Here is a 56,552-nt window from a genome sequence, read left to right as displayed (position 1 = left end):
CAGGAGTTGGTCAAGCGCAACGCACAACTCCGTCAGCCGTCGGTGCAGCGGTTCCTGGAGTCGATGGAGCGCCAGCGTCTTCACGATGGGAGCTACGTCTCGATCTACTCGCTCATGCGCGACGGGCGAGATCTCGCGAAGGGCCTTCGGGAGGCGCGGACGCACCTCAACAACGGCTGGGCCGACGCGCTGTCGAAGCTCGTTGATCCCTACCTCCAGTTCGTCACCGCTGAGAACGCAGCGTGCGAGTTCACCGGACTGCGCCTGATGGACGTGTGGCGCTACTTCCGCCACACGTGGACGAACCAGTACACGAGCGTGCCGGGTCGGACCATGGTCTTCCTCGTACGCGACCGCGCCGCTGCCAACCACCCAGTGATGGGTATCGGCGCGCTGAGCAGCCCGATCATGCAGATCCGCAAGCGCGATTCGTGGATCGGGTGGCACCCGGAGACATTCCTTGATCGCGTGCGGACCGCGCCGACGCGAGAACTCGCTAAGTGGCTCGTCGACACGCTCGACGCCGCCATCGACGAAATCTACGTGGCGGACCTGATCGAGGACGGCATTCTCTCGACACGCGATCTCAAGACACCCTCGTTGGCAGTGATCGAACGACTGCTGAAGGAGAGCGCCGAGGCGCGCAAGAAGCACCAGCGCTTCGCGCGCTCGCGTGACTACAAGCAGAAGCGCTCAGATTTCCATGGCAACGAGTACTGGATCGCGAAGGCTAGGACACACCTGTTCCGCAGCAAGCGTGCGCTCGCCCTCTCAACGTACCTCCGCGCGCGCGCGGTTCTAGACGAGGCATTCGACGGCAAGCCGACGGCGGAAAAGCTTGCCGCGCTCGCGAAGACGGGGTACGGCAGCGACGCGATCCGCAGGGTGCTCAAGAAGGCGAAGGCTGACCGGGTTGGCATCGCGGTCGCAGACATCTCGGTATGCGGCGCAGTGCAGCCCTACAACGCGCTCCTCGGCGGCAAGCTTACTGCCATGATGGCGGCGAGCCCAGAGGTCGTACACCAGTACCGTCGACGATACGCACAGGCGGAGAGTGAGATCGCGTCCTCGATGGCTGGGCGACCCATCGTGCGTGCTTCGAAGCTTGTGCTCCTCGGTACGACGTCGCTCTACGGCGTGGGGTCGAGCCAGTACAACCGCATCAAGATCCCGGCGGAGCGTCTCGGGGGCAATGCGGGGGACGTCATCCGATACGCTGAGTTAGGTCGATCGGAGGCGTTTGGCACGTCGCAATACTCCGAGGAGACGGTCCACGCGCTTGTCGAACTTGTGCAGCAGTCCGACGCGCAGCGTGTGAACAGCATTTTCGGTGAGGGCGTGAGCCCCAAACTGCGCAAGGTAAGACAAGCGCTCGATCTGCTGAACCTGCCGTCGGGGATGCTTCTCCGCCACCACCGTCCGCGCATCGTGTACGCGGTAAGCCTTATTAAGAACCTCGACGACTACCTCATCGGCGCCGCCAAGCGGCCCGAATACATAGTACCGGTCAACGAGGGCGTGGCGGCGACTGCGGCGATCGGCGCGTGGTGGCGCGAGCGGTGGTTACGAAATCGGATTATCTCCGATGACGTCCTCGATGAGGTTGAACGGCACACAACCGTCCGTCCGGTCACCCACGGGGCTCGTGTTCCTCTCCAGAGAGCCGCCCCCCAGCAGCCCATGTACTCCGACCTCTCTCCTGAACTTCCAGAAGGATGATGATGAGTAAGTTCAGGGACATCCGAGAGAACACCTCGCTCGCGCAGGGAGTCGCGACGCATTCCCCTGCGTACGCGATGGGGTGGTGCGCTCGGTCTCTTCACCTGACGACAACCGACGCACAGCGTGCAGTTGTGCGGCTCGGGAAGTGAACAGGTGTCCTGATGGATCTGAGGGCGTGGAACCAGCGACTCGCAGAGCACTTCGGCGCCCTCGCGCGTGACCGCAAGGATGTCCCTGTCTTCGCCTTGGAGCACGGCCTCGCGCAGGCCGAGTTGCTGGCGCTGCAGAACACGCTGCGCGCTCACATCCAGGTCTCGGCGCCCGCGCGCGACCACCAACTCGTTTGGGTCGTCTACGCGGCGGAGATCGGCTACGGCTACGCGGGGAACGAGTATTGGCAGACCTTTGAGGATAGGACGCCGGGCTGGAGGTTGAACGGTAGACGCGATTGGATTCGCGATGCCTTTGTCGCCTTTCAGCGGAAGTTCGCGGGCGCGAAGCCGTCGGGCCCCTGGGCGGAGCAGTTCTCGATCATTGCGTGGCCCATCACGCACGCGATCCTCCCGTGCGACCTGCAGCAGCAACTCGCGCGCATCCTCTACGAACTTCGGCACTCGTTTTCCGGCGAACTCTTCGATGAGCCGCAGCGCCTCGGGGACTTCATCGCGGCGCGGAGTTGGAATACGTCGGCGCGCTTCCAGAACCTCGTGCAGGCGCCGGCGCTCGTCGGCCAGATCGCCGCCGCGCTCCTTCTCCAAGGGAAAGAGGGCTTCAAGACGCTGCTCCACCCGACGACGCTGAAGCGCATCGGCGATGACGTCGACAGCGAACGCCGCGGTCGCGACTGGCTGCGCAGCGCGCGCCACGCAGCGGAGGAGCGGGCGAGGATCCGAGGACTGACCATTGGCAGGTCAACGAACACGACGTTCCAGCGGCGTGAGGAGGCCCGAGAAGAGGTCGCACGCCTGGGCATCGAGCCGCGCCTCGTGCTGCGACCCATCGAGGGGTCACGCTGGGAGGTCTCTCTCGAAATTCCAGACCTCTCGCACCTGCTCCTCCGCTTCCCGCAGGTGCGAGAGGTCCTCACCGAATCGCGATGCACCGTCGCGGGCGCGGCGGGACGCCCGCTCGCGAGGGGGCGCTGCCTACACGGCCCCCAACGCGTCCCGCTCAGCCGCTGGCCCCAGCCCGACGATGTGCTGTTGAAGTTCGAGCGCACCGACGCGCAACTCGAGTACCTCCTGCGCGCGGAGTGCATGCTCCGCCCGGGCACTTCATGGCTCTTTAAGGTCGCCAGTGATGGCCTTGCCTACGAGTCTCGCGGGATGCGCGTGCGTGCGGACTCGAAATACCTGCTCGTGAGCACCGAGCCCTTTGCCAAATCACCCGTCGCGCGTCCGGTCGAACTGGCGTGCCAAGGCGTACACGCCATGCTCCTCGACGTGCCCGCTGCGCTCACGTCGGAGTGGGAGCAGGCGCTGAAGCAGTTTCAGGTTACCCAGGCGAAATCTATCGAGGTGTGGCCCGCTGGGCTCGCTGCGGTCGCTTGGGACGGTGAGGGATATGGCGAGTGGCTCGCATCGGAGACGCCGACCCTTGCGATCCGGTCAGACCACGCGATGGACGAGTTGACCATTGCGATGGGGGATGGCCCGTCACTCTCGTTGACGCTGACCGACACGCCGCCCGGCGAGGCAGTCTTTGTCGAACTCCCGCCGTTGCCGGTAGGGCTCCACAAATTCAGTGTCGCGGCGCGCAGCGGTAGCAGCGCAGACTCCGAGGTGATCGGCGACCTCGACGTCGTCATGCGGGTCCGCGAGGCCCGCCCTTGGTCGCCTGGGTCGACCGCGCACGGCCCACTCGAAATTGAACTCGACCCCGCCGCGCCCTCGCTCGAGCAACTCTGGGAAGGAAAAGCCGCCGTCCGGGTGCGTGGTCCTGCTGGGCGCCAGGTAATGATCCGAGTGCAAATGTTCGTGAAAGCGGGTGAAGCGCCGTTGTTTGAGCGTCAACTGCCGCCGGTCACGTTACCGCTTCCAAGCGAGGAATGGGCGCGCCACTTCGAGGCATACATCAAGAATGACAAGAGCGCACAAGGTGCATACGACGACACACACGTTTGTGAGATCGAACTCACCGCCGAAGAACTCGGTGTGTTCACGTTCCGCTTCGAGCGCGAATTCACGCCGCTGCGATGGTCTTTGCGGAAAAATTCCTCTGGGTTCATAGCGCTATTGCGAGACGACGCTGACAGCGACGCACCGGTTATCGAGCGCTATTCGTTCGAGAGTCCAGCCGTCGGAGAGAAACTTCCGAGTGGTGTGGAACACAACGTACCGCGCACTGGCGGTCTATACGTTGCAGCGAGCGGTGATTTCAAGGTGGCCATTGTTGTTCCACCTGTCGTGGAAACGCTTTCGGATCTACAGTTTGAGCCACGAATTGACGCTCGAGGTCGTACGGTTGAATCAATTGCTCAACTCTTAGCGTTGGCTAGACTTTGGAATTCGGCACGGCACTCTGGCGAACTTGTCGGGCGCGCGCGCCAGCGGCTTATCTTACGAGCTATTGCGACGCGCATTTCATCTCTAATCGGAGGAGACAATTGGAGCAGATGTGAACGGGATTTTTCTCGAGAAAAAATTGGAATAGGAATGCTGAGGCGGGCGATTCCGATGCAGCGGAATCATAAAAATAGTGATTGGCGGCCAATTACTTTTGATCAAATTTTCCCCCGAGATATATTGACGCGACTGGCGGACGCACCCTTGGCCGAGCGGGGCGCTGCATTTAAAGATTTTGCTGAAAATAGCCTAAGTCTCGAACAAGAAGGGAGTTTGCTCTGGCTTTCCGAATTTTCACTGCGGATGGCAAGCGCCCCTAGCAGCCTTGAGAATTGGGCAGGCTCCCATCTCGAAAAAGGAATCAATGCATTGCTGGGCGCGCCGTCGCTTGCTTGCACTGCACGCTTTTTGGTGCTCGCTATTGATCAGATGAGGACTGTGCCAACGGGCGCCGATGAGATATACGCGGGATGGGGGTGGTCATGAGGCGCCTTACCATCGAAGAAGTACACGCGCAGAAGATCCGAGAACTCGGGCTCGACCCAGAGGCGCTCGACCTAACGACGCCGGAAGGGCTTGCAGGCGCGCTGCGCCGGGCTGCGAGCTACCTATGTCCGTGCTCTGCGACGACGCTCGTGCGCGCCGTTGTGCGCCCGCTGCGGGGTTTGGTGCCCGACCTCGAGAAGGCGAAAGAACTCGCCGAGGAGACTCTCGAGGCGATGGTCTCGCACGGCGACATCCTCGAGCAGCCTGAGGTAGAAGATAGGACGTCGACAGCGCGTGTACTGCTCTACGCTGCGCCCGCGAGCTTCGTCGTCCGTCAGAGCGGGCTCGTGATCCTCCTCGGTGTCACCGCAGACCAACTCTCGCCACTGCCCTCGGAACTTGAACGTCGTATCGAATACCTCGGGCACGTACGCAGGCTGAGCCCGTCGCAGAAGAGCGAACACCTACGCGTCGAACTACACCAACTCGGTTTGTTCGAACTCTCGTCAGATACTTGGCTCAAGGGGCCGAAGATACGCAGTGCGTCGCAGATCCTGGCCGAGATTAATCACAGCCTAGATACTGTTCCACCGTCAAGGGACATCCCGGGACTCTTGCTCCTCGATCCAGAGAAGTCTGTCCGGTACTACCGAGGGCGCTGGACAGAGCCGAAAGCACAAACAGGGCGATTCGTCGCGCGGCGACAGCAAGCTTATGGCGCCGATCTTTGGTGCTATGTCCATTTAACGAACGGCCACCCCGCGCGGATGATCGACCTCCCACTACAGGGGAGCCGATGGCGCGGCTGCGACGAGGCGTGGCACCTCCAGATGGCGATCGATGCGCAGCGCGGCGCCCCGCAGCGCTTCCGTACCACCCCCAGTGGAGACGCTGTAGTTCTCGAATTCTTCTCGCCAGTGCCTGCGTGGGCGCGGCGACGGTGGGATGCGATTGGGGAGCCCGTCCCGAGCGCAGGATGTCTTTTCGCCTACCGAATACCCAAGACAGAGATCGATGAGGAGCGGAGATATATGCGCGAGGCTCTCTGGCTTGAAGAATTGATGACGAGTTCCTATTAGAAAAGGAAGGCGACCATGGCACTTACTATTGGCGAGACCACCCAGCAACTCCACCGCGCGCTGCGCGATTACATCGAGGCCACGTACCATGTTAGCCATCCGACGCTTGTCGATCAGCGTAGTGCGCTCCTTGATCAGATCGGTGTCATCCACCAGCGCCCGTACTTGGAGAGCACGCCACGCTATAAGCCGGGAAAGAAGTTCGCAGAACTCGGCCTTCCGGCAGCGGCGCTCGACATCTTTACGTCGGTCTCGGCGCCTCAGGGCGATCTCGGGCTGTTGATCCACGACCCGCCCTACCAGCACCAAGCACTCTCGACACAGCTTTCACTCGTCGAAGGGCGTAGCCTCGTGGTGATGACCGGCACCGGCTCGGGAAAGACCGAGTGCTTCCTCTTGCCGATCCTCGGCAAACTCGCCATCGAAGCCAAGGCCAAGGGTAATGAGTTCGGCGAGACTACCGCCGTGCGCGCGATGGTGCTCTACCCGATGAACGCACTAGTCAACGACCAACTCGGACGCCTCCGGCTGCTGCTGGGCGATCCGCGCATCGTCCAGCGCTTCGTCGGCTGGTCCGGGCGCCCCGCCCGCTTCGCGCGCTACACCAGTCGCACGCTGTACCCCGGGGTTCGTGATAAGGACAAAGACCAAGACCGCCTGAAGCCGATCGGGAAGTACTACGTGAAGGCTCTTGAGGTCGCTTCGGGCCCTCCGTCTCCGGAGCAAGCGGCGGCCGCCCGCCTCGTGGACGAGTTGAAGAAACGCGGCAAGTGGCCAGCGAAGCCCGACCTCGCGGCATGGTATGGCAATGGTCGCTGGCTCGATAAGAATGGCGACTTCAAGCGCTGCGTTACGCTTCCGGAGGACCCCGAACTCGTCACCCGTCACGAGGTCCACGCGGCACCACCCGACGTCCTCGTCACGAACTACTCGATGCTCGAGTACATGCTGATGCGCCCGCTTGAGCGGCCCATCTTCGACCGCACGCGCGAGTGGTTGCAGAAGAATCCCGAAGAGCGCTTCCTCCTCGTCATCGACGAGGCTCACCTGTATCGCGGCGCGCAGGGCGCCGAGGTGGCGCTGCTTATCCGACGCCTGCGGACGCGCCTCGGCATACCCCCGGAACGCCTGCAGGTCATCTGCACGAGTGCCAGCTTCAAGGACGCGGACTACGCCGTCGAGTTCGGCGCGCAGCTCTCGGGCAAGGACCCTATCGACTTTCGGGAGGTCCAGGGGGACCTCCTAGAACGCCCCGGTGCGGCGAAGGGGACGGCCGCCGACGCAGCCGCGCTGAACGCATTCGATCTCAACGACTTCTACGAGGCGGCCAGCGAGGCAGACCGTCTCAAGGTGATTGAGGGCTTCCTCAAGTACCGGAAGGTCACGGCGCCGTGGGAACTGCAGCCCTCGCTCTACAAGGCGCTTGAGTCATTCGGCCCGATGTCGAGCCTCGTCAACTCGACGATGAAGGAGGCCCAGCCCGTCGACGAGTTGGGCGCCAAGCTGTTCGAGGCGGACGTCCCTGCCGAAGTCGCTGCGCGGGCAGTCACGAATCTTATCGCGCTCGGCAGCGTGGCGCGGAGGGAGCCGACGGAGCCTGGTCTACTGCCGTGTCGAGTCCACTCCTTCTACCGTGGACTCGCGGGCCTGTGGGTCTGCATGGACCCGAACTGCACGAGCATCCCCGCCGCCCAGCGTGGCGGCCCCGCGGGCAAGCTCTACAGCCAGCCGCGCGACACGTGCGAGTGCGGCGCGCGCGCGTTGGAACTCTTCACGTGTAGGAACTGCGGCACGGCTCACGCGCGCGCGTACACCAACGACGTCAACAACCCGGATTTCCTGTGGGCGGAGCCAGGCGGCGCATTCCGGACGCTCGCCGGGTTTGTCGACGAGATCGCTCCGCTCGACCTCCTCCTCGAGAAGCCTGTCTTCAATGACTTGGCGGAGCCCGCTGAGTACGATCTGATCACTGGCCGGCTGAACCCGCAGAAGCTCGGAACACGGAATAGAACAGTTTACATCCGGGCGGGGCGGGCCCAGCCCGTGACGGACGATGAGCCGCAGGACGCGAACCCGGGCGAGTTCCGGCCGTGCGCCGTATGCGGAGGGCGCGCGGCGTTTGGGCGCACGTCCGTCCAGGATCACCAGACGAAGGGCGACCAGCCGTTCCAGGCGCTCATCGCGAAGCAAATCCAAGTGCAGCCCCCGAGCCCGGTGCCCGCGACCCGCCTCGCGCCGCTGCGTGGGCGCAAGGTCCTCATCTTCTCCGACTCGCGACAGACGGCGGCGCGCCTCGCGCCGAACCTGCAGACCTACTCGACGCAGGACGCGATCCGTCCCCTCATCATCGCGGGCTACCAGCGGCTGTCGAGTACGGCCGCGATTGCTCCGTATCTCTCGCTCGACGACCTGTACTTCGGCGTGCTCATCGCAGCGAAGGAGTTGGGCGTAAGGCTCCGGCCAGAGCTAAAGGCGGGCGAGAGCTTCCAGGACGAACTCGACGTGGACGCCGCCGTCAAGAGCGGGGCGCTGACGAACCCTGCGGCGCTGATGCCGCTCTGGGGCAAGTTGCGCGCATCGCGACCGCCGGAGTCGTTGCTACGCGCGATAGTGAACTCGCTGGGCGACCGATACTACGGTCTCGAGGCGCTCGCGATCGCGTCGCTCCGGGAGCGCGGCGACCACACGACATGGGTAGAGGCGCTGCCGGACATCCTTGGCTTCGCGACCACGCCAGAGCAGAAGCTGGCGACCGCGCGCTCATGGATACGGTGCTGGGGCCGCGCCGGCCTGTGGATGAGCCAGATGCCGCCCGCGTGGCGCAACTCGAGCCGACAGTACCAGGCGCGCTCGGGCAAGTTCGACGAGATGGATCGGTTCATCGCGGACAAGCCCGCGCGAACGTTCTTCAATAAGGAGTGGCTACCCAAGCTGCTTCAGCGCTTCGGAGAGCAGGTCGCGCCGAACAAGTTCTACCTGAAGGGCAGCGAACTCTCGCTCTACGTCGGCGGTCCATGGGCGTACTGTCAGTCGTGCAAGACGGCGCAGCGCCCGTTCCCCGGACGCACGACCTGCGTGAACTGTGGCCAGCCCACCGCGATGGTGATCGATCCGAACACCGACAAGGTCTTCGTCGCGCGTAAGGGCTACTACCGCGCGAGCACCATCGATGCCCTGAAGGTCCCGCCGTCGCCGCCGATGGCGCTCATCGCCGCGGAGCACACCGCGCAGCTCAACGCCGCGCAGGCGGACGAAGTCTTCTCGAAGGCGGAAGAGCACGAACTGCTCTTCCAAGATGTGGATCTCGGCGACGACGGGACGGGGCACGACCGGCCCGCCATCGACGTGCTGTCCTGCACGACGACGATGGAGGTCGGTATTGACATCGGATCGCTCTCCGGCGTCTCACTGCGGAACATGCCGCCCGCGCGTGCGAACTACCAGCAGCGCGCAGGTCGCGCAGGTCGCCGAGGGAACGCCGTCGCGACCGTTACCGCCTTTGGCAGCGCAGACAGCCATGACGAGCACTACTTCTCGAACCCCGACCAGATGATTCGTGGCGACGTCGACGATCCGCTCCTCACGCTCGACAACAGCGAGATCATCCAACGGCACGTTACCGCCTACCTGCTGCAACGCTACCATCAGGACAAACTCCCGACTATCAAGCCGGAGGAGCAACCGCACCTCTTCGCGGTGCTGGGCACCGTGGCCGAATTCAAGAAGTCTGCGAAGGTACTCAACCGTTGGGACCTGAAGAAGTGGCTCGAGGCAAACCAGGAGAGCCTGCGCGCTGAGGTCGATGCTTGGCTCCCGCAGCAGTTATCGGCTGCAGAACGGAAGCGCCTCCTCGACGAACTTGTGCCAAAGACGATGCAGCCGATTGACGCTGCGATCGAGTTCGAGCCTCCGGCAAGCGCGGCAGCCTCTGCGCCGGCAGCCGCAGGGGACGCGTCTACGGCTGTGAGCGCAGACACCGTGCTCGAGGCGCCTGATGAGGCGGGCGAGGAGAAGCCGGGGCGTGACCCAGCCTCCGAAAACCTGCTTGACCGGCTTCTTTACCGGGGTGTTCTCCCTCGCTACGCGTTCCCGACCGACGTCGCTACCTTCCACGTGTTCGACCCCATCAACTCAACGATGTATCGGCCCGCCTTTCAGTTCACCCCTTCACAGGGCCTCACCATCGCACTCTCGCAGTACGCGCCCGGCAAGGAGGTCTGGATCGGCAACAAGCTCTGGACCTCCGAGGCGATCTACTCGCCGATGCGCGATGATCGATACCGCGCCTGGCTGGGACGGCGGCTCTACTACGAATGCAGCGTGTGCCACTACGCGAAAACCACGACCTTCGAGGATGGCTCGCGTGGCGAGACCAAGGACTGCGAGGCGTGCGGTGGCGTGGGTACCTTTGGCCCTGCCACACAGTGGCTCCGCCCGCCTGGCTTCGCGCACCCTGTGGGTAAGCCGGAGGGCACCTCGCCCGACGACATGCCCGCAAAGAGCTATGCAACCCGCGCGAAGTTGACGGCGCCGACCCCCGCAGACGCCTCGAAGTGGAAGCAATTGAACGAGCGCCTCCGGGTCCACCACATGCGACAGCACCTGCTCGTAACGAACCGAGGTCCGCGGGAGGAGGGCTACACGTACTGCACCAAGTGCGGGCTTATCGAGCCGACTGCGAACCCGAAGAGCACCGTCGCGGCGGCGCACCGCAAGCCGTATCCGGACATCAAGGAGCCGATGTGCCCCGGAGGAGGCGCGACGAAGGGCTTGGTCCTCGGTACAGACTTCATCACCGACGTCTTGCTCGTCGCGATCCGCGTCGACGCGCCTATCACGCTCGTGCCCGGCGTGCTCGCGACCGACGTCGCGCTACGCACGATCTGCGAGGCGGTGACCAAGGCAGCGTGCGCGCGGCTTGAGTTGGAGGCGAATGAACTTCAGGCCGAGTACCGCCCAGCGCTCACGCCAGAGGGCCGCGCGGGGCTTGAGTCGGAGATCTACATCTACGACACACTGCCCGGCGGCGCCGGTTTCGCGAAGCGCGTTGGGGATATCGGGCTCCCGATCTTCGAGGACGCGCTTAAGCTTCTTGAGGTGTGCCCGGACAACTGTGACCGTTCTTGCTACCGCTGCCTTCGCAGCTATAAGAACAAGTTCGAGCACGACCTCCTCGACCGCCATCTCGGGGCAAGTTTGTTGCGGTTTATCCTCAATAACTCGGCCCCGACGTTGAGCCCGAATCGAGTCACGCACTCGACCAACCTCCTGTTCGAGGACCTCGATCGGCAGGACATCGAAGGGCTCACACTCGAGCGCTACAAGAAAATCTCGGTCGCGGGCCTCGGTGACGTCATTGTGCCAATCCTCGTGACGAATGCGAGCGGCGCGCAATTCGCCATTGGGTTGCATGGTCCGCTGACGCCGAACGAACCGACGGACACGGACCTCAAGGACATTATGGAGTACGCGACTTCGCTGACCGTCCACCTCGAGGATGAATTAGTCGTGCGGCGCAACCTGCCGTTCGCCACGAAAAAGCTCATCGAAAAGCTCGGCTGAGGAGTCCCGGTGAGCACGAACGAGAAGACGCATTGGCGCGTCGTCACACCGACAACGTGGCCCGCTCCACCGGCCGTGATGAGCGTGTCGACATACGCGGAGATCGAAGAGTGCCCACGGCGCTGGGCGCTCAGCTCTGCTGAGTATCCGGAGCTTTGGGGCGGGCGAGGCTACCCGCCTAAGCTCCAAGTCGCTGCGCTGGCTGGTAGCGTCGTCCACTTGGCGCTCGAGATCATCATGAAGCAGCTTATGCGAGCGGGCGTGCCTTCGCTGAGCGACCCGAGCGCGCCGCAGGTGCTGCGGGAACTCGGCGGATACACGCGCGTCGTGGAGGAGTGCGTCGCGCGCATCCTCAAGCGTTACATCGACAACCCGCGAGCAAGCGCGTTGATGGAGCATGCACAGCGGGCCCTGCGCGGCCAAGTGCCGACGCTTCGAGTGCGCGTACAGTCGATGTTGAGCCGACTTCGGTTGCCGAATAGTGCTCCTCCAGCACCTGCCGCGTCAGCGCCGAAGTCGGGCGGACCACCGCCACGGCTCCCGCTCGTGAACGGGATCTACCCCGAGGTGGAGGTCCACGCGAAGAGCGTCGGGTGGAAGGGGAAGATCGATCTTCTTGTTCTCGGCGACGACGCGTGCCAGATCACCGACTTCAAGACCGGCGCGACTGACGAGGCGCACAAGTTTCAGGTCCGGACGTACGCCGTGATGTGGCGGCTCGACGACGAACTGAACCCGTCGGGGCGCGTAGTGGATCGGCTCGTGCTCGCGTACGAGGACCAGGATGTCGACGTCGCGCCGCCGATCACATCGGAGATTGATGAAATCAGTCGTGAACTCCGCGCGCGCCGACAGGCAGCGGAGGCCGCATTGGCCGCACGCCCGCCCTCGGCACGCCCGAACACCGAGTCGTGTCGCTACTGCGGTGTGCGCCAACTCTGCGACGCATATTGGGGCAGCGCCACGCAGGTGGTCTCGGATGATGGACGCTACGGCGATATCGAGTTGAAGATCACCGGGCGTCACGGCCCGACGAGTTGGGACGCTGTAGTCGTACGTGCGCGTGATCTCCCGGCGAAGATGCCAGCGTTGCTGAGGGTCCAACGGCCCGGCGAGTTCAAGAAGGGCACCCGGGTGCGCGTGCTCGACGGCGCGCTTGCTCATGACTCAGAAGACGATGCTGCCCCCGCCATCGTCACGCTTGGTGTGCTCAGCGAGGCGTACTACGAACCGCTTGGCGATTGAAGATGAACATCTGGAGTGTTGACTGAACGTGGAGGATAACGGTTGGCTCAGGAAATTCAGATCATCGATCCGAACAATTTCGCGCCCAGATGTTGGCCCGGTTGTTGGCAGAGCGGGGAGCCTCCGATAGTTCTCGGGGAAAGCTCGCATTTCCCCAGGAGGGACCATGAATCAACAGGCACTGCCATCACCAAGAGAGCATCACTTCTACGTTGCGATTGCCAAGTTTCTTTTTCACCATCCGAAGCACGGCATTGTGTCCGTGCGGGACCCGATCAAGGTCAGGGACGCAGAGCGGTACGGGATCAGCCCCCTCATACTCTATGGATTGACCGTTGCCGGGTTGCCCATTCGGTGGATGACCTTTACCCCGGTCAATCAGCCCAAGGCCTTCCGGGATGTTCTTCTGGATGCTTGGCATAACGCCAAGGGCTTGCGTGGCCGACCGGACATTCTGCGGATCAACCGCCACCTCGCGGCAGCCAGCCCTGAACTGGCACGAGATATGGCGGAAATCGGAGTCCATGTCGAGGTCGCCGATGCCAAGGAGAAATCCCTCCCAGCTTCCCTGCGCTCAGCCCAGGACTCTAGCCGGTGGCTGCTGAGCAAGCACGACGGGGAAGACCAGTCTTCTCTTTCCGGAGCCATCCAGGCCCTTTGCCGGGACGCTCAAAATGACCACGATTTTCGTGTCAGGGATGATCGCAGAGGCTTGAACAGCCGCGAGGTCGAGGACAGGATCCAGCAGTGGCTGGCCTTGCCGGCGCAAGTGCCGGTTCCAACAGTGACAGGTGGGCTCGACTGGGAGCCCGGCCCATGGATGTCGTCCTGGGAAACTTCTCTACCGCCCGATCAGCCCCGTTACTTCAACCTGGACGGGTTCGATGGCAGGACTTGGCTGGTGACAGGTGCCAAGGCAGCGGAAGACATCGTTGAGGATGATGATTTCTGGGCCGATAGTGACTATGACAACGCCGCCGAGATCGCTAAGAACCTCGTGGCATGCTGGCCCAATTCACCTGCAGAGATTGCCAAGTGTGCCGGGATCACCATGCGGGAACTTCAATGGTTCATCTCGGGAAAGGCTCCCCTGGACCGAGATGCACGCTTTGACCTGGAAGGCTTGCTCGGCATCGAATACGACGAACGCATGGGTGGCTATGTAGGGGCCGGGCCTTATGTCCTGGTGGCCCACAAACCCCAGGCCGTCAAGGATATCTACGAAGCCATTTCCAAAGGCGGAGACGCACGTCCCTGTGAGAGCCTGTTCAAAGTCTTCTGAGCAGTAGTGCCAGGAATGCCAGATGGATCAGTTGCAGGCTGGTATTGAGCTTGCGCTCGCAGTTCTTCCATAGCCGCCTGTTCTTCTCCAGCCAGGCGAAGCTGCGCTCGACGATCCAGCGCTTGGGCATGACCTTGAAGGTGTGCAGTTCGCTGCGCTTGGCGATCTGGACGGTGATGTGTCCGCCCAGCACCTCACGCACGCCTTGCGCGAAAGGTTCTCCCACATAGCCGCTGTCGCACAGCAGGCCCTGCACCTGCTTCAAGCTAGGCTTGCAGCGCGCCAGGGCCTGCTGTGCACCCTTGCGGTCGGTCACCTCCGCCGTGGTCACCGCGATGGCGTGAGGCAACCCTTGCGTATCCACGGCAATGTGCCGCTTGATTCCCGACACCTTCTTGCCGGCGTCATAGCCCTTCTGCCCGGCCGTGTCGGTGTTCTTCACGCTCTGCGCGTCCACGATCAAGAACCTGCTGCTGGCGTTGCGCCCCTGTCTGTCTCGGGCCGCGCCAACCTGATTTTTTGAGCGCCCGCTCCAGCAGGCTCACCCCTTCATCGTCCACCTCGCTCCAGATCTGGAAGTACGCATGCACGGTGCGCCATTTGGGGAACGACTCGGGCAACATGCGCCACTGACAGCCACTGCGAAGCAGGTACAGCACTGCGCAGAACACCTCGTACAGCTCAACTTTGCGAGGTGCCGTCTTCTTGCGTGCATTCTCCAGAAGTGGACGGATCTGCTCGAACTGCTCACGACTGATGTCACTGGGATAGCGGGGTCTCATCCCCATAGCATCGGACAATTCCATGAGACTTTGAACAGGTTCTGAGATTGTCCCTCGCCAGGGAGCCGCAGACCCAAGCTGGCGATACGTGTTGATCAATACGTATGGAGAGCCCCCGAGCATTGTGATGGCACCTCGCGCAGCAAGTATCACGGAGCATCTTCCGGACTTGCTGATGAATTATGACGGCATCAGGACTGTCGCTCCGGAGTTCTACCGGGATGTCGTTTCTACCTGCGCCCGGGCCTGTCGCGAACCTGCCGTCAACATCCGGGAGATGAAAGACTTTATGAAACGCTACGAAGCGCACTGGGCGGATTACGCTTGGCAGCCGGAGTGATCTACAGGTACTTCTTAAACGTCGCCGCCGCGATGCACACCGCCACGCCGAGCAATGCGGCGCTGGGCAGCAGGATTAGTAGCGGATTCACGCTGACTGGCAGTACCAGATAAGTTTCCCACGGCAGTACAGCCAGAGGGATCAGGCTGGCTCTGGCCCGGTGGTAGACGAAGCCCGATTCCCGCCCCGCGCCGAACTTGCGGATGTCGCGGCGAATCAGTCCATCGACCAAGCCGACGAAGGCCGCGAGCAGGAACAGCGGCAGCGTGAGCACCAAGACCAGCAGGCGGACGATGAATGTCAGGACGGTGAAGCCGGCGGCAATCAGATAGCGCTCGGTCCAGACATAGACCTGGGCGAGGTAATAGCGGAAGTCCCGATGCACGCCTCGGCTAGGTGCGCTAGCCTGCGCCGAGGCGTCGCGCATCCAGTCCAGCAAGCCCGTCTTCACGAAAACCCATTCGTAGGCACCCTCCACCAGCCAGCGCGCGGTGCGCCCCGGCTCCTGCACCAGCGCGCTGCGGGTGAAATGCGTGGAGAGCTGATTCAGCTCGTAGTGCAGCATGCCCTGTGCGTGGCGCCATCCCTGCTCGGGCCAGAAGAAGTACATGCCGACGCATTCGATGACGATGGATAGCAGCAGCGAGGCGACCAACACGCCGAACAGGCGCCATGGCAGCGTGACCACGCTGGCGACTAGGCCGCGTTGGCGTGCCTGCTGTCGCTCGGCGGTCGCGGCGGGCTCTTTCACGATGGAGCCTCTTCATCCGGCGTGCCTTCTTGCACTTCCTCGGCCAGATCCGCTGGCAACGCGTCGTGGTCGTGCAGCCGGGGCAGCCCGTTGCCCTCCCACCATTCGCCCGCCTCGGCGTAGTGCTGGCGCATGTAGCCGGCCAGTTGTTGCAGGTCCCGGGGCATGGCTTCGTCCGGATCGGGCGCCGGCAACGGCATGCGGACCTTCCACAGGTTGCCGCCTTCGATGAGGGCGAAGCACTGACCCTTGGGCAGGCCGACCACGTGTGCGGGCTCGATGAGCGGCACGCTCGACGTGCTGATGCGGTCCTGCGCGTTGCTGGTGAAGTCGGTTTGGCCGTGGATGTCGGAACTGTCGGTGGCGCCGCTGACCAGGGTGGTGGTGTAGACCTCCACCTTCGGCAGTTGTCGTGTCAGCAGTTCGGCGGTGGCGGTCTCGCGCACCCGCAGCATGAACAGGTTGTTGAAGTTGCCGATGACCTGGCCGGCCTTGGCGCGATTGCCGATGCGCGCCTCGATATCCGAGAGCGTCTGCGTATAGGCCGTGACCTGCATGCCTGCACCGCCCCCCTTGTTGATGAGCGGGATGAACTCATCGCCCATCAGTTCGTTGAACTCGTCCGCATGAACGTTGATGGCGACCTTGGCATTGGCCGATGCCCCCGGCAAGCCGTCGTCGATGCCGTGCTTGTAAATGTGCCCTGCTACCGACACCAGGTCGCTGAACATGCTGTTGCCGACGGCCGCCGCCACTTCGGCGTCGGACAGCGCATCCAATCCCACATAGACCACGGCCCGCTTCCTGATGATCTGCATCCAGTCGAAGATCGGGCGCGGGTCAGACAGGTCGGAATAGTTCGGCGCGAGCAGTTGCGCGATCTTGCCGGTGGTGAGCTTCTCCAGCAGCGGCAACAGCGAAGCGACGATCTTGTCGAAGTAGGTGCGGTCGTAGCGCACCGCGGAGCGCAGGCCGTCGAGCACCGCGTCGTAGGTTCGTGTCTGCGACAGGTACTGCTCCAGTGCCACCACCCGCTTCTCTCGCCCGACCATGTGGCGCGGGATGGTCTTGTCGTTGAGGCGTCCTTCGAGCTGGACGATCACCTCCCAGGCCTTGGGCTCGGTTCGGGCGAAGAAGTGCTGGGCGTACTCGATGAACAGCGCGTCGATGTTGACGACGTGGCGCTGGATCAGCAGGTAGTCTGGCCGCTGCCCCAGTTCCACCAGGGCGCGCGCGATGATGTTGACGAAGCGCCAGGCGAACTCGCGAAACGCGGCGCTGTTGCCCTCGCCGGAAAGCTGCCCCGCAATGCGCGTGGCGACCTCCGAGATGCGCCCGAACCGGCCCACGGCGTTGTAGCGTGCCGAGATGTCGGGCCAGCCCAGGTGGAACACGTACATTTCGCCCTCGCGTCCGGCTCGCCTGGCCTCGACATACATGCGCTTGAGCAGGTCGGCATCGCCCTTGGGGTCGAAGACGATCACCACCTCGTGCTCGCCACGGACCTTGCGGCGGATGTCCTGGGTGATGAACAGTTCGGCCAGGCGCGTCTTGCCCACGCGCGTGGTGCCGAGCACCAGGGTGTGGCCCACACGCTCGCCCAGCGGCAGGGTGACGTCGGTCTCGTGCGGCTCGATGCCATGCAGGCGCGGCATGCCACCCACGGGCGGCAACGGCCGGACCGGGTTGAGCGGGCTGTCCCAGGCCAAAGCCCGCGCCAGCCTGGGCAGCGGCGGCGGCGCGAACTCCAGCCGCTCCTCCAGGCGGCGCGCCAGGCGGTAGAACCTCGTCGGTTCGGCGTAGCGCCGGAACTCGGGCTTGTAGGTCTGCGTCAGCCGATGGGTGTGTCGTTGTTCCCAGCGGAAGCCACGCCCAACGAACAGACGGTACTGGCTCACTGGCACGTCACGGCTCGTCATCACGTAGCGAGGCAGACGACGGATGTGGCGGCGGTAGCGCAGGATGGCCCAGGCGTCGCGCAGGCGAATCGCGCCGAAGGCCAGGAAGGCCAGCGCGCTGCCGAGGCCGAGTACCGGATTCAACGCGAGCGACCACGGTGCCACCACGCACACCACCGCGGCGCCTGCGCATACGGCAACGGTGTATAGCTCTACCGCTGGCCGCAGCAGAACCTCGACCGCATGCGGTTGGGCCATTTGCGCACCTACTGCTCGACACCGGTGGACGTGATGAGCACCGGGTAGTGGCGCAGGCCCAGGCGCTCGGCCAGGTCGTCGCCGGACGCCGGCGCCAGCATCAGCCCGGGCGCCAGGGCACGCAGTGCCGCAAGTGCCTGCGGTGACTCGACCTGGACCACCAACCCCACGGCCCCGAGCTCGCGCAGCGCCGGGGCACGCTGGCGCAGCCAGGCATGGGAGCGCTGGTCATCACCAACCAGGAACATCGGCGTGAGCCCCGGCGCCTGGATCGCCCGGGGAGCCACATCGCCAGGGACCAAATGGGCCGAGCGCACCGGCAGCATGGCCGCCTCGCCAGAAGGCCCTTCGGGCAGGCGTGGCATCTCGATCCTGGGTGATGGCCGGTTTCCGGTGCGCGGTTGCAGGTCGAGGGCCTGGTAATAAGGCAGCGCGGAGGCCCTGCCGCGATCCTCGACGACGATCAAGGGCGGCGATTGTGCGAAAGCGGCTGGCACGGACACGAGCGGCAGCAAGCCGATCAGCCACGGCACAGCCGGACGGAAGATTCGAGGCTTCATGGCAGGGTTCTCCGGTTATCCGAGCCCCGCGCTGGCTCGCCCAGTACGCGGGCCAGGTGGCGGCCAACACTCTGGCGGTAGCGCGCAGCGGGTGCGCCACCAGCGGGACGGTGGTAGCGGCCGATCGTGATCAGCCAGTCCTGGCCAGGCGCGTGCTGCTCGCGCAGGATCTGCGCGGCCAGCGCCAGGTTCCGATAGGGATCGAGCAGTTCGCAGGGGTGGTCGTAGCGGTGACGCTGGTAGCCCAGGTTGATCTGGCCCAGGCCGGCGTCGATGCGGGTGCGCGGCACGTCGCGCAATGCCAGGTGCAAACCGGCGCAGGCCTCGGTACGGGTGGCGAACCGATGCGATGCCCCGGCCACGTTGAGCGTCCAGGGCCAGGGCACGAGGCGGCCGTGGTACCGGGTGCCACTCTCCTGCAAGGCCACCGCGTACAACACCGCCGCCGGAATGCCCGCACGCTGTGCCGCGAACTGGTAGGCCGGCGGCGGAACCTCCCCGGCTTTCGCCTGGCCGAGTGCCCAGCAAGCCAGCAGCAGGAGCGCGAGACGCGCGAGGCCTACTGTCGCTGCCATTGGCCGCCGACCTGGCGCACGACGGCGGGCAGTTCGCCCTGCAGGCCGAGGGACAGCCAGCGGCCACCGTCGTGGTTGAGGGTGATGTGCCGGGCGCGTACCTTCGCCGGGTCGATACGGGCCCGGCGTGCCCATTCACGGATGCGCGCGTCGTCGGCGCGACTGCCGACGACATAGACATCGAACTCGACGCCCGACGCCTGCAGCCGCTGCACGGCCTGGTCGCAGGCGGTACAGCCGTCCTTCACGAAGATGGCGGTTCGGTCGGTGCCTGATGCGATGGCGGTGCCCGCGCCGGTCGGCTTGGCACCGGGCAGGTTGACCCTCGCCATGCCCGGCGCGATCCGTTGCCAGGCGGCGTCGTAGGCACGCTGGTAGGCCAGCGTCTTCTCGGCCCGCCGGGCTTCGGCCCGAACCTGCAATTCCGCGTAGCGGCGGCGCTCCTCGTCGGAACGTGCTTCGATGCCGAGGGCCGTGAGCGGGTCGAGGCTGGGCGAGTAGACGCCCAGCGGCCCTTGCATCAACTCGCGATAGCGCGTCCATTCGTCCGTGCGCAGCCCCCAGTCCTGCGCCCGCTGTTCGTCGCTGCGAGCGATGGCCGCAGGCGCTTCACGGCTCGGCGCCGTCCTGGCCGCGGTGGTTGCACCGGTGGGCTGGGCAAGTGCCACCTGCATGGCGGAGGCGGCCAGCAACACGGCCATCAATGGCGGGATCAAGTGGCGCGGGACCATCGGCGTGGACCTCTCTATCGGGGCGGGATGGGCAGCCGGCGGATCTCGTCTCCCTGCCGGAAGACGGCGCCGTCGCGCTCGATCCCGTCCAGTCGCCACCCACCCTCCGACTCTCCGGCGTGCAGCAGGCGGACATCGGCCAGCCCGGTGCCACCGACAGGCATCACCGACACGAAATGCTCTCCCGCACGCAGTTCCACTCCGATCAGGCGGAATGACGGCTCAACAGGCTTGGGTTGGGCCGCCAAGGGTTGGGATGGCCGCGGTGCGGGCGGCTTGGGCTGGCGCGAGACCGGGCGGGTTTCCAGTCGCGTGACACGGGTTTCCAATGCGTGCAGCGCATCGGTGGCGGCGTGATGGGCCTGCGCCTGCTCGATTGCCGCCAGCCGTTGGTCCAATGCCGCGGTGTCCTGCTCGTAGCGCGCCTGCGGCAAGGCGGCGGGCTGAGTGTGGCGTTGTTCGATCCGATGCGAGAGGCCATCCACTCGGGTTTCGAGCAGGGACACCTGCGCGGTGGGCGCGAAGGCCTGGGTCTGTTCCGCCAGCCCGGACAAGGCCATGTGATCCACCAGCACCACAGCGCTGACGAGCAACAACCAGGTTGCGGCCGCGACCCGCAGCAGCGTCGTGCGCTGGCCCGTCGCTGAGTCCCGGATGGTCATGGCGAAACCTCCCGGATCAGCGGAGGGGTCTCCTGCGAACGGTTGCTTTCCGGTGGCTTGGGCTCGTGCGGCGTACGAGCCTCCCTGAGGCTGCGGATGAAGCACACCTTCCGCTCACCGTCGTCGACCTGCAGATCCCAGGCGGGGCCGGCCAGGGTCAAGAGCGCATCGCGCAGCAGGACCGGGCCGAGCCGGTAGTGAGCCGCCGGCAGCGGCAAGGCCAGCAGGTCGGCGGACTGCTCGTCGCACAGCCGGTAGCCGGAGCGCAGGACCAGGTGCCGGAGCGCATCCCCGACGGTGGCGCCCAGCGTGCCGGGGATATCCACATCCACCACCTGCAGCAACAGGTCGTGCTGGGCCGCCGTCGGCGCGAGTTCAACCAGGGTATAGCGGCCATACCGCGTCACCGGCACGACCTCCGCCACGGCTTCGGACGCGATGTCGATGGCTTCGGATGCGGGCGTCGGTGGCACGGCGTTCGTCGTCGCGCAGCCGCTGGCCATGGCGGCCAGGAGCAAGCCGGGCAAACGGATCAGGTGGCTGCGTCCGGCAATACGGAAGGGCTGGCGGGATGGGCGCATGGATCGGTGTCCTGAAACAACGAGCCATCACCATCGCCACGCCAGCCCTTTGTCACAGCAAACAAAGCGAATCCGTCGGCTCCCGATTTGCCAGGAAAAATGCCGGCGACCATAGGGCCGCCGGCATGCAACGCATGGATCATGCCGCCACGAGCTGTCGTGCCAATGCCACCTCGACGGAATCACCGTCCTGGTTCAGGACATCAAGCCCGGACTCCGGCACGTCGCCCGACGTGCTTTGCGACACCATGATCTTCCGGGCCATCAACCCCAGGCAGGTCATCTGCGAGGAGTTGGCGTAGCCGAGGTAGATCACGCGCACCGGCTGCTTCTGGCCGATGCGCCAGGAACGCCGGGCGGCCTGCTGCAGCGAGTACACGTTGTACCCGCTCTGGAGGAACACGATGGTCGGGAACTCCAGCAGGTCCAGGCCGGTTTTCACCAGCTCGGGATTGGTGATGAGCACGTCGATGCCACGGTCCAACTGCTCGGCGATCCAGTCCTCGCGGCGGGAGGCATCCACGCTCGCGCGCAGTACCGCCACCTTGAAGCCTTCCTGCTCCAGCAGCACCTTCAAGCGCGACGTGGTGTCGCGCGTGCCGGTGTAGACCGAATAGACCAGGGTCTTGCGACCCTCTGCCTTCTCCCGCTTGCAGATCTCGATCAGCTCGCGTTCCTTGGGCATCACCTCCAGCTCGTTGAACTGAGCCGGCACGAACGCCAAGGTGTTGCGCGTGCGCGGATGCACCACGGTTTCCGATCGAAAGCAGCAGTCCGGCCAGGCCAGCAGCACGTTGAGGACCACGCCGAGCAGTGTCGTGTCGCGCTTCGCCAAGGCCTGCTTCAGCTCCTGGGTCAGCCGACCCGCCAGATCGCGGTAGGCCGCGGCCTGCGCCGTGTCCATGGCGACTTCGCGGAACTCCTCGTCGTAGGGCGGTAGCACGTTGCCACCGATGTCCTTCAACTTGAGGAAGACGGTGAACGGCAGGACGCAACGCAGCACGCCCTTCGGACCGAAGCCCGGCGCCTTGACCGTGCGCACCGATACCTTGGTGCCCTTGGCCGTCTTGTGCGCCGTGCCGGTGCTCTCGGAATAGATGTCCTTGAGCACGCCGTGATCGCGCATGAACGCCATCGCGGCCGAGGTCATGCTGCCGCTCTTCGTCGGCCGGTAGCCGTCTTCGATCATCCGCCCCGGCAGGGCTCGGAACAGCAGGTGGAACAGGTCGTCACCGTAGCCGCCCATCAGCGTGCCGGTGAGCAGCAGCGTCTTGCGCGCCTTGGCCGCCAACACCCCCATGGCCTGGCCCTGAGCGGAGCCGCCGTTCTTGTACTCGTGCGCCTCGTCGGCGATGAGCAGGTCGAACGTGCCTTGGGGAAGCTGCCTCTTGATGAACTCGGACGGCTGGTAGCCGCCCTCGCCGAAGCCGAACTCCATGTTGGCCATCGCGCGTTCCATCCGGTGGGCTTGCCGGTCCGAGAAGACCAGTTCGCCGCGGTCGTCCATCAGGTTGATGAACTCGTGGATGTTGTCCCCGAGCATCGACGCGAGGAAGGCGTCACCGAACTTCTGCATCAGCTTCTGCGCGGTGACTTCCCCGATGGTTGGGATGCGCTTCAAGGCTTTGAGGACAGCGGAGGACTGGTCGCTCGCGGACAAGCCCCTCGGACGGATCAACGACCACAGCGGTGCACGGCAGTGGCTGCACTTGCGGCGGGACTCCTCGGCTTCGAGTTCGACCGGGTTGATCGGCTCGCCGTCGAGGTCGGTGATGACATGCCCGCAATCCGGGCAGGCCCCCACGTCGCCGTGAGGCGTGCGCCGGCGGACGAAGACAGGTTTCCAGTGGAACCCCATCCGCATCCGTACGCGGCCCAGGACGAAGAACTCCTGGCCCTGGGCCGGCACGCCCAACTGCTCGCGCAGTTTCAGCAGCTTGACCAGCGTGTCCGGGCCATTGAGCACCCAGACCTTGGCACCGGCCACCGTCTCCTGGATCTCGCGCCGCCACTTGTAGACCAGGTGGGGTGGCGAGAGCACCAGGGTACGGCGGTAGCCTTCGGCGTTGAGCACGGCGGCGGTGGCAATACCCACTGTCGTCTTGCCGCAGCCCATCTCGCCATTGACGATCGCGGCGCGTTCGCCGCGATCGACCAACAGTTCGGTGACGGCGTGGACCACATCGGCTTGCGCGGGGAACAGCTTGCGCTTGAGCGCGGCGAGGATCATTTGCCGATGCACCCGCATCTGGCCGGTGTAGACCGGAGGATTGGCGCGGTTGAGTGAATCAAGCAGCTCGTCGCCGAACTCGGACACGAAGTCCTGCAGGCTGAGCGTGAGGGGTGAAGCGGCCACTTCGAGCAGGTCGCCCTGCACAGCGGTTTCGGGAACGGTTTCGAGATCGAGGGACATGGTGATGCTCCAAAGCAATGGGGCATGCGCCTCCCCCACGGGGCGGTGACATGCCCGTGGGTGGGAAGAAAGACGCGGCAAAGAAACGTGTAGGTGCCGCTGGATGCGGATCAGTATTCGCTGGGCAACAGCAGCGTGGTAACGCTGCGATCCCATTCGGTGATGATCCAGAGCTTCAGGTCGTGCGTGACCTGGTAGGACGAGAAAAGACGATCCTCGCCGGACTTCAGCGCGGCATCGTTCTGCCGTCGATCGCTGTCGTCCAGATCGCCCCAGTCGCCATGAAGATGGCGGCGCAGGTACGGCGTGGGGTCGAGCCGGCCCTGTCGGACCAGCTCATCGACGCCGGCGGTCATGACCACCTGCCCGGGCGAAAAGCGTGCTTGTGACGCGAGGTTGAGGATTGTGAGTGCCATGGTGGTTTCTCCTTCTGGAAGCAGGGGCCACGGCACCCCCATCGGGGGCAACGTGACCCCGGTGGGTGGATGAAGGCGACGGCGAACCGTCAGGGAACAGCGATCAGCGGATGGTCAGCACTTCGCCCCACGTGGGCGAGCCCAGCGTCAAGTCCCATGCACGAATGACCGGCACGAACTTGTCGGTGAGGATGCGCGTCTCGGCCACGGAGCCGTCGTCGCGCTCGGTGTACTCCGTCTGGAGGGTCTTCTCCTTGTGGGTATCACCTTTGACGACGAGCACGCGCCCGCTCTTGGACGTCACCACGCCGGAGATCGCGCCTGCGGCCAAGGCCAGGGCGAGATGCCAGTGCGACAAGGCCCGCGCGGGCGGACGCAGCGACTGCTGCGCGGCGCCCAGGTGGGTATCGAGCGCTGGCCAGAGTCCTTGCAGCCGGCCGACTTCATCGGCGAACTGCTCGGGCTCCATCGTCACGCGATAGAAGTGCTCCGGCTCGGCCGGGCTGGCAGGGACGGTGTACGGCAGGAACGGCCATTCGAGCGGCAGTTCCTCGGCTTCGGCGTCGCCCTGTCCGATCTGCAGCAGCAGACCGCGCACGGCCTTGACCGACTCCGACGCCTGGTCGCGCTGACGGATCCTGCGACCGAAGATCACCACCTGCTTGAACTGCGTCTCCACCGCACGGTAGATACGCAGGTCGGCGAAGTGGCGCGTCAGCCATCCGACCAGCTCGGCGTCGAGCACGTAGGACGGCACGATGAAGATCAACACGCCGCCGTACTGCAGCAGCGGCAGCGCACGCTGATAAAACAGCTTTTCCAGCCGCGCACGACACTGGCCCTGATAGCCGATGTTGCCGTTCACGTCCTTGCTCAGGTCGCCATACGGCGGGTTCAGCCACAGCAGCCCGAAGGACTGGCGCGAGATCAGCGTGTCCATCAGGTCACCGTGGATGCAGCGATCGACCAGTTGCCGTGCGTGGCGGGCACGCTCGGCGTCGTACTCGACGGCGAAGGCCTTGACCTGCTCGCGCCCGAGGGCGTGGGCGGCTTCGGCGATCGCCACGCCTTCGCCGGCGCAGGGATCGAGGATGGACATGGTGCCGGGAGACGGCGCCAGTGCGGACAAGGCCCGCTCCAATGTCGGCTCGTCGGTGGGGAAGTAGCCGTTACGAATGAAGTTGCGCGCCAGGCGCGGAAACATGAGTGCCATGGATTTCTCCTGGTGATGGATGAAGGAAGGCGGGCACGCGCGGCGCGCATGCCCGTGGGGATGGCTCACGCCACACGCCGAAGCGGTGCGTTCGCGGCCAGTTCGTACTGCGTGGCGCCGAGGGTGCCGTTGCGGATCAGCTCGCCCAACGCCTTCGTCAGCGCCGGGACATCGAGGGCCAGCCGATGGCCTTCCAGCGGCCCGAGGGCCAAGGGAAGACCGGTCAGCATTCGCCGTGTCTGCAACAGCGCCAGCACGGTGTCGCGCCAGTGGTCGAGCAGTGGCAGCGGGCAGGTCTCCTGCACCAGCGTCCACAGCCGGTCGAGCCGGTGAGCGGAATCCCTGGGCAGAAGCGCCAGCGCGCTGGCGTTGGCCTTGTCTGGCTTCACGCAGCGACGATCGAACAGCCACACATTCGTCAGCGAACCGAACAGCGTTCGCCGATAGGCACGGGTGATGCGCTTTTCCAGGTTCTCGACGTTGCCGACGAAGACCGGGATGGATGCGCCCTGCTCGGTGATGACGTGGAACTGATCGAGTCCCTGTTCATCCCGGCCGAGGGTCAGGCGGGCGAGGAACTCCTGAACGGCGGTGTCGCGCGCCCAGATCGAGAGAAAGACGAGATTGCCCTGCTCGTCACCGACGCAAGCGTCGGCCATGAGGTCGGGGCATTCGTCGATGCGGTACAGCGGTTTCGCGGAAGAAGGTGCAGGCATGGTGATGTCCTCTTGAAAATGGGGTCTTCGCGGATTAGTGTGGGTGCAATCGAGCGTTTTCGGGTAGCGGCGGCAGGAAGCTGGCGATGATCTTGAGCTTGAGATAGTCCTCATCGCGGTAGCCGTAGGCGCTGCGCTGGATCACCCGGATCTTGTTGTTCAGTCCTTCTACCAGGCCGAGGCTGACCTTGTGGTCTGGGTGGCAGTAGGCGGCAATACCGTCCCAGTGCCGCTCGATCATCCGCACGAACTTCTGGTACGGCGCCAGCCGCTGCCAGCGCAGGCTCTGCTTCCAACGCTCGAAGAACGCCCGGGCGCCGCGCTCGGTGCGGTAGCTCCACAACTGGCCGAACGATTCCTTCAGCAGGTACGCGGTGTTCAGCCGCTTGTTGGCCGCCAGCAGCTTCCTGAGCGCCTGGCGGCCGTCCAGGGTCAGGTTCTCGCGGTTGCTCAGCAGGGTATAGCGCTGGCCCTTGATGTAGCTGCGGTCCTTGCCCTGCAGGCGCTTGTACTCGTCACGCCTGACCTGATCGAGCGCGTCGGACAGGTGGCGCATGATGTGGAACTTGTCGAACACGATGGCCGCATTGGGCGCGTTGTTGCCCACCGAGGTGCGGAACGGGCGCCACATGTCCATCACCGCCAGCTCGATCCGGGCGCTCTTGTCCGGCCCCAGATCGGCGAAGAACAGGTCGATGTCCGCTTCGGTGCGGCCGCTGCCGCCGAACCAGATCGGCCGGCCCCGCTCCAGGTCGCTGACCACCACCCGGTAGTCGTGCCCCTTGTGGATGGCAATCTCGTCGATGCCGATGGCCCGCGGCGCCGGCATCCCGGCCCGGCGCACCTGCTCGGCCATGTACAGCTTGGACAGGTCCTTGACCGTGCTGTCATGCAGCCGCTCCAGTTCGGCCACCGCCTTGTTCGTCATGCTTCGGCACAGATGGCCCACGTGCAGGGCGAAGCGCCCCGTATAGCGCGGGTTCTTCGCCAGCCAGTCCAGCCGCTCTACGTGCACACCGCCGCACCCCGGGCACCGGACCCGCCAGCGTTCAAACTCCACGTGCAGGATCCAGCCGGCCACCCGCAGGTCGCGGGCACGGCACAGGCGTTGATCGTAGCGGCTGAGGCAGCGATGACCGCAGTTGGAGCACACAGCCGTTTTTTTCGGCGCCGCAAGGTCACGATCCGGGCCTTCGGATCGCCAAACACGCCCTTGAGCGTGGCCGCTGCCACGAAGCCCGGAAAGGCGAACAGATCACGCAGGCTACGGCCTGATTTCATGCGTCAACAGCCACCCAGAAGTCAGTACAGGATGCACGCCTGCACACATCGCAGGAACATGCTTGTTTTCAGGCTCAAAGCCTACTTCAACGTGTTCAAAGCGCCCACACGATTCCGCGATGAGCCTGAAAATGAAGGAGCAACCACAGCCCGCGGGGCCGTGCTCGCCCCGGTTGGGTGAAGGAAGATGCGTGCCGCTAGACAGCGCACCCCGCGTGGAAGCGGTGAACCCGCTCGCGCCACTCGGGGCTTTGCACCGGCGCCATGTCGAGATAGCGCAGCGGGCACGAGTAGTAGTACGGATGCACGGACTCATCGAGGGACTTGTAGCCCCAATCGCCGCCCGAACTTTCCAGCAGATGGCAGCCGATGTAGCAGACGGACTCACCGGCCGCGAGGCCCATGACGCCCGCCTGCCTGGCGGTGACGCGAACCACGGTCCACAGAACGTCGCCGTCCAGCGTGTGGTCGATGACTTCGCAGCAAGCGCGTTCGGACGCCTGCGGAGCGATCAGCTCGCGGATCAACTGATCGCGCGTCTGACGAACGAAGGTCCAGCCCATGAGGATCTCCTTGAAGAAATGGCCGGAGCCCTCCCCGTCGGGGGAGAACCCCGGCGGGTGGCGGAATGCCGCGCAAGGCGGCGAATGGATCAGGCAGCTTTGAGGTGCCAGTCCTGGGACAACGGAGCGAACTCGTAGCCCAGCTTGTCGAGACGGTCGCGCTGCTGACGCAGCACACGACGATCCACGGTCGCATCGAGCTTCACGGTCTCGCCCAGGGGCCACAAGGCACCGAACAGCGCCGCGTCGTCTGCCTCGGCCGAGGCCGCAGCGGACACGGGAGCCGGTTCGCTGCCGAACGGCGTGGTATCGACCAGGGGATCGCGCGGACTGCGCGGCTTCGCCTTCGGCTTGGCCGGGGGCGTTGCCGGCACGGGCGCCTGCGCTTCCTCGTCGATCGGATCGACTTCCTGCGGACTCAGCCGGCGGGCTTCGTCGCGGCTCAGGGCGTCGATGTTGGACAGCGTCATCCCGCCCAGATGGGCGCGGATCTCGATGACCATGCGGCCGTTGGCGTTGTACGTGGAGGGGCGAATCTCGACGATGACGAAATCACCGTCGTACTTGCCCTCGTGGTACTGATCGAGTTCGGCGTTCTTCACGACGAACTCGCCGATCGAGGTTGCCAGGCGGCCGACGTTGAAGTCGCCGTTCCTGCCGTGGATGGTCTTGATGGCCAGTTGGCCGGGGATGGTGATCATGAAGGTCTCCTGCTGACGAAGAGAAGACAAGGCCCCGGGAATGGGGCCTTGCGGATCAGAACGACTCGGCAACGGCCAATGCGGGGGCATCGGCAGCGTCGTCGGCAGCATCGGCGACGGGCTCCGAAGGCTCCGGTGCCGAGGCTTGCTGCGAAGCGGGCGCGTCGGACGTCACAGGGACTTCCGGCTCGCGCTCGTCGGTCTCGGTCGGCTTGGATTCGGCCTTGTAGACGAGCTTGCCGTCGACCTTGATCCAACTGACGAACAGCAGGCGGGCCTTGAGGCTCACACCCTGCTCGCCGGCACGCTTGCCCTTGGAGTAGGTGAAGGTGTCGGTCCACAGGTCGCCCAGGCGGAAGCCGATCATCACCTTCTTCTCGGCGTCGACCGCCTGAATGCAGCGGCGCACCAGGTGCTGCGCTTCCGATCCCGATACGCGCGTGTCGAAACGCACATACGAGACGTCATCGCTGGGACCGTTCAGGGCCGCGATGTCGCAGGCCAGGAACGCATCGCCTTTCTTGGGCTTCACCTCGCGGATGCGATTGAGATACCCGAGGCCGGTGATGTGCAGATCAAAGTAGGACTTTTCGTTGGAAGTGGTCATGGTGAATCTCCTGAGAACAATGAGGCGGAGACACACCCGACCCAAGGCGGGGAAGGTGTGGAACCCCCGCGTGGGTTGATGGAACAGCTTGGTGGCATCGCCATCGAGAACCGATGGCCGTTCGCGCATGGATGCCGGTGCGAACTGGTGTGATCAACGCGGTCGGAACCGCGTCGCAGCCTTGAAGATCGTGGCTGCCTGGGCATGTTGCCGGCAACGCCAGCGAACATGCGGCCAGCGTGCGGCACATGGCGGCGGCCGTCCGCCGGGAATCGGCAATGCGCCGGCACCGCGTTCCGCGAAAAAGAAGAGCCCCGACGTGGGGGCTCGAATGGGTTGCGGGTTACTCGTCGTCGTAGAGCGTCAGCCCGTCCAGCACTGGCGCGTCGGCATCGAACACCAACATGCGAACGTCGGCGAGCGCAGCCAGGTGCAACACTTCCACGAGGGACTCCGGCACGCCCTTGGCCCGGTGCTCCTGCCGCAGCTCTTCGGCGGTGATGCCCTCGACATGCTGCAGGTTCGCATCCGTCCAGGGCGTGGCGATCAGCTTCACGCCGACCGCCGGGCTGTAGGGAATGCGGAAGGCCACGAACAGAAAACCGCTCGGCGTAGCGATGTCCGCCAGTTCGGCGAGGAAGCGACCGGCCTCCTCGGTGATGTGCGCCGAACTGATTTCCCAGGCACGGCTGTAGAACCCGGTCTCGAAGCGCAGGCGGCGTACCACCTCGCGCGCGGCTTCCTCGGAGTAGGTATCGCCGACGTGCAGCGGCTGGCCGGCTTCTTCGGCCATGACGGCGTAGACGAGGTTTCGGGCGATACCGTGGCTGGGGCACTGCGCGTCCAGCTCGGGCGGCACGTTCTGGCCCTCGGTGATCAGCGCGAAGTCGTCGCAGAAGACGCAGGCATGGCGCTCGACCTGGCTGTCCGGCAGGTGCGACTGCGAGACGTGCAGCGGCAGGTAGCTCAGCGGGCAGTCGTCGTCGTAGGAAATCGCCAGCAGCCGCTGCACGGACAGGCCATCGTAGCCGCGGGCGAAGGGATTGTTGGAATGGGACATGGGATTCCTCCAGCAGAGGATGGCCGAGGCAATCCCCTGCCGGGGATTGAACCCCAGCGAGTGGATGAAGTGGCAACCGGTCAGCCGGCCGCGGCGTCGGGCCGCCCTGGTGGCGGGCGGTGCAGGTCAGTGGAAGATGGTGATTCGGGCCATGGCCGCTCCTGCGAAAAGAAGGAGGGACATGGCCCCGAACGAGGACGCATGTCCCTCGTGGGGTGGGATGAAAGGACGGTGGGTTGCCAGGCGCGGCTCACCAGCCGTTGTAGTGCAGCGTGAGGTCAGCGATGACCTGGCGCCGTTCCAGATCGAGGCCGCCGAAGTCGGACAGCCCCTCGAAGCCGCAACGCTTGAGCATCGCGCCGCCCTCGCGGGAGTTGTAGAAGCTCACCATCGCGGACAGGAACATGCGTTGACCGCTGCTCAGCACGCCCAAGGCGTCGTTGAGCATCAGCATGTTGGGCCGCAGGTCCCACTTGGTAGTGGCACGCTGCAGACCTTCGCGTGTGCCGTCGCCGAACCACTCGTGGCCGGCGATCTGCGCGCCGCGCTTCCAGGCCTCGAAGAAGGCCTGCGGTGCAGCGTCGAAGTGCGCTTGTTCCAGCGCCATCTGATCGAGCACGTCTTCGGGTAAAGACAGATTCATGAGAGAACTCCTTGAAGGGTGGGAATCAGGGGTGAGCGCGCTGTGTCCAGGCGTGGGTATCCAGGGCGCGCTGTGCTGCGAGGTGGGTCGGGAAATACTCGACGGACTCCCGCGATACCGGGCCTTCGTCGTCTTGTGTGCCGATGTAGTGGCCGGCCGCGCTGCGCAGCACCTGTAGCGGCAAACGCTTGCTGGTCCAGGCCAGCGCCAGCGCACCACTGCGCACTGCGGTTGCAGAGGAAGATGCGGAAGGTTCAGACATGCCGTGCTCCTTGGTGGGTCGAGGAGCACGCATCACGCAGGGGATGGGGTTCCCCTCGGGTGGTTGAGAAAAGTGCATCGTCGCCAGGCCGGCGAGCGTCCGCGGTGGGCGATGCGAAGCGGACTGGATCGGTCAACGCGGCGAACCGCGTTGCAGTCTTGAAGACCGGGACTGCCAGGGCATGCCGCTGACGACGGTCAGCAACGCATGAGGGTGAGCTTCGGACTATCAGATAGCCGCGTCACGCAGCAATCGGGCGCAGTGGCGTCCCCGATTGGGGTCGGGCGCGCCCGGTCCTCTATTGCGATGTGCCTGCACCATTATTCAATAGATGTTGTATTATTGAACTATGAACGAGACCCAAGCCGTTTCCGCCCTGGGCGCCCTGGCCCACACCCAGCGCCTTCGCGTGTTCCGCGCCCTGGTCGTCGCCGGCCCCGAAGGGCTCACGCCCAGCGTCCTAGCCGACCAGCTCGACGTGGCCCGCAACACCCTGTCCTTCCATCTGAAGGAGCTGGCCCATGCCGGCCTCGTCACCATCGAGCAACAGGGCCGCAACCTGATCTACCGCGCCGACTTCGCCCACATGAACGGGCTGCTCGGCTACCTGACCGAGCACTGCTGCCAAGGTGGCGTGTGCGAGGCCAATGAATCCACCCGTGCCTGCGCCTCCTGCTGAAAGGAACCTCCATGAAACGCTTCCACGTCCACCTGCACGTCGATGACCTGAATCGCAGCATCGGCTTCTATTCCCAACTGTTCGCCGCGCAGCCGGCTCGCATCGAGGCCGACTACGCGAAGTGGATGCTCGAAGACCCGCCGGTCAACTTCGCCATCTCCACGCGCGGCAGCAAGCCGGGCATCGACCACCTGGGCATCCAGACCGATGACGCCGACGAACTCACCGCCCTGAAGGCCCGCGCGCAGGCTGCCGACATGGCGCTGCTCGACGAAGGCACCACGACCTGCTGCTATGCACGCAGTGAGAAGCACTGGGTCACCGACCCGCAGGGCGTGGCCTGGGAGCATTTCCACACGCTGGGCAACATCCCCGTGTTCAACGAAGCGCCGCAGCCCGCGCCGAGCACAGCTCCAGCTTGCTGCGCGCCGAGTGACAGTCGCGCCGCCGCGAAACGGGCTGCTTCTTGCTGCTGACGCGAGGCATCGATGACGACTGAAACCACCTACAACGCGCTGTTCATCTGCACCGGAAATTCGGCGCGTTCCATCCTGGCCGAAGGCATCCTCAACGAACTGGGCCTGGGACGGTTTCGCGCCTACTCGGCGGGGAGCCACCCCAAGAGCGAAGTCCACCCGCTGGCGCTCGCCACGCTGGAGCGCCTGCGCCTGCCAACGACCGGCTACCGCAGCAAGAGCTGGGACGAATTCGTGGCGCCCGGTGCGCCGGTGTTCGATTTCATCTTCACCGTCTGCGACAACGCCGCTGGCGAGGTGTGTCCCGTATGGCCGGGCAAGCCGGTGTCGGCCCATTGGGGCGTGCCCGATCCGGCCGCCGTCGAAGGCAGCGAGGAACAGCAGCGCAAGGCGTTCATGGACGCCGCGTTGACGCTCAAGCGTCGCATCGAGCTGTTCCTGTCGCTGCCGCTCCAACGGCTCGATGCCATGTCGCTGCAGCATGAGCTGCGCGTCATCGGCAAGCAGTGAGGTAGCACGATGACCGTACAGACAGAAGCCGTCGCCGCCACGCCATCGTTCTCGATGAGCATCTTCGAGCGCTACCTGACGGTGTGGGTGCTGCTGTGCATCGTCGCCGGCATCGCCCTGGGCCAGCTCGCGCCTGGCGCGTTCCAGGCCGTCGGCCGCATGGAAGTGGCCCAGGTCAACCTGCCGGTCGGCCTGCTCATATGGGTCATGGTGATCCCAATGCTGCTCAAGGTGGATTTCGGCGCGCTCGGCCAGGTTCGCCAGCACTGGCGTGGCATCGGCGTGACGCTGTTCGTCAACTGGGCGGTCAAGCCGTTCTCGATGGCACTGCTGGCCTGGCTGTTCATCCGCCACGTCTTCGCCGACTGGCTGCCGGCCGACCAGCTCGACAGCTACGTCGCCGGCCTGATCCTGCTGGCCGCCGCACCGTGCACAGCGATGGTGTTCGTGTGGAGCCGACTGACCGGCGGCGACCCGGTATTCACTCTGTCGCAGGTGGCGCTGAACGACACCATCATGGTGTTCGCCTTCGCGCCCATCGTCGGGCTGCTGCTGGGCCTGTCGGCGATCACCGTGCCGTGGGACACGCTGCTGACCTCAGTGGTGCTCTACATCATCATCCCCGTCGTCCTCGCGCAGGTGTGGCGCCGCTCGCTGCTGCGTCGTGGACAGGCCGCGTTCGACCGCGCGCTGGAGCGCCTCGGCCCGCTCTCAATCGCAGCGCTGCTGCTGACGCTGGTGTTGCTATTCGCCTTCCAGGGCCAGGCCATCCTGCGACAGCCGCTGGTGATCGCCATGCTCGCCGTGCCCATTCTGATCCAGGTGTTCTTCAATTCCGGCCTCGCCTACTGGCTCAACCGCAGGGTCGGCGAGAAGCACAACATCGCGTGTCCCTCGGCGTTGATCGGTGCCAGCAACTTTTTCGAGCTGGCAGTGGCAGCGGCCATCAGCCTGTTCGGCTTCCATTCCGGCGCGGCCCTCGCCACCGTGGTCGGCGTGCTGATCGAAGTGCCGGTGATGCTGCTGGTGGTGCGCGTGGTCAACCGTTCCCGCGCCTGGTACGAACAGGCCCCGCGCAACGCAGCGAGGCATCCGGCATGAGTACCGTCACGATCTACCACAACCCGGACTGCGGCACGTCGCGCAACACGCTGGCGCTGATCCGCGCCAGCGGCATCGAGCCCACGGTCATCGAGTACCTGAAGACGCCGCCCGACCGCGAGACCTTGAAGGCGCTGATCGCGCGGATGGGCATGGGCGTGCGGGATGTGTTGCGCATCAAGGGCACGCCCTACAAGGAACTGGGCCTGGATGCCGCGCATTGGAGCGACGACCAGTTGATCGATCAGATGCTGGCGTACCCGATCCTCATCAATCGGCCCATCGTGGTGTCGCGCTCGGGCGTGCGCCTGTGCCGCCCCTCGGACATGGTGATCGACCTGCTGCCGCAACGACCGGCGGGCGAGAACCGCAAGGAGGATGGCACGCCGCTGCTGGTGGATACGCCGATCGCCGGCAGCGACCCGGACCTCGCCCTGGCTTTGCAAGAGGCCGTGCTTCCCACGGACGACCTGGCCGAACCAGGGCGCAGCTTCTTCGCCTATGCCACGGTGTCCGGCGAGCGCGTGGGCTACGGCGGCTTCGAGCGCCTGGGCCGAGACGTGCTCGTGCGCTCCCTGGTGGTGCTGCCACACGCACGCCATCGCGGCATCGGCGGCGGAATGTTCGCACTGCTGCTGCGCCGTGCCTTCGACGAGGGCGGGCGCGACGCCTGGTTGCTGACCACGACGGCTGCGCCGTTCTTCGAGCGCGCGGGCTTCAAGCCAATCGAGCGCAGCGCCGCACCGGCGGCCATCCTTGCCACACGGCAGGCCGCAAGCCTTTGTCCTTCGAGCGCCGTGCTGCTTGGACGTCGAATGTCACTGTGATGTGCCCTCACAAGGACATCCCGGGACACAGAGGTGCATCAGTGAAATGACTAATCGCCGAAGGCCACGCGGGCCTTCGGCTGGAGAGGAAGGAAAACCACCTGTGGGCTGCGTCAGCGCGGGCCGTCGTCAAAGCCGTTCGCTGCATCAGCAATCGCACCCGGCCCGTTTCGTGGCTGGGGCCGGAAACCTTTGGCACGCATACGCGCACAAAGGGAGCCCGTTGTTCCGCCGGCGGGCACCGGCACCGAATACCGTCGACCGCAAGCGGTCTCCTGGCGCCTCGCAGTTTTGCACACCAAGGCGTCAGGAGACCGCTCGCGTATCGGCGGAAGCACGTCGATCAGCGGAACCGCGGCGAACGCGATCCGGGGAGAAATGACCTTCTCGCCCAGCAGGCCGTGATGGGCCTGCAGGACGCGCACACCGTTGCAGAAGGGAACGCGCGCTGGGGAGTCCCGCGGGGTGCGGGAGGTTTGCCCCGCCGTCGGCAGCAGCCGGCGTGGCAGAGGGAAACGTGGGCGTCAGCTCGCCTTCGGAGACCGACGCCGCGGGCTTGGCGCTGCGGGCTTGCCTGTCGCGGTTTCGACCGGCTCCGTGCCCTTGCAGTCCGGGTAGCGGCTGCACGACCAGAACGCGCCGTTCTTGCCGCTGCGCTGGCGCATCGGGGCGCCGCACTGCGGGCAGTTCGGCGCGGGCGGCAGCTTGAGGTCGAGCGTGGCGCCGCGGTACTGCTGCACGAGCTGGGCGACCCAGCTCGATTGCTTGGCGATGAAAGTGTCCAGCGTCATCTGGCCGCCCTCGATCATGTCCAGCGCCTGCTCCCACACCGCCGTCGTGCCCGGGTCGGCGATGGCCGCCGGCACCGCGTAGATCAACGTGAAGGCAGCATCCGATGCGCGGATGGCGCGGCCTTTCTTCAAGAGATAGCCGCGGGCCAGCAGCCCGCTGATGATGTTGGCGCGCGTCGCCTCGGTGCCGATGCCCGTGGTGTCCTTCAGCTTCTGCTTCAGGCGCGGGTCGGTCACGAGCTTGGCGACGCCCTTCATGGCCTTGACCAGCTCGCCCTGCGTGTAGGGCTTGGGCGGCAGCGTCTTCAATGCCTTCAGCTCGACCTGACCGACTTGACAGGCATCGCCAGCCTTCAACGCTGGCAATACTTGGCCGCACCGTGCATCCTCTCCGTCCGTGTCGTCAAGGGCCGGCGCCGCCAGCACCTGGCGCCATCCGGCCGTCGCGATCTGCTTGCCGACCGCCACCAGCGACTGCCCGCCGCACGTGAGCTGCGCCACCGTTCGGTCAAACTCGTGATGCGGCAGGAACTGCGCGAGGTAGTGGGCGCGGATCAGCCGGTAGACGGCCAACTCCTTGTCGGTCATCGCCGAGAGATTGGCCGGCTCCAGCGTGGGGATGATGCCGTGATGCGCCGTGACCTTGCCGTCGTTCCACGCTCGCGAACGCTGCTGGCGGTCCAGGCGGTCGATCAACGGCCGCAGGCTGGGATCGGTCTTGACCAGGCTGTCGAGCACGGCCGGCACCTCGGCCAGCATGCTCTCGGGCAGGTAGCCCGAATCCGAGCGCGGATACGTCGTCGCCTTGTGCGTCTCGTACAGCGCCTGGGCAATGTCCAGCGTCTCCTGCACGTCGAGGCCCAACTGCTTGGAACACACTTCCTGCAAGGTGCCGAGGTCGAACGGCAGCGGCGGGCCTTCGCGCGCGCGCTCGGTCTCCACCGACAGCACCTGGGCGGTGCCGGCCGCGCGCAGGCGTTCGGCGGCCTGCTGCGCCACCGGCTGCTGCAGGCAACGGCCGGCTTCGTCGGTGCTACCCTGCGGCGGTGTCCAGCTTGCGACAAAGGTCTGGCCTGCATGCGACAGTGCGACCTCGATGGCCCAGAACGGCACCGAGACGAAGCGCGCGATCTCGCGATCACGGTCCACGACCAGCTTGAGCGTCGGCGTCTGCACGCGCCCGACCGATAGCACGCCGTTGTAGCCGGCCTGGCGGCCCAGCAGCGTGAACAGGCGGCTCAGGTTCATCCCGATCAGCCAGTCGGCGCGCGATCGGGCGAGTGCGGAGAAATACAGCGGCAGCGTCTCGGCGGACGGCTTGAGCGCACCCAGCGCCTTGCGGATCGACGCATCGTTGAGCGCCGACAGCCACAGGCGCTGAATCGGCCCGCGGTAGCCGCATAGGTCGATGATCTCGCGGGCGATCATCTCGCCCTCGCGGTCGGCGTCGGTCGCAATCACCAACTCGCTCGCCTTGGCGACGAACTGCTGCACGACCTTGAATTGCGCTGCGGTCGCCGCCTTGGGCTCGACACGCCAACGCTCAGGAAGAATGGGCAGTTGCTCGAGGGCCCAGCGCTTGTATTGCTCGCCGTAACCTTCGGGCGGAACCGCCTCCACCAGATGACCGATGCACCAGGTCACGACGACACCGGCGCCGCTGTAGCAGCCGTTGCCGCGTTGACCGGCACCCAGCACACGGGCGATGTCCTTGCCCTGGGACGGCTTCTCGCACAGGAACACGCGCATGAAGCCTCCTTGGAAATGTGCGGGTCATCGGATGGGCGTCAGCTTGGCGGGACCGGGAGATGCCGGCAGCAAGGAAGCCGATTGATGCAGACACCGCTTTGTGATCGGCAGGCGGTCCGTTGGCGCAGCCGCAGGTGCTGGCACAGCAAGAGCGTCGTTTCGGGAGGGCGGCTGGAACTCCGTGGACGACCTTGGAGCTATCCCCTGGGGATAGCTCGCTGGTGCATCGCGGGCGTATGACGGTTGCTACAGCCGCCCTCGGGGGAACGGCGATGGGCGAATTACTGTCCGCCGGCCGGCTTGGCGCTGAGCGCCACCGACGCGATGCGATACGGCAGAATGCCCACGCGCCGGGCCTCGACCTTGAAGGTCACCCGTTCGTTCTCGTCGGCGTCCTCCCATTCGTCGCGCACGGTGCGGCCCTCGACCAGCACCCGCATGCCTTTCTGGTACAGCGTCTTCCAGTGCTCGGCGTCGCGGTGCCACAGCTCCACTGGCGCCCAGAAGCCGCCGCGATCTTCGTACTCGCCGTCCTTCTTCGGGATCGGGTTGTCGAAGTAGACGTTCAGGCGAAGCAGCCGGCGCGGCTCGTCGTTGCCGTTCGGGAATTCGCGGTAGTCCGGCGCAGAACCGATGTTGCCCTCGCCGACGAAGTGCGTGCTCATGGTGACTCCTTGGTGGTGGGTGGATCGGCCGCGGTATGCCCGTGGACACGTCGCAGGTAAGCCGCTTCGGCCCGGGCGGCCTTGCTGGCGCAATCCAGGGCTTGGCGAGCGATGCTGTGGGTCAGGCTGATCTGCATGTTCAGCACGATGCGCTGCAGTTCCATCGCGTACAGATCGTCGATCAGCGAGGCCGGCGTCGCGGGGTTGGCCAGCAGGGCCTCCCACAACGCCACGCCCATGGAGGAACGGTCGAGGTTGCGCCAGCGCAGGAAGGTCGTCCCTGCGCCAGTGGCCTGCTGGGCCAGTTGCACGTCGAGCAGGCTGAAGGGGTAGGCGTGCGCCTGGGGTAGCACGCGCCGCTGCGCCAGGCCAATCACGTCGTCACGCAGCGCTGCGCACTGGCTGGCCCAGGTCTCCAGACTCCCCTTACCCTTAAAAGGCTGTAAAAGGCCTTTTAGGTAGCCTGCGTGTTCCAGCCGCTGGAAGTCCGCCTGTTCCAGTGCCATGAAGCGCGTGGGGTGGCTGATGGGGATCGATGCCGTCATGCGTCAGCACCCTCATTACCCGTCGCTGGATTGGCTGCGCCATCCGTGTGAGCCGTCGCATCGGGCTCGATGGCGGGCGCAGCAGGCGGCGTGCCGGGCTTGGTCGTCCGCCGCGCGATCGGTGGCGCGAAGCGCGAGCGGCGCGTGCCTTCCAGCACGTCCTGCGGCAACTCGCCGAACTTCTCCAGCGCCGCCCGCGCCGCGGCGTTCTTCGCCGCGAAGTCGTCGCGCGTCGTGCCCGAGTAGCGGTACTGCTGGGCCAGCGAGAACAGGCTGCGCAGCGCGTGCGCGCCATCATTGAGCCAGCGCTCCAGGGTGCTGCGGTCGATCAGCGCCGTGTGGTGCGCCAGGATGAGTTTGCGTGCCAGGTCGTCGTAGTCGGCCAGCAAATACACCGCCATGAAGCCGAGTTGGGCATTCACGAACAGCGGCAGCTTCACCGGCTGCACGTTCATGTTCTCGCCCAGCGACAGCGCCGGGGGTACACCGGCCAGCGCCTGGTCCACCTGCTCGCGCAGCGCCTGCAGCGTGCTCTTGGTCTGCTCCAGCTTGTCTTCGATACGCAGCATCCAGAAATCGGAGTACGGATCGTCCTGTTCGGCGCCGCGCTTCATCTTGTTCATGGCGCTGATGAAGCCGTTGAGACCGATGATGCCGGCGCGTCCCTCGGTCGGCGCACGGCCGTGCCAGATGCGCGAAGCGTGATGAGTGTGCAGCGTCAGCGACATCGCGCTACGCAGCGACCCGAGATTCAATTGCAGGGGGTCATAGGCCATGGGTGACGACTCGCATTAACGGAACGAGTCGCCAGCATCAGCACCGGCTGGAAGGCCGTCAGTCAACAAACCGCAATCGGCGTGCGCCTGGTTTGTCCGTGCCGGGAAGGCTGGCTGTCCCAGCTATCCCCTGGGGATAGCCTCGCGGCGGGTAGCGACGGCAAGCGCCGCCTGCTGTCCCAACTGTGCAATGAAACCTTCGAGTTGGCCGTCGGCGACATCGGCATGGCGGCCGGCGGCGATGTCGGCCCAGCCCATGCAAGCTGCTTCCTGCAGCGCCTTGAGTTTGGCTGCTTCAGGCTCCTTGGCATTCATGGTGAATCTCCAGTGAGGAAAACCGCCTTCACTCCCGTGCCGGCGGCCACTGCTGCGCGGCGTGCAACACGCGCAGGATGGACACCGCGCGGGTGTCCTCCATGTAGACCACCACGTAGTTCGCACGCACGACCATCTCCCGCGTGCCGGCCACGCGGCCAGGCCGGTAGAGCTTCGGGCGCTCCGGCAGCTTTGCGGCCTTGGCCTCGATGTCGTCCTTCAACCGCTGCGCGGCATCGGGGTTGTCGTCCGAGATGTAGTCAACAATCGCCAGCAGGTCGGCGCGGGCAGCTTGCCGCCACTCAAGTACGCGCACGCCGCTTCCTGTCGATCAGGGCCTGCGCCTCGTCCATGACCTGCTGGTGCGGCACCGGCGGCCGTGTGTCGGCCAGCGCCTCCTGAACCTTCGCCCGGAACCAGGCATCGTAGGCCTCCGGGTCGGCCGTGAGGCCAGCCGGCAGCGCGCCTTCCTTGACCACACGGGTCAGCAGGATGCGCACGGCGTCCGAAACGGTGAGGCCGACCCCGGCGAGCTTCTCGGCGGCATCGGCCTTGAGCTTGTCGTCCACACGGATGTGCAGCATCGAAGTCTGTGCGGCCATCTCGGCTCTCCTGTTTGTGCATCAGGCTGTATTTTGTATCTCAATTGAGACTCGCGCAAGAGCCAGGGCCGGGCCGACTGCCCGCCAGAAGGCTCCCTGTCCCAGCTATCCCCTGGGGATAGCTCGGCCGGTCACGGGTCGCGCAGGGCCGCCCGCAGCCGCGCCAGGTGGGCGCGCGCCACTTCGGGGGATACCGGCGGTGCCGATGGCGCCGGTGCCGGCGCGGGTGGACGGGAAGCAGGCGGCACCGTGGCGCTGTCGCCCGCCCAGGCCTTGAACTCCCCACGGATCGCCTTCTGGATGATGCCGAACAGGTAGCCAGCCGGGTTGCGCACCGAGCTGTTGCAGCAGCGCGCCTCCCATTCGTCCAGCACCGCCTGCCGCTGGGCTTCGTCCACCTGCCGCAAGGCCACCAGCGCGCCGGACTGCTGCTCGTGCTTCAAACGCTGGAAGCGGTCTGGCAGCCGCAGGTTCTGCAAGGCCCTCGCGCGCGGTACTGTACGTACTTCATTTATACGATCATTACGTACTGTACGGTCCTCCTTCGGAATCCGAAGAGAGCTATCCGGCGCGGGTTTCGGCCCTGCTTCGGATTCCGAAGACGGGCACGCAGCATTCCGAAGAAGGGCTTCCTGGCCTTCTTCGGATTCGTGGTCCGCACCCTCCTGTGGATAACCTGGCGTCGTCCAGCCATGCAGCGCCATGCGCTGCGCCAGCACCTGCAGGCGGGTCGGCAGCGTGCGGCCGCTGAGCAGCGGGTCTTCGGCAATCTCCTTGAGCGTGTTCATGCCCACGATCTGCACCGCCTTCGCCGCGTGCGTGAGCGCCTGGCTGACCAGTCCGAGGTAGTCGGCATCGAGTTGCATCGCCTCGAAGGGTGACAGCGGTTCGTCGTGCAGCACGTAGAGGTTGCCTTGGATGCGGCCGGTCTTCGGGTCGCGCCGTCGTCGCACCAGGCTCAGCCAGCGCGTCAGCCGCAGCAGCGTCAGGGCGCGCGCCACGGTCTCGTGCGAGGCTTGCGCCCCGCAGGGCATCGAGGCCAGGTAGGGGCGCAATTGGTCGTAGGTGGGAAAGGCGGTCACGCCGTCGTCGTTGAGCTGCAGGCGGAACACCTGCCAGGCGTTGCGCTCCAGCGGGGTCAGGCGCCGGTCGAGGAACAGTCGGCGCGGCACGCTCTCATGGCGGTTGCCGCTGTAGAGGAATCCGTCGGCGGCCGGCGCGGTGCCCTGTGCCGGTTCCTGCGGCCCAAGGTGCCGCAGCGCCTCGTCGAACACCGCCGACAGCGCAACGGGACCTTCGCGCCGTGGTGTGCCGGACGTGGCCATGGCTACACCAGCCCCTGGTCGATCCAGTTCCGTATCGCCGACCAGATCACCGACATCGGCAGGCTCATGGCGTCGGCCAGGTCCATGGTCAGTGCCAGCATCGCCATGTCGTCGGTCAGGGCGACATGGCGCTCGGCGACGCCGGCCTTCCAGCGTTCCCACAAGGCCACGTCCTGCGCCTCGTCGAGCACCGGATGCCGGCCCTTGCGCTTGGGCAGCCCGAGGATGTCGCGGCGCAGCGCCACTTCCTGATGCGTGAGGCCGTAGAACTTGCTGACCATCTCCGTGCTCGCCCCCAGGCGCAGCATGCGGTCCACCGTAGCGATCTCCCGCTCCACGTCGTGCACCTGGCTAAGCAGCCGCTTCAACACTTCCCGGTTCACCGACACCGAACACCACGACACCGTGGCATTCACCAGCATGCTCACGAGTTCGGGGTGCTTCAGCGCATCCAGCTCCTCCTCGCCGAAGCCCATCGCCTTGCAGCGGCGCAACTGGCCGTTGCGCAGGTCATGCAGGGCCTGGGCGATCACGGCCTGGTTGAGTGGGTGCGGTGCCGACATGCGGGAGCCTCCTGCGCTCAGGAATCCTGGCTCGCTACGCCGGCTTCCAGATCCAGTAGCCGGCGCGCCAAGCGCAGCAGACGGAACAGCTTCACCAGCGCAGCATCGCTCAGGCGTGTAGCCGAGCCGCCGTGGCCATGGAGCAGCGCCGCCAACTCGTCGGCCAGCAGTGCACGGTCCAAGCCGTTCGCGGTGGGTGGCGCCGAACTCAGCGCATCCAGCAGGGTCAGCACCGCCCTTGCGAATGCTGGCAGCGCCTTCGCGTGGCCCACGGCCGGCGCCGCGCAGACGAAGCCGATGCCGCCGACGCTGGCCTCGATGTGGTCGGCGACGGCCGCTTCCTCGGCGATCTCGCGCGCGAACTGCGCGATGTGCACGCGCAGGCGATCCGGCACGTCCAGCCCCGGCTCGACGTACCAGACGTCCGAGATGGGATAGAGCCCGCCGACCTGTACGGGGATCGCGCGCAGCGCATCGGCCTCGAAGTCGGGCAGCTTGTCGCCAAGCTGGTTGGCAACCATCCGCTGGATGGATTGCAGGCGCTCGGTGGTCGGCGCCGGTGTCACGATGTGCCCTTGCAGGCGCTCGTCGCGTGGTCCGCGCTGGTCTTCCGGCGCTTCGGACGATGCAGGCGCTGTCGCTGCTGGCGCCGAAGGCGCGACCGGCTTGGTGTCGCGTGGCACGGACGACACGGGTGGCTGCTGAGGCGCGGAGACCGGTGCGGAAGGAGCAGCAGGCACGACAGGCGCCGCCGGTGGCTTCGGCGCCGTCGGTTCGCTGGTCAGCGCACGCTGGCGGTTTTCGCTGTCGTCGATCTCCAGCGCCAGCGTGTCGTAATCCGCCTCCAGCAACTCGGCCATCTGGCCCACCAGTTCGTCCTGCACCCGCTGCGGCGAGAAGTCGTCCGGCTGTGTGTCGAACTGCGTCAGCACGTCCTGAAACAAGGTTGCGAAGTCCACGGCCACGGTGCGGCCCAGCGTACGCCGCTCCCAGGTGCGCTCGCACGCCTTGCACAGTACCGCGAGCCGGTCCACCTGATGCCGGCCCAATCCGCCGTAGAGCAGGTTCGGTATCGCCGGCAGCAGGTAGCGCACCGCATCGTTCATGCGGCTGATGTGCGACTGCGGCACCGGATAGCCGTCGGCCGTCAGCCGCCGCGCGAGTTCGCTCTGCGACAGCGCCTGGCCGCTTTCCTGCTCGTAGAACTCGCGCGCCTTCTCGATGCCCAAGGCCCGCTCGATGAAGGTCAGCCCGCCGCGCAGCTCGTTCTCGGCCAGATGCCCGGTCAGCGCCACGATTTCGCCGCGCGCCGGCCACGGCCGAAACAAGCACGGTACGCGATAGAAGCGTTCCTCCTTGGTCTCGCTCCACAGTTCGCGCAGGATGGCGAGCCGCGTATTGCCACCGTTCCTGATGATGTAGTGCGCCTCGCCCGGCCGGCGCGTGATCGCCGGCGGCGCGTCCAGCCCGCGTTCGCGGATCGACGCCTTGATTTCCTCGTAGGCCGGGTTGCGCGTCACGCGCGGGTCATGTTCATAGGGGCGCAGCTCGTCCAGCGTCACCACCATCGGTGTGTCGGCGATGGGGTCGGTCAACGCCCCGGCCGAAGGACCGCTGCGCTCGAATCCGGTGGCCAGCAGCTTGGCGGCCATGTCCTGCGGCGTCGGATCAGCCATCGCTGCTCTCCCGAGATGCCGTCAGTGCCTGTCGAGCGGCGCGGCGAAGCTGCGCGCGAGCGTTGCGGCTGGCGCGATGATCGCTCGCGGTCGAACTGGTGTAGATCGCGGCGCAGCCGGGCTTGGTGAACATCAGGTGCCCGCCGCGCGTGCGTTTCACGTGCCAGCCTTCGCCCAGCGCGAACTCGATCAGCGCGCGCAGCCGCGCATGGCCGCGGGCCAGTTCATGCGCGTTGGCCATGACTGGTTCCCCCTGCGTGACCTTTGCCGGTAACGCACGCGAAGCGCTCCCGCCATGCCGGGAACAACTCGCCAGCCAGCGCACGCATCGTCTCCAACGCCGCAGGTGCAGTGCGGCCCACCGGCTGCCGGTACTCGACGCGATGCACCGGCAGTCCTCGTGTTGCGGCACGTGGGTAGGCCTCGATGGCCGGGACGTCGGTGTTCAGGACCTGTATGCCAGCGTGCGCCTGGAAGACTTGTCGCAGGGCCTGCTGGATCAGTCGGGCGTTCGACGAAACCGGATGCACACGGTTGATGAGCAAGCGCAGCGGTGGCGGCTCGATGCCGAGGTGCCGATACGGAGCGATGTCCTCAATCAGTTGCAGCGTGCCGCGCCTCAGCTCACGCGCCGCCAGGATTTCCGGTGTCACCGGCGACAGCGCCAGGCTGGAGGCCAGTACCGCCATCTCCAGCAGCACACTGCGCGCTCCCTGGGTATCGATCAGCAGCAGGTCGTAGTGCGATGACAGAGCGGGGAGCAGGTGACGCAGGCGCAGCCGGCCGTCGGGTGCGTGCAGCAGCAATGTGTTCAGTTCGCCGCGGTGGTCATTCGACACCACCAGGTCGAGACCTGCCACAGCGGTCTGCGAAGCCAATTGTTCGATACGCTGCTCGTTGAAGGCCAGCATCTCGTAGATACCGGCAGGCGCATGCGTGCCGAGCGTGAAGTAGCTCGACAAGGTGGGCTGCACGTCCAGGTCCAGCAGCAGCACGCGTAGCCCTGCATCGGCGATGAAGCCGCCCAGGTTCGCTGCGGTGGTCGTCTTGCCGACGCCACCCTTGGTCGAGATGATGGATACCACCTGCATGGCGCGACTCCTCGTGGAAGGGATTCCGACGGAGCGCGGGCTCACGCCCGTTCCCTGAGTCGATCGGTGATCCACTGATCGATCTCCACCGAATCCCAGCCGATGGCGCGTACCCCGAGGCGCAGGGGCTTGGGAAACTTGCCCTCCTTGATCAGGTTGTAAATGTGGGCGCGCTTGAAGCCGGTCTTGGCCTCGACTTCCGCGCGGCGCAGGATGCGGTGTTCGTTCGGCGTCGCGGTGGCGATGGTCTGGGCAGTCACGAGGGGCACTCCTTGGCGCTGTGTAGCGGCGGTGATGGACGTGCCCCGTATTCAATAGCGCGGTTCCCGCGCAGTCACCGCAAGTGCAGGCTCGGCGTCTGCACTTGCAGTCAGCGGTCCTGGGTGGCGAGATGACGCCTGGCTGCCGAAAACTTCGCCCACAGCGTTCGCTCGCTGATCCCGGACTTGTCGCCGTAATGGGCAACCAGCGCACTGATGACCGATTCCAGCGTCTCGAAGGACGAATAGGGAACGCCATTGGGCGACTTGCCCAGCAGCAGGGTCAGAAGACCGCCAACGATGTTCAGGTAGGTGGACTCACTGCGGGCGCCCGGCACCCCGGAACGCTTCTCGCGCTCCGTGCGCGCCTGGTGCTCCTGGCTGAGCGCCTGGAACTGGGCATAGAGCGCATCCCAGGCTTGCACCCTGTCGGCAAGCTGGAGCTTCAACGCCTCGCGATCCATGACCAGTGCCTGCACCGCATCGACACTGACGGCCGGGTGCAGGTGACGCTCGAAGGCATCGAACAGGAAGGCCGGTCGCTGGTCGGGATAGAAACGGATCATCCAGTCCTTCAGATCGACGTGGCGAATTGTGAGGCTGGGGTCATCGAGCAAGGCGGGGTCGTTGCTCGTGATGCCGTCCTTGCCGTAGGGAAGGTCGAGATGCACCAGTGCGTCGTAGATCCGTTCCGCGTTCAGGCGAAGCTGTGGCCAGCGCGCCAGTTCGGGGTGCTCGGGCAAGCGGTTCATCCCCTTGGCGACATCGAGGATGCGGCGTTCGAAACGCGACAGCCCCGCCCACTGGATGGCCGCCTCGATCGGACGGTAGAAGACCTTGGCTTGGGGGCCGGATGAAGGCTTTCGCATGGCTGCTCCCTGGTAACAGGATTCAGGACATCTGTTTCCTCTCGTTGATTGGAATCGCTGCCGGGACGCGCCTTCACGGCGCGAGACGGTGGCGGCTTGGCTTGTGGGAAAGGCCAGGATGACGGATGTTCACCAGAGCAGCCGCCTGTCGATATGGCGCTTGTCCACCAGCACCGAGCCTCTGCGTGGCGGTATGCTTCAAGCGGTTGACTGCACATGGCAGGATGGCTCGATAACGAGGTTTTGCTACAGACGCCATCGCGGCGAAAGACGGATTCGGTCTTCTTGCGTTCGAGCCTGGGCGTTACCGGCGTGCAAGACAGCGACGGTCTATCAGGAGACGCAGTTCGGGCAGAAACAGGCGTGGCGATGGCGCTTCGACGGGGTGCGGCGAGGTTTGGGGCAAGACGCGAGGGGTCTTCCCCCAGATCGACAAAGCATGACGCCCCGTTTCTCTCACGTGCGTAGGAGCCGTTTGGTGGCTCCTGCGAACAATCGAGCGGTGACGAGGTGAGATCACCTGCCGGATTTCATCGGGAGTTGGCAGCCCGGTGACACCTCTCACGAACAGGACGGCTGGCAATGGCGCAGCGCGGTCACCAGAACTGCAAGGGCAGACATGGACTGGGTTGACTGACCCCCATTTTTGCATTCAAATATGAATGCTTATTTCGAGAATAACTTCATATTTGAGGCCCTAAAAGATGTCTTCTTCCGAGCAAAAGCGCTCCGGTGCGCAGGTGGCGATGCCGCAGCCTGTCGCGCGCGCGCTGCGCCGCCTGGGGCAGGACATCTCGGCGGCGCGGCGCATGCGCCGCCTCAGCCAGGAAGACCTTGCTCAGCGCATCGGCACGTCCCTGAGCACCGTCCGGCGCATGGAAGATGGCTATCCCGGCACCGCGCTACACACCTTCCTGCGCGCGCTGCACGTGCTGGGCCGGCTCGATGACCTGGCCCAGGCGATGACCCTGGAGAACGATGCGCTCGGCATGGAACTGGTGCGGGCGCAGTTGCCGCAGCGGGTACGCACCTCTGCCGGCAGGAAGCGGCAGGCAGCGCCCGTCGTCGACAAGGGCGATGCGCCCGCTCCTGCCGATGACCTGGAGGGCTTCTGATGGCAACGCCTCGGCCCGCACGACGTCCGGACCTCGAAGTCCACCTGGGGGCGAGCGGCTTGGTCGTGGGGCGCCTGCATCTTGGCAGCGGCCGGCGCAGCGCGTTCAGCTATGACGAAGGCTGGCTGCGGGATGCCCGGTTCTTCACGCTGTCGCCCGACCTCCAGCCGGTGGCCGGCGTGCAACATCCCCGGCAGGTGTTCTTCCTCGCGCTGGAGGACACCGCGCCCGACGCCTGGGGCGAGCGCGTGATCCGGCGCGCCCATGCGAAGCTGCGGCAGGAGGACCGCGACACGCCTGCATTGGACCCGGTGGACTTCGTGATGTGGGTGGACGACGAGGCGCGCATCGGCGCGCTGCGCCTGTTCGATCCGCACTCTGGCGCCTACCTGCGCGCCGGAGGAGCGAACCGGCACGTACCGCCACTGGTGGAACTGGAGAAGGTGCTCCACGCGGCCCGCGCCCTGGAAGACGGAACGGAAAGTGCGCAGGACCTGCGCTACCTGCTGGGGCAAGGCACGTCGCTGGGTGGTGCCCGGCCGAAGTCCACGGTGCGGGACGCTGACGGACGCCTGGCGGTCGGCAAGTTTCCCAGCCAGGCGGACCGGCGCGACGTGATCCGGGGCGAAGTGCTGGCCATGCAACTGGCGGCCAGGGCCGGCATTCGCGCGGCGCCGGCCCGCGTGGAAATGATCGGCGGCACGGCGGTCGCCATCATCCGGCGTTTCGATCGCACCGACGATGGAGGCCGCATCCCTTACGTGTCGGCTGCGACGATGCTCCAGTCCGATGGCCGCGATGCGACGCATGCCTACACCGAACTGGTGGATGTGCTGCTCCAGTCGGGCGCCGATCCGATCGCCGACATCCATGAACTGTGGCGGCGGCTGGTCTTCAACTTCCTGATCTGCAACACCGACGACCACCTGCGCAACACCGGCTTCCTCTACGACGCGCGCCGGCACGGCTGGCGCCTGTCGCCGGCCTTCGACCTGAACCCGATGCCGGGCGACCGTCGCGAGAGCAAGACCTGGCTGACCGAGGACACCGGCGTCATCGACAGCCGTGACATGCTGATGGCCGCCGCGTCGTATTTCAGGCTGGATGCTGCGCAAGCGCAGGCGATCTGGAACGAAGTGGCCCAGGCCGTGGCGGGCTGGCGTGCAGTGGCCCGGGGATTGGGCATGCGCGGTACCGACCTGCTGGATTTCGAGCCGGCGTTCGTCGAATCGACCACGCCCTGACGACATCGGCAGGACATACCGCTACGGCCGAGAATCGTCCTGGACTGTTGTCGCCAACGCCGCGCATAGCCAGCGATAGCTGATGCGTTCCTGTTCCAGCCGCAGCTGTGGCCGGATTCGGTCATGACGCAAGTCGTCGTAGAGAGCGGCCTCCTCATCGACCAGTCGGGACAAGGGCAACGTATGGCGTTTGTCGAGGGGCTCGTCACCCCATTGAAGTGCGTGGGCCATCAGGGTGGAGCGGTCCATGAGGAACGAAGCGGCTAGCGGGAAATACTTGCGCAGGCTGTCCAGAATGGCAAAGCCATGGGTATCGATGTCTCCCCAGTAGTGCAGAGAGGCGCGATGCAGCCAGTTGGCTCGGGCGAGCGCTCCCCAGCCATAGCCGGCACCGAACACGACGATGGCACTGGAGACCGGTGGGAACGCTAGGAAGTTCACCTCGTTTTCGGTGATGAAGACACGCTGCGCAGGCAGGGCGAGCGTGGCGAAGCTATCCTCATCCAGGGTGATGTCGGTCAGTCCGGTGCAGCCGGGAAGCTGGGGCAGTTGCGGATCGAGCAAGCGCAGGCGGATGCGAACGGGCTTCTCCAGAAAACCGTAGCGACGGGCAAACCCGGCCATCCCGGTAGCAGCGTGGTCGATGGCTTCCGTCGGCAAAGCCAGATCCAGCCACTGAGCCAGCGTACCGCGATGGGCTTCGATGAATTTGCTGTCCACGCCCGGCGCGTCAACCTGCCGAAGATAGACGCCTGGGCGCGGAAGGGCTTGCACCCAGGCCACCACGGCCAGCAGGCGTGGCCAGTGTTCGGCCAGCGCCAAAGTCTGCAACGGCGATCTTTGCAGCCATGCCAGCAGTGTGGGTTGCGCTTCGGCAGTTTGCTGCCAGAGCGCCTGGAACCGGCGGGCATCGCCGGTCTTGCCGATCATCGCCAGTGCATCGTCCAACGTATCGATCCACAGCGTGTCCGGCAGGCGCTGCCGGCCCTGCACCCGGTGCATCCACTCGCGCCATTCGATGCGCACGCGCGGCATGGCGCTGATCTCCCGCACCCAGCCGCGCACGGCATCGAAACGGTTGCTGAGATCGGCGGCGGACGGCGACTTCAGCGACAGCCGCAATGGCCAATTCAGTGTGTCACCGCCGACCACGGTACGCAGCAGTTCGCCGCGCTGCCACAGCCGTTCGACCTGCGTGCGCAGATCGGTGGGCTGGCTCCAGGTCATGGGGCGGCTCCCGTGGCAGCAGCCTTCTGCGCACGATACTCTTCAATGCTCAGGTTGCGCAGCCGCGACTCGCGGCCGCCTTCGTTGTGCACGAAGCCGACGCTGGACACGTAGGGCTCGATGATGTGGATCTTTTGCAGCGGCGTAATGATCAGCAGTTGCAGGTTGAGCTGGCGGAACAGTTCCAGCCCATACTGGGCCGATTCATCCGAGCCGCGCCCGAAGGCTTCGTCGATCACGACAAAACGGAACGAGCGCGAGCGCACCGCCCCCCATTCCAGGCCGAACTGGTAGGCCAGGCTGGCGGCCAGCACGGTATAGGCCAGCTTCTCCTTCTGCCCGCCGGATTTGCCGCCGGAGTCGGAGTAGTGTTCGTGCTCGGCATCGTCCTCGCGCCAGCGCTCGCTGGCGGAAAACAGGAAGCCGTTGCGCACGTCGGTCACCTTCTGCATCCAGCGCCGGTCGATCTCGGCCAGTCCCTCGCGCCCCCGGAAGCGGTCGATGATGGCTTTGACCTGCAGGAACTTGGTCTCGGAATACTGTTCGTCTTCCGAGCCGGTCAGCGCGCCTTCGGTGCAGGCACGCAGATCCTGCAGGAAGTCGCGGATCTCCGCATCGGGGCTGGGTTGCGCCAGCAACCGGATGTAGCGTCCGGGGTTGTAGTCGATCACCTGCAAGGATTGGTTGATGACATCGACCCGCTCCTTGATCGTTTCACGCTCGCGCGCGAGCTGGGCGTTGAAATTGGCGATCTCGTTGATGGTATTGACGTTGAGCAGTTCCTTGAAACGCGCTTCGAAGCGCGGCAGGTCGTCGTGCTGCAAATCCTTCATCAAGCGCTCGAACTCGGGCAGCGCGGCCAGGCTGATGTCGATCTCGGCGGTCTCTGCCTTGAAGGCCTCCTTAAAACCGCGCATGGCGTTGATGATGCGTTCGGTCAGGCGTGAGAGACGCTTGTCTTCGGCATCGATGCGCGCCTGCAAGCCATTGCGCACGTCCTGTTCGCGGTTGTCGCAGGATTCCACCGTGAGCTGGTGGTCGCCCAGGACTTCGGCGCGCCAGCCCTCAAGAGATTGCAGCAACATGTCGTCGAGTGCGGCTTGCGTCTGGATTTCGAGAGCCTGCGCATGCTGTGCCTGGGCAGTTTCGTGCTTGCTGCGAATTTCTCCGCGTTTGCCTTGTGCCTCGCCAAGATCGCCTTCGATCTCCTTCAGGCGCTCAACGACCTGCGCCAGTTGGCTTTCCAGTTCCCGCAGGGTATCGGAGGCCGCCTTGAGGCGGTCGCGTTCCTCGGTCAGCCGGGCAATCTCGCGTGCCGGTGCCTGCCAGTCGATCTCGCTGTAGCGGGTGAAGACTTCGAGCTTGGCCAAGGCCTCCAGTTGCGCCTGGCATTGCCCGCGCAATCGCTGTGTGTTGGCAATGCGCAGACCGATGTCGCCCAGTCGCTGTTCCAGGCCTTCACGTTCGTCACGCAAGGTCCGCAGCTTGTCGGCGTTGCTCCAGCCCAGCACGTAGCGACTGCGGTCGTCGATGCGGCGGCGGTCGTCCTTTTCGTGGCGTCCGCTCGGGTCCTTGATCTGTCCGGCGCGGGTGATGGCTCGGGTCTCGCGGCGGAACTGCTCGGTGTTGTCGCAGCAGGCCAGATCGAAGCGGTGGTGCAGTTCGCGTTCAAGCCAGTCGTAGTACGGCGTGTCGGGCTTGATGAGCAGCTTGCGCACCAGCGACTGGGGGTGCAGGCTGCCGGCCAGCGTGGACTTGCGCGCACGCACGTGGAAGTACACCAGGCGCGTGCCCAGGTGCTGGCGTTCCACCCAATCGGCCACGTCCTTGTAGTGCGCATCCGGCACCAGCAGGGACAGGCCGAAGCCATGCAGCAGGCGTTCGGCCGCGCCCTCCCAGTCGCGTTCGTCCTCGCGCACCTGGATCAGTTCACCGGCAAAGGGCAGGTCTTCCTCGGCGATGGACAAGGCGGCGCACAATGCGTCGCGGATGCGTACCTGGGCCGCATCGATATTGCTTTTTCGACGCGCAAGGCTGTCGATCTCGTCGCTGAGCGCTTTGTGTTCTTCCTGACCCCGCCGCAGCGCATATCCGTCTTCATTGATCTGCGTATCGTGGTCCGCAATGCTTGTGCGCAGCGCTTCGGCGTGTTCTCCGATGGTGGATCTTTGTGTCATGAAAGCAGCTTCGTCTCCCGGCGCTGCTTCTCCAATGCGCGTCAATAGCGTGGTGTAGGCGTCCGCTTTCTCCTGCCGTTGCTGTTTCTCTGCCTCCTGCTGCTGAATGGCGGCAGCGAGTTGTTGCAGCCGGTCGCCGCCGTTCTCGCGCAGTGCGCCTTCGAGCTTCCCCTGCTCGATTCGGGCGTTGTCTCGTTGCTCTCCCAGTTGCTTGATGCGGGCGTCCCAGCGCGTCGCATCCTGAGTCAACAATTCCAGGCGCCTCTCCAGCAGTGCTGCCTTCAAGCCGGCGAAGTACGGGCGTAATGCATCGCGTCCTTCGCGCAGCGCCTGGATCTCGGCGGCGATTTGCCCGTGGCGAAGGCCATCCTCCACCAGCGGCGTCAACAACTCGATCTGCCGCTTGGCCTTGAGTACCGACTGGTGGGCGCGGTCGAGGTCATCGAAATGGCCGAGCAGTGCCTCGATGCGCCCCCCCACGTCGAACGGTTCGAGCATATGGCTGCGCACGAAATCGGTCAGATTGCCAACCGATTTCATGGAAACCGTCTGATGGAACAGCTCCAGCGCCTGCTCGTGCTCGATGCCGAAGCGGCGGCGGAACCAGGCGCCGTAGGGCGGGAAGCTGTCATTCAGTTCGCAGCCCATCGCGCGCAGCTTCTTGCGCAGGCCGTTAATGTCGCTGCCGAATCCGGAAAAGTGCTCGGTGATGGACAGTTCCCGCTCTACAGTCACGAACAAGCGCGCGGGCTGGCCCTGTGGTTCGCGAAACCAGAAGACTTGCGCCAACGTGACCGCCTGGCCGTAGCCTTCGTTACGGAAGACACCCAGGATCACGCTGTAGCTAGTGGTGTCGCGTAACGCCACCGGGCGGGCGCTGCCGGTGGTTTCGTTGCGCTCGCTCTTGTAATGGCCCAGCACGTAGGACCGCAGTGATCGCTCACGCGTCTCGGCGCCTGCGGCCTTGTTGTAGGCGATGCGTTGCGCTGGCACCAGCAGCGTGGTGACGGCATCGACCAGGGTGGATTTGCCCGAACCGATGTCGCCAGTGAGCAGGCCGTTACGCCCATCGAGTTCATAGCGCCAGACGCGCCGGTCGAATGTGCCCCAGTTCAGAACTTCCAGCCGCTGCAGGCGAAAGCCGACGCGGCTGTCGTCGGCCACGAAATCGAGCTCCTGTGGCGAAAAATCGTTCATCGGCCAGCTTCCTTGTCGCGATCGGCACCTGACAATGCGGTGCGATAGCCCTCCAGGCGCGCATCGAAGTCGGCCAGCCACTGTGCATCGACGAACGCCTTGAGGATGCGCCGCACCTCGTAGCGAGGTGCCTGCTGAGCTGCGCCGGCAGCGGGCTTGAGCTTGCGCAGATACCCCAGTTCCACCACCTTGGTGATGGTCGAATCCACTTGGTCGACGAGGCGCGCCTCGTTGGTGCCGTCCGGCAGGAACACGCGCATCAATTCGGCGATATCCTCGCGCGACAGCACCAGCCGGGTATCGCCGCCGCTGGCGTCGGATTCGGCCAGGCGCTTGCGCAGCAAGGCCAACATCAGGCTGACCGGGTAGGACAGCGGCCGTCGCGCGATCAGGCGCGGCGGACGGGGTGTGGCGTCCACATCCTCCGGCTCCGGCTGGCTTTTGAAGAAGGCGTACCCCTCGGCTTCGTCCAGTACCAGATCCAGCAACAACACCGCCGCCTGCTCCCGCACCCGCGCTTGCAGGCTCAACAGGCTGGCCCATAGGCGCTCGTCGTCCTGACGGTACAACACGCCTTTGAGCAAATGCACCATCAGTTGCGAGAGTTCCGCTACAACGGGCGGGCGCGACTCGGTGCCGCCTTCTGGATCATCCTGGTGCATATCGTTCATGGGTCTCCGCTCTATCCGTCGCAGCTTGCATTCAACGCGTAAAAATCACGCGTGGCATTCGCGCCCGCCGTCGTACCGTCGAGCCATCGCTGTCCTGCATGGCCCATTCGATGATCTCCTGCACATCGTCATCCACCGTGGCCCTGAGGCCATCCAGCCAGCGGCTGCCCGCGTGGGCCAGTTCCAGCCAGGTGACCAGTTCGGCCAATCCCTGTTGCAGCGGCTGGGTCTCCAGCAACGCGCGCAAGCTGATCTGCGACTGCTGCCGCAATGCCTGCCGCAGGGCCTCACGCAGGCGGGTCTTGTCCACGACGTGCTGGTCGAACAGGCGTGTGGTGTCGATGTCGTCGTCCTCGCCGGATTCAAGTATCAGTTCCGCCAGGCGTGGCTTGGCATGGAGCGCAAACAGGGGGCGTTCCTGCGGCAAGGCGATGTCCGCGCCCATCTCGTCGAGGAGCATCACTTCGCCGGTCGGTGGCATGTCGCGCAATGCAAGCGCCTTGGTCTCAATGCTGCGCAACAGTTCGAGGATGCGACGGTTTTCCTGGAAGGCCCGGTCATCCAGGAAGCGGCGCAGTTGTTGCGACAACTGCGCTACCGTGCGCTGGGTATGTTCGCCGGCTTCCAGCCAATCGTGGTGCACCCGGCGGGTGCGCGGCTCCGGCTTGAGCGCAGCCACGGCGGGCAGGCCGAGGATATGGTCGAGCCGTGCGGACAGTTCTTCCTGGCGACGGCTGGACATCAGGAAATCCCAGAATGCACGGAAGCTGCGCCCCTGGTCGGAATCCCCGATGGCGTCGCGCTCGCCCATGACCTCGTCGAGCAGCGTCCCCTTGCTGCCGTCCCACAACGCGATCTTCTCGCGGACGCTGCGGTCGAGTTGGCGGAAGTTGTGTTCCACCTGGCGGAAGTCACTCAGCAGTTCGCGCGCCAACTGTTGGAATTGCAGGAAGCGATCCTTGATGGCCGTGTCATCCATGAGCGGCACGTCGCCGGACAAGACGCGGCCGATCTCGGCGTCGATCTCGTCGCGCTTGCGGCGCAGTTCCTCCAGGCGCCTGGCTGGATCGGCCTCGCTTCCGGTGCTGATCTGCTCCAGCAGCGCGAACAAGGTCAGCAGGCGAGATTCAGTGCCGACGAAAGGCCGTTCGGTCAGCGATACCAGCCAGGCGATGGCTTTTTCGGTGGCGGGGGTGAGATCGAACTGGGCCTCGTCGGTTCCGGGCTTGTAGAACTTGCGCAGCCAGCCCTTGTCCGGCGCGCACCAGTCATTCAGGTATTCAGTTGCGGCTTTCGGATACACCTCTGCACCGAGCTGTTCGCGCAGGGCAAACAGCTCATCTTCCAGCATTTCGGTCAGATCCGCTTCGCTCGTCAGCCGCACGTTCGGTGCAACGAACACCCGGTACAGGAAGCTTGCTACCAATGGCGCATGTGGCGAGGCCAGCAATCGCCATGCAGGATGCCGATCGCGGTATGTGGTGAGTGTGAGGTGGTCGAGTGCCATGATGGGCTGCCTTATCCGAGCCGTTCGTTGACAACGACGTCTCGATCCGAATGCACGGATCGGCTTGCCCGGAAAGCGCGAATCAAGGCGGCGTGGTCACTCATGCGAAACCGCCTCCAGGTAAGGACGCATGACATTTGCGACCCGGCAGACCTTGGCATGGCGCCATAGGTCATCGGCTGAAGCCTTGCGTGTCTTCCAGGCAGCCTTCAGCGCCTCAATGGCCACGTCCAGGCCGATCTGGTTGCGGTGCTTGAAGCAGTCCGCCACGGTTTTGGCGGCACTGTAGATCCGCAGTCTGGCGCCATCGCGTTCGTGCTCATCAATGCCCAAGGCATAGGCATCACCCGCCATCTGCACCATCTTGATCGGCGGGTGCTCGATACGTGGGGTGTGGCTGCCACGAGGCATGGCAATCCAAACTTGGCGAGGCAGTTGCGTGGTCAGTTCGTGGAACTGGAGTGCCGTCAGCAAGCAGAACACGGCTTTGGGAACCTTGACTGCAATCGTGGCGAGGTCCTCCTGCTCGGACATGGGGTTGCCTGGCAAACGGTAGAGGCCGCGCCCGACACGCTCCAACTGCCCGGAAGTGGACAGACGTGTCAGCACCACCCGCGGCGCGCCGATGGTGTCCAAGTCGCTGGTGCGCAGAAAGCCCTGCTTGTGGAGCAGGGCAAGAGCGCGCTGGGCATGTGAGGATCTTTCCATTGCCCCAAAGATGTTCCTTGATTTCGTTGATCTTATACATCAAACGATAGAATGAAACACGTCTGCCTGGAGCGCGCGTTGATGACTGACCGTGAATGTCAGCAGACAAATGCGGATAGGATCTGGTTGCCGACGCGGTACGTCCGGTACATAATCTGGCCTAGTTCCGTAGCGCCAAACGGAATAAACCCGTTATCAATCAACGATTTGAGTGCGGCGTGATGTTCCCTTTGCCCGCTCCAGTTCCGCGGCTCCAAGACTGCCTAAAAGTAAGCCAAGGTACATTACCCTTCACTTACTGGACCGGTACTTCTGCCCGGCGCTCGATTAGATCCGTCAGCTCACGAGCCATCCGGCGCCCCGATATCGAGGTATCCGGGATGGCGGCAAGGCACTCAAGAGTGACGTCGTCGACCACATTGAGCACCCGGAAGCGCTGGCCTGGTTCGCCCTCGCGTCATAGCAAAACGAAGGTTCGCCGATAGCCGAACCGGCGGCGCTCGTTGGCCAACTTCCGTAGTCGATCACGCAGCGCGTATCTAGAACGCGCTGCGCCTGCGGCATCGCTATTCGCATCAGCTCCTGCGGTATCTTCTCGGCGGCGAGCGCCATGGATTTAGCGGAAGCTGTCAGTGGATATGCCGAAGCGATCGGCTAGTGCGCAGATCTGACGCCAGTTGAGCTGACGCTTGCCCGACAGGATGGCCGAGACCACCGGTTGCGCGCCGACCTCGGGGAGGTCGCTTTGAGAAATGCCGTGCTCGGCCATGAGGTATCGAAGCACCTCGGCGCCGGATGCTTCAGGTATTGGCCGGTGCTCTTGGTCATATGTCTCGATCAGGTCGCCGACCCTTGCCGCGAGAGACGCAAGGTAGTGGTCCTCATCATCTCCGATGGTGTCGATGATGGTATCGAGCATTTCGACCTTGGCAT

General features: G+C 65.1%; 52 protein-coding genes and 2 pseudogenes (2 of these 54 only partly in view). 14 read left to right on the top strand and 40 right to left on the bottom strand.

Annotated elements, in window-relative coordinates; genetic code table 11:
• The 6 genes from Q376_RS22460 to Q376_RS22455 form a co-directional block, all read left to right on the top strand.
• Window positions 1-1,719 carry the 3' portion of a Druantia anti-phage system protein DruA gene (locus Q376_RS22460; protein WP_052365185.1) on the top strand. It extends 333 nt beyond the left edge of the window, so 1,719 of the gene's 2,052 nt are visible here — the last part of the coding sequence; the start codon falls outside the window, past its left edge; its stop codon occupies window positions 1,717-1,719.
• A gap of 164 nt (window positions 1,720-1,883) precedes the next feature.
• Window positions 1,884-4,772, top strand: a complete 2,889-nt coding sequence (locus Q376_RS0112035) for a hypothetical protein (protein WP_027350526.1) — start codon at window positions 1,884-1,886, stop codon at window positions 4,770-4,772.
• Window positions 4,769-5,851: a hypothetical protein gene (locus Q376_RS0112030; protein ID WP_155834333.1), complete on the top strand. Its 1,083-nt coding sequence runs from the start codon at window positions 4,769-4,771 to the stop codon at window positions 5,849-5,851. The genes Q376_RS0112035 and Q376_RS0112030 overlap by 4 nt, the downstream gene beginning before the upstream one ends.
• 15 nt (window positions 5,852-5,866) lie before the next feature.
• Window positions 5,867-11,413 carry a DEAD/DEAH box helicase gene (locus Q376_RS0112025; RefSeq protein ID WP_027350524.1) on the top strand — a complete coding sequence of 1,849 codons (5,547 nt, stop codon included), beginning with the start codon at window positions 5,867-5,869 and terminating at the stop codon, window positions 11,411-11,413.
• Between the two features lie 9 nt (window positions 11,414-11,422).
• Complete coding sequence (locus tag Q376_RS0112020; protein WP_027350523.1) at window positions 11,423-12,658, top strand: PD-(D/E)XK nuclease family protein; 1,236 nt, start codon at window positions 11,423-11,425, stop codon at window positions 12,656-12,658.
• A gap of 166 nt (window positions 12,659-12,824) precedes the next feature.
• On the top strand, window positions 12,825-13,940 hold the full coding sequence (locus Q376_RS22455) for a hypothetical protein (protein ID WP_245598944.1): 1,116 nt from the start codon (window positions 12,825-12,827) through the stop codon (window positions 13,938-13,940).
• Here Q376_RS22455 and Q376_RS24375 read toward each other — a convergent pair.
• A protein-coding gene (locus Q376_RS24375; RefSeq protein ID WP_169739039.1) for an IS5 family transposase occupies window positions 13,927-14,722 on the bottom strand; the annotation gives its coding sequence in 2 pieces (ribosomal slippage) (window positions 13,927-14,461 and window positions 14,460-14,722; 798 coding nt in all). The genes Q376_RS22455 and Q376_RS24375 overlap by 14 nt on opposite strands.
• Window positions 14,723-14,897: 175 nt before the next feature.
• Here Q376_RS24375 and Q376_RS25385 point away from each other — a divergent pair.
• Complete coding sequence (locus Q376_RS25385) at window positions 14,898-15,062, top strand: hypothetical protein (RefSeq protein ID WP_245598943.1); 165 nt, start codon at window positions 14,898-14,900, stop codon at window positions 15,060-15,062.
• 1 nt (window position 15,063) lies between these two features.
• Here the strand turns inward: Q376_RS25385 and Q376_RS0111995 are convergent, their stop codons facing one another.
• The 18 genes and pseudogenes from Q376_RS0111995 to Q376_RS0111910 form a co-directional block, all read right to left on the bottom strand.
• Window positions 15,064-15,813 (bottom strand): TIGR03747 family integrating conjugative element membrane protein, encoded by a 750-nt coding sequence (locus Q376_RS0111995; RefSeq protein WP_027350519.1) that lies wholly within the window; start codon window positions 15,811-15,813, stop codon window positions 15,064-15,066.
• On the bottom strand, window positions 15,810-17,969 hold the full coding sequence (gene traD, locus Q376_RS0111990) for a type IV conjugative transfer system coupling protein TraD (protein ID WP_027350518.1): 2,160 nt from the start codon (window positions 17,967-17,969) through the stop codon (window positions 15,810-15,812). Before traD ends, Q376_RS0111995 begins: the two co-directional genes overlap by 4 nt.
• Window positions 17,970-17,977: 8 nt before the next feature.
• Window positions 17,978-18,529, bottom strand: a complete 552-nt coding sequence (locus Q376_RS0111985) for an integrating conjugative element protein (protein WP_052365184.1) — start codon at window positions 18,527-18,529, stop codon at window positions 17,978-17,980.
• On the bottom strand, window positions 18,526-19,104 hold the full coding sequence (locus Q376_RS0111980) for a lysozyme family protein (RefSeq protein WP_027350516.1): 579 nt from the start codon (window positions 19,102-19,104) through the stop codon (window positions 18,526-18,528). Before Q376_RS0111980 ends, Q376_RS0111985 begins: the two co-directional genes overlap by 4 nt.
• On the bottom strand, window positions 19,089-19,835 hold the full coding sequence (locus tag Q376_RS0111975) for a TIGR03759 family integrating conjugative element protein (RefSeq protein WP_027350515.1): 747 nt from the start codon (window positions 19,833-19,835) through the stop codon (window positions 19,089-19,091). The genes Q376_RS0111980 and Q376_RS0111975 overlap by 16 nt, the downstream gene beginning before the upstream one ends.
• 14 nt (window positions 19,836-19,849) lie before the next feature.
• Window positions 19,850-20,497: a hypothetical protein gene (locus tag Q376_RS0111970; RefSeq protein ID WP_027350514.1), complete on the bottom strand. Its 648-nt coding sequence runs from the start codon at window positions 20,495-20,497 to the stop codon at window positions 19,850-19,852.
• A complete protein-coding gene (gene pilL2, locus Q376_RS0111965; protein WP_009618186.1) occupies window positions 20,494-21,078 on the bottom strand; it encodes a PFGI-1 class ICE element type IV pilus protein PilL2 in 585 nt (194 codons plus the stop codon). Before pilL2 ends, Q376_RS0111970 begins: the two co-directional genes overlap by 4 nt.
• 139 nt (window positions 21,079-21,217) lie before the next feature.
• Window positions 21,218-23,491, bottom strand: a complete 2,274-nt coding sequence (locus Q376_RS0111960) for a helicase-related protein (protein ID WP_009618188.1) — start codon at window positions 23,489-23,491, stop codon at window positions 21,218-21,220.
• 110 nt (window positions 23,492-23,601) lie between these two features.
• Entirely contained in the window at window positions 23,602-23,907 is a 306-nt protein-coding gene (locus Q376_RS0111955) for a hypothetical protein (RefSeq protein ID WP_027350513.1), read from the bottom strand.
• 103 nt (window positions 23,908-24,010) lie between these two features.
• Window positions 24,011-25,120 (bottom strand): DUF6094 domain-containing protein, encoded by a 1,110-nt coding sequence (locus Q376_RS0111950; protein ID WP_027350512.1) that lies wholly within the window; start codon window positions 25,118-25,120, stop codon window positions 24,011-24,013.
• 65 nt (window positions 25,121-25,185) lie between these two features.
• On the bottom strand, window positions 25,186-25,836 hold the full coding sequence (locus tag Q376_RS0111945; RefSeq protein WP_027350511.1) for a hypothetical protein: 651 nt from the start codon (window positions 25,834-25,836) through the stop codon (window positions 25,186-25,188).
• 34 nt (window positions 25,837-25,870) lie between these two features.
• A pseudogene (locus Q376_RS24370) lies at window positions 25,871-26,992 on the bottom strand (ISL3 family transposase); the annotation flags it as partial.
• A 322-nt stretch (window positions 26,993-27,314) separates the two neighbouring features.
• Window positions 27,315-27,680, bottom strand: coding sequence for a hypothetical protein (locus Q376_RS0111935; protein ID WP_027350510.1), 366 nt, complete (start codon window positions 27,678-27,680; stop codon window positions 27,315-27,317).
• An 89-nt stretch (window positions 27,681-27,769) separates the two neighbouring features.
• The gene (locus tag Q376_RS0111930; RefSeq protein ID WP_027350509.1) at window positions 27,770-28,381 is read right to left on the bottom strand and encodes a DUF3275 family protein; all 612 of its coding nucleotides are present in this window, start codon (window positions 28,379-28,381) and stop codon (window positions 27,770-27,772) included.
• A gap of 55 nt (window positions 28,382-28,436) precedes the next feature.
• Complete coding sequence (locus Q376_RS0111925) at window positions 28,437-28,988, bottom strand: STY4534 family ICE replication protein (RefSeq protein WP_027350508.1); 552 nt, start codon at window positions 28,986-28,988, stop codon at window positions 28,437-28,439.
• Window positions 28,989-29,331: 343 nt separating this feature from the next.
• On the bottom strand, window positions 29,332-30,048 hold the full coding sequence (locus Q376_RS0111920; protein WP_016446172.1) for a DUF5983 family protein: 717 nt from the start codon (window positions 30,046-30,048) through the stop codon (window positions 29,332-29,334).
• 250 nt (window positions 30,049-30,298) lie between these two features.
• Window positions 30,299-30,691, bottom strand: a complete 393-nt coding sequence (locus tag Q376_RS0111915; protein ID WP_003141051.1) for a hypothetical protein — start codon at window positions 30,689-30,691, stop codon at window positions 30,299-30,301.
• 25 nt (window positions 30,692-30,716) lie between these two features.
• Complete coding sequence (locus Q376_RS0111910; protein WP_027350507.1) at window positions 30,717-30,953, bottom strand: hypothetical protein; 237 nt, start codon at window positions 30,951-30,953, stop codon at window positions 30,717-30,719.
• Between the two features lie 349 nt (window positions 30,954-31,302).
• Here Q376_RS0111910 and Q376_RS0111905 point away from each other — a divergent pair, with 349 nt between their 5' ends.
• From Q376_RS0111905 to arsN2, 5 genes are read left to right on the top strand one after another with little or no spacing between them, the layout of a single operon-like run.
• Window positions 31,303-31,632 (top strand): ArsR/SmtB family transcription factor, encoded by a 330-nt coding sequence (locus Q376_RS0111905; protein ID WP_024537143.1) that lies wholly within the window; start codon window positions 31,303-31,305, stop codon window positions 31,630-31,632.
• Between the two features lie 11 nt (window positions 31,633-31,643).
• On the top strand, window positions 31,644-32,108 hold the full coding sequence (locus tag Q376_RS0111900; protein WP_011829938.1) for an ArsI/CadI family heavy metal resistance metalloenzyme: 465 nt from the start codon (window positions 31,644-31,646) through the stop codon (window positions 32,106-32,108).
• Window positions 32,109-32,120: 12 nt separating this feature from the next.
• The gene (locus tag Q376_RS0111895) at window positions 32,121-32,618 is read left to right on the top strand and encodes an arsenate reductase ArsC (protein WP_027350506.1); all 498 of its coding nucleotides are present in this window, start codon (window positions 32,121-32,123) and stop codon (window positions 32,616-32,618) included.
• 9 nt (window positions 32,619-32,627) lie between these two features.
• Entirely contained in the window at window positions 32,628-33,719 is a 1,092-nt protein-coding gene (gene arsB, locus Q376_RS0111890) for an ACR3 family arsenite efflux transporter (RefSeq protein WP_011829936.1), read from the top strand.
• Window positions 33,716-34,546, top strand: coding sequence for an arsenic resistance N-acetyltransferase ArsN2 (gene arsN2 / locus Q376_RS25640; RefSeq protein ID WP_024537140.1), 831 nt, complete (start codon window positions 33,716-33,718; stop codon window positions 34,544-34,546). The genes arsB and arsN2 overlap by 4 nt, the downstream gene beginning before the upstream one ends.
• Window positions 34,547-35,070: 524 nt before the next feature.
• On the opposite strand, the gene Q376_RS0111880 is transcribed toward arsN2, so the two are convergent.
• The 14 genes from Q376_RS0111880 to Q376_RS0111815 all read right to left on the bottom strand — a co-directional run bounded on the left by Q376_RS0111880 (window position 35,071) and on the right by Q376_RS0111815 (window position 45,773).
• The gene (locus Q376_RS0111880) at window positions 35,071-37,086 is read right to left on the bottom strand and encodes a DNA topoisomerase III (RefSeq protein WP_027350505.1); all 2,016 of its coding nucleotides are present in this window, start codon (window positions 37,084-37,086) and stop codon (window positions 35,071-35,073) included.
• A gap of 281 nt (window positions 37,087-37,367) precedes the next feature.
• Entirely contained in the window at window positions 37,368-37,751 is a 384-nt protein-coding gene (locus Q376_RS0111875) for a single-stranded DNA-binding protein (RefSeq protein ID WP_027350504.1), read from the bottom strand.
• A complete protein-coding gene (locus Q376_RS0111870; RefSeq protein ID WP_027350503.1) occupies window positions 37,748-38,296 on the bottom strand; it encodes a DUF3158 family protein in 549 nt (182 codons plus the stop codon). The genes Q376_RS0111875 and Q376_RS0111870 overlap by 4 nt, the downstream gene beginning before the upstream one ends.
• Window positions 38,293-39,072 carry a PFL_4669 family integrating conjugative element protein gene (locus Q376_RS0111865; RefSeq protein ID WP_027350502.1) on the bottom strand — a complete coding sequence of 260 codons (780 nt, stop codon included), beginning with the start codon at window positions 39,070-39,072 and terminating at the stop codon, window positions 38,293-38,295. The genes Q376_RS0111870 and Q376_RS0111865 overlap by 4 nt, the downstream gene beginning before the upstream one ends.
• 123 nt (window positions 39,073-39,195) lie before the next feature.
• On the bottom strand, window positions 39,196-39,387 hold the full coding sequence (locus tag Q376_RS0111860) for a hypothetical protein (protein WP_027350501.1): 192 nt from the start codon (window positions 39,385-39,387) through the stop codon (window positions 39,196-39,198).
• Between the two features lie 28 nt (window positions 39,388-39,415).
• Complete coding sequence (locus tag Q376_RS0111855; RefSeq protein WP_020651212.1) at window positions 39,416-39,703, bottom strand: type II toxin-antitoxin system RelE/ParE family toxin; 288 nt, start codon at window positions 39,701-39,703, stop codon at window positions 39,416-39,418.
• Window positions 39,690-39,989 carry a type II toxin-antitoxin system RelB family antitoxin gene (gene relB, locus Q376_RS0111850; RefSeq protein WP_009618210.1) on the bottom strand — a complete coding sequence of 100 codons (300 nt, stop codon included), beginning with the start codon at window positions 39,987-39,989 and terminating at the stop codon, window positions 39,690-39,692. Before relB ends, Q376_RS0111855 begins: the two co-directional genes overlap by 14 nt.
• 131 nt (window positions 39,990-40,120) lie before the next feature.
• Window positions 40,121-41,314 carry an STY4528 family pathogenicity island replication protein gene (locus Q376_RS0111845; RefSeq protein WP_027350500.1) on the bottom strand — a complete coding sequence of 398 codons (1,194 nt, stop codon included), beginning with the start codon at window positions 41,312-41,314 and terminating at the stop codon, window positions 40,121-40,123.
• A gap of 2 nt (window positions 41,315-41,316) precedes the next feature.
• A complete protein-coding gene (locus Q376_RS0111840) occupies window positions 41,317-41,877 on the bottom strand; it encodes a DUF2857 domain-containing protein (RefSeq protein ID WP_027350499.1) in 561 nt (186 codons plus the stop codon).
• 17 nt (window positions 41,878-41,894) lie between these two features.
• Entirely contained in the window at window positions 41,895-43,553 is a 1,659-nt protein-coding gene (locus Q376_RS0111835; RefSeq protein WP_027350498.1) for a ParB family protein, read from the bottom strand.
• Window positions 43,546-43,794, bottom strand: a complete 249-nt coding sequence (locus Q376_RS0111830) for a hypothetical protein (RefSeq protein ID WP_027350497.1) — start codon at window positions 43,792-43,794, stop codon at window positions 43,546-43,548. Before Q376_RS0111830 ends, Q376_RS0111835 begins: the two co-directional genes overlap by 8 nt.
• Window positions 43,778-44,644 carry a ParA family protein gene (locus Q376_RS0111825; protein ID WP_027350496.1) on the bottom strand — a complete coding sequence of 289 codons (867 nt, stop codon included), beginning with the start codon at window positions 44,642-44,644 and terminating at the stop codon, window positions 43,778-43,780. The genes Q376_RS0111830 and Q376_RS0111825 overlap by 17 nt, the downstream gene beginning before the upstream one ends.
• 41 nt (window positions 44,645-44,685) lie before the next feature.
• The gene (locus tag Q376_RS0111820) at window positions 44,686-44,904 is read right to left on the bottom strand and encodes an AlpA family transcriptional regulator (protein WP_009461157.1); all 219 of its coding nucleotides are present in this window, start codon (window positions 44,902-44,904) and stop codon (window positions 44,686-44,688) included.
• Window positions 44,905-45,014: 110 nt separating this feature from the next.
• Entirely contained in the window at window positions 45,015-45,773 is a 759-nt protein-coding gene (locus Q376_RS0111815; protein ID WP_027350495.1) for a hypothetical protein, read from the bottom strand.
• 704 nt (window positions 45,774-46,477) lie between these two features.
• On the opposite strand from Q376_RS0111815, the gene Q376_RS0111810 reads away from it, so the two are divergent.
• Together Q376_RS0111810 and Q376_RS0111805 are read left to right on the top strand one after the other, a co-directional pair.
• Window positions 46,478-46,888, top strand: a complete 411-nt coding sequence (locus Q376_RS0111810; RefSeq protein WP_027350494.1) for a helix-turn-helix domain-containing protein — start codon at window positions 46,478-46,480, stop codon at window positions 46,886-46,888.
• Entirely contained in the window at window positions 46,888-48,132 is a 1,245-nt protein-coding gene (locus Q376_RS0111805; RefSeq protein WP_027350493.1) for a type II toxin-antitoxin system HipA family toxin, read from the top strand. The genes Q376_RS0111810 and Q376_RS0111805 overlap by 1 nt, the downstream gene beginning before the upstream one ends.
• A gap of 21 nt (window positions 48,133-48,153) precedes the next feature.
• On the opposite strand, the gene Q376_RS0111800 is transcribed toward Q376_RS0111805, so the two are convergent.
• The 7 genes and pseudogenes from Q376_RS0111800 to Q376_RS0111775 form a co-directional block, all read right to left on the bottom strand.
• Window positions 48,154-49,359 carry a DUF3322 domain-containing protein gene (locus Q376_RS0111800; RefSeq protein WP_027350492.1) on the bottom strand — a complete coding sequence of 402 codons (1,206 nt, stop codon included), beginning with the start codon at window positions 49,357-49,359 and terminating at the stop codon, window positions 48,154-48,156.
• On the bottom strand, window positions 49,356-52,733 hold the full coding sequence (locus Q376_RS0111795) for an ATP-binding protein (RefSeq protein WP_027350491.1): 3,378 nt from the start codon (window positions 52,731-52,733) through the stop codon (window positions 49,356-49,358). Before Q376_RS0111795 ends, Q376_RS0111800 begins: the two co-directional genes overlap by 4 nt.
• A complete protein-coding gene (locus Q376_RS0111790; RefSeq protein WP_027350490.1) occupies window positions 52,730-53,404 on the bottom strand; it encodes a DUF4194 domain-containing protein in 675 nt (224 codons plus the stop codon). Before Q376_RS0111790 ends, Q376_RS0111795 begins: the two co-directional genes overlap by 4 nt.
• Window positions 53,405-53,435: 31 nt before the next feature.
• The gene (locus Q376_RS0111785) at window positions 53,436-54,911 is read right to left on the bottom strand and encodes a DUF3375 domain-containing protein (RefSeq protein WP_027350489.1); all 1,476 of its coding nucleotides are present in this window, start codon (window positions 54,909-54,911) and stop codon (window positions 53,436-53,438) included.
• Window positions 54,912-55,007: 96 nt separating this feature from the next.
• Window positions 55,008-55,619 carry a type IV toxin-antitoxin system AbiEi family antitoxin domain-containing protein gene (locus Q376_RS0111780; RefSeq protein WP_027350488.1) on the bottom strand — a complete coding sequence of 204 codons (612 nt, stop codon included), beginning with the start codon at window positions 55,617-55,619 and terminating at the stop codon, window positions 55,008-55,010.
• 310 nt (window positions 55,620-55,929) lie between these two features.
• Window positions 55,930-56,154, bottom strand: a pseudogene (locus tag Q376_RS24355) (IS3 family transposase); the annotation flags it as partial.
• An 81-nt stretch (window positions 56,155-56,235) separates the two neighbouring features.
• Window positions 56,236-56,552, bottom strand: the 3' portion of a protein-coding gene (locus tag Q376_RS0111775) for a helix-turn-helix domain-containing protein (protein ID WP_027350487.1). Its footprint extends 88 nt past the window's final position; the window shows 317 of its 405 coding nt (coding positions 89-405); its start codon lies off the right edge, out of view; its stop codon occupies window positions 56,236-56,238.

The sequence above is a fragment of the Halotalea alkalilenta DSM 17697 genome, assembly GCF_000621205.1.
Lineage (GTDB): Bacteria > Pseudomonadota > Gammaproteobacteria > Pseudomonadales > Halomonadaceae > Halotalea > Halotalea alkalilenta.
This window is presented reverse-complemented; position numbering and strand designations above follow the sequence as displayed.

Bases quoted from the DNA above. Each gene is read 5' to 3' on its own strand.
- Q376_RS0112035 (WP_027350526.1), top strand. From the start codon at position 1,884: ATGGATCTGAGGGCGTGGAACCAGCGACTCGCAGAGCACTTCGGCGCC.
- Q376_RS0112030 (WP_155834333.1), top strand. From the start codon at position 4,769: ATGAGGCGCCTTACCATCGAAGAAGTACACGCGCAGAAGATCCGAGAA.
- Q376_RS0112025 (WP_027350524.1), top strand. From the start codon at position 5,867: ATGGCACTTACTATTGGCGAGACCACCCAGCAACTCCACCGCGCGCTG.
- Q376_RS22455 (WP_245598944.1), top strand. From the start codon at position 12,825: ATGAATCAACAGGCACTGCCATCACCAAGAGAGCATCACTTCTACGTT.
- Q376_RS25385 (WP_245598943.1), top strand. From the start codon at position 14,898: ATGAATTATGACGGCATCAGGACTGTCGCTCCGGAGTTCTACCGGGAT.
- traD (WP_027350518.1), bottom strand. From the start codon at position 17,969: ATGGCCCAACCGCATGCGGTCGAGGTTCTGCTGCGGCCAGCGGTAGAG.
- Q376_RS0111985 (WP_052365184.1), bottom strand. From the start codon at position 18,529: ATGAAGCCTCGAATCTTCCGTCCGGCTGTGCCGTGGCTGATCGGCTTG.
- Q376_RS0111980 (WP_027350516.1), bottom strand. From the start codon at position 19,104: ATGGCAGCGACAGTAGGCCTCGCGCGTCTCGCGCTCCTGCTGCTGGCT.
- Q376_RS0111975 (WP_027350515.1), bottom strand. From the start codon at position 19,835: ATGGTCCCGCGCCACTTGATCCCGCCATTGATGGCCGTGTTGCTGGCC.
- Q376_RS0111970 (WP_027350514.1), bottom strand. From the start codon at position 20,497: ATGACCATCCGGGACTCAGCGACGGGCCAGCGCACGACGCTGCTGCGG.
- pilL2 (WP_009618186.1), bottom strand. From the start codon at position 21,078: ATGCGCCCATCCCGCCAGCCCTTCCGTATTGCCGGACGCAGCCACCTG.
- Q376_RS0111960 (WP_009618188.1), bottom strand. From the start codon at position 23,491: ATGTCCCTCGATCTCGAAACCGTTCCCGAAACCGCTGTGCAGGGCGAC.
- Q376_RS0111955 (WP_027350513.1), bottom strand. From the start codon at position 23,907: ATGGCACTCACAATCCTCAACCTCGCGTCACAAGCACGCTTTTCGCCC.
- Q376_RS0111950 (WP_027350512.1), bottom strand. From the start codon at position 25,120: ATGGCACTCATGTTTCCGCGCCTGGCGCGCAACTTCATTCGTAACGGC.
- Q376_RS0111945 (WP_027350511.1), bottom strand. From the start codon at position 25,836: ATGCCTGCACCTTCTTCCGCGAAACCGCTGTACCGCATCGACGAATGC.
- Q376_RS0111935 (WP_027350510.1), bottom strand. From the start codon at position 27,680: ATGGGCTGGACCTTCGTTCGTCAGACGCGCGATCAGTTGATCCGCGAG.
- Q376_RS0111930 (WP_027350509.1), bottom strand. From the start codon at position 28,381: ATGATCACCATCCCCGGCCAACTGGCCATCAAGACCATCCACGGCAGG.
- Q376_RS0111925 (WP_027350508.1), bottom strand. From the start codon at position 28,988: ATGACCACTTCCAACGAAAAGTCCTACTTTGATCTGCACATCACCGGC.
- Q376_RS0111920 (WP_016446172.1), bottom strand. From the start codon at position 30,048: ATGTCCCATTCCAACAATCCCTTCGCCCGCGGCTACGATGGCCTGTCC.
- Q376_RS0111915 (WP_003141051.1), bottom strand. From the start codon at position 30,691: ATGAATCTGTCTTTACCCGAAGACGTGCTCGATCAGATGGCGCTGGAA.
- Q376_RS0111910 (WP_027350507.1), bottom strand. From the start codon at position 30,953: ATGTCTGAACCTTCCGCATCTTCCTCTGCAACCGCAGTGCGCAGTGGT.
- Q376_RS0111905 (WP_024537143.1), top strand. From the start codon at position 31,303: ATGAACGAGACCCAAGCCGTTTCCGCCCTGGGCGCCCTGGCCCACACC.
- Q376_RS0111900 (WP_011829938.1), top strand. From the start codon at position 31,644: ATGAAACGCTTCCACGTCCACCTGCACGTCGATGACCTGAATCGCAGC.
- Q376_RS0111895 (WP_027350506.1), top strand. From the start codon at position 32,121: ATGACGACTGAAACCACCTACAACGCGCTGTTCATCTGCACCGGAAAT.
- arsB (WP_011829936.1), top strand. From the start codon at position 32,628: ATGACCGTACAGACAGAAGCCGTCGCCGCCACGCCATCGTTCTCGATG.
- arsN2 (WP_024537140.1), top strand. From the start codon at position 33,716: ATGAGTACCGTCACGATCTACCACAACCCGGACTGCGGCACGTCGCGC.
- Q376_RS0111880 (WP_027350505.1), bottom strand. From the start codon at position 37,086: ATGCGCGTGTTCCTGTGCGAGAAGCCGTCCCAGGGCAAGGACATCGCC.
- Q376_RS0111875 (WP_027350504.1), bottom strand. From the start codon at position 37,751: ATGAGCACGCACTTCGTCGGCGAGGGCAACATCGGTTCTGCGCCGGAC.
- Q376_RS0111870 (WP_027350503.1), bottom strand. From the start codon at position 38,296: ATGACGGCATCGATCCCCATCAGCCACCCCACGCGCTTCATGGCACTG.
- Q376_RS0111865 (WP_027350502.1), bottom strand. From the start codon at position 39,072: ATGGCCTATGACCCCCTGCAATTGAATCTCGGGTCGCTGCGTAGCGCG.
- Q376_RS0111860 (WP_027350501.1), bottom strand. From the start codon at position 39,387: ATGAATGCCAAGGAGCCTGAAGCAGCCAAACTCAAGGCGCTGCAGGAA.
- relB (WP_009618210.1), bottom strand. From the start codon at position 39,989: ATGGCCGCACAGACTTCGATGCTGCACATCCGTGTGGACGACAAGCTC.
- Q376_RS0111845 (WP_027350500.1), bottom strand. From the start codon at position 41,314: ATGGCCACGTCCGGCACACCACGGCGCGAAGGTCCCGTTGCGCTGTCG.
- Q376_RS0111840 (WP_027350499.1), bottom strand. From the start codon at position 41,877: ATGTCGGCACCGCACCCACTCAACCAGGCCGTGATCGCCCAGGCCCTG.
- Q376_RS0111835 (WP_027350498.1), bottom strand. From the start codon at position 43,553: ATGGCTGATCCGACGCCGCAGGACATGGCCGCCAAGCTGCTGGCCACC.
- Q376_RS0111830 (WP_027350497.1), bottom strand. From the start codon at position 43,794: ATGGCCAACGCGCATGAACTGGCCCGCGGCCATGCGCGGCTGCGCGCG.
- Q376_RS0111825 (WP_027350496.1), bottom strand. From the start codon at position 44,644: ATGCAGGTGGTATCCATCATCTCGACCAAGGGTGGCGTCGGCAAGACG.
- Q376_RS0111815 (WP_027350495.1), bottom strand. From the start codon at position 45,773: ATGCGAAAGCCTTCATCCGGCCCCCAAGCCAAGGTCTTCTACCGTCCG.
- Q376_RS0111810 (WP_027350494.1), top strand. From the start codon at position 46,478: ATGTCTTCTTCCGAGCAAAAGCGCTCCGGTGCGCAGGTGGCGATGCCG.
- Q376_RS0111805 (WP_027350493.1), top strand. From the start codon at position 46,888: ATGGCAACGCCTCGGCCCGCACGACGTCCGGACCTCGAAGTCCACCTG.
- Q376_RS0111800 (WP_027350492.1), bottom strand. From the start codon at position 49,359: ATGACCTGGAGCCAGCCCACCGATCTGCGCACGCAGGTCGAACGGCTG.
- Q376_RS0111795 (WP_027350491.1), bottom strand. From the start codon at position 52,733: ATGAACGATTTTTCGCCACAGGAGCTCGATTTCGTGGCCGACGACAGC.
- Q376_RS0111790 (WP_027350490.1), bottom strand. From the start codon at position 53,404: ATGAACGATATGCACCAGGATGATCCAGAAGGCGGCACCGAGTCGCGC.
- Q376_RS0111785 (WP_027350489.1), bottom strand. From the start codon at position 54,911: ATGGCACTCGACCACCTCACACTCACCACATACCGCGATCGGCATCCT.
- Q376_RS0111780 (WP_027350488.1), bottom strand. From the start codon at position 55,619: ATGGAAAGATCCTCACATGCCCAGCGCGCTCTTGCCCTGCTCCACAAG.